This window comes from Nocardiopsis sp. NPDC006832 (genome assembly GCF_040635885.1).
Lineage (GTDB): Bacteria > Actinomycetota > Actinomycetes > Streptosporangiales > Streptosporangiaceae > Nocardiopsis.
In genome coordinates this window covers 1-57,671 of the sequence record NZ_JBEYLC010000019.1, presented here as the reverse complement: position 1 = coordinate 57,671, position 57,671 = coordinate 1, and the positions used below count along the sequence as shown (strand labels likewise).

Genomic DNA, 57,671 nt, shown 5'->3' with positions numbered 1-57,671 from the left:
AGCCGCACGTCCAACACCGCGACGTCGGGAAGTACCACGGGGATCCGTGCCAGCGCCTGTTCGGCGGTCCCGGCCTCACCGACCACGGTCATGTCGTCCTCGGTTTCGAGGAGGGCAGCCACGCCGCGCCGGACGACCTCGTGGTCATCGACGAGGAAGACCCTGATCTGTTTCCGAGCGTTCTCGGCTCCACCGATCGTCATCGGTCCTCCCTCTCCTCGCGTCCGCGTGCTCGCGACACCACTCCGAGGAAGACGTTAATACGTATACGGGGTTCATCGGGGGTCTTAAGCCATCGAAGTGGCCGGTCAAAGGTCCCAGAACCGACCAAACGTGGTTCGAGTGCCGCGGGGGTCGATCACGGGTGGTGCGGACGTGATCACGGTCGTGTCATGGTCACCGTATCGCCAATGCGTACCCCCGGGGGCGATGGGCCCCCGGGGAACATGGGAACACGAGTTCAGGGACGGTGCCCGGCCCACGGGCGGGTCAGTTCGAAGGCTCGGCAGGCCCGCAGGACCCGGGGATCCGAGTGTCGTGGACCCACGATCTGGAGGCCGATCGGCAACCCCGAATCACTGAACCCGCACGGCACGCTCGCCGCCGGCTGCTGGGTCATGTTGAACGGATAGCTGAACCCGGCCCAGGAGGTCCACCGTCGCCCGGACAGCTCGGGCGGCGACTCCAGCCCGGCCTCGAAGGCCACCATCGGCATGGTCGGCGTGAGCAGTAGGTCGTAGGTCTCGTGGAAGCGACCCATACGAGCACCCATGGCCATTCGCAGGGCCATCGCGGTCAGGTAGTCGTGCGCCGAGTAGGACAACCCTTCCTCGATGATCTCGCGCAGCCCCGGGTCCTGGAGGTCGCGCTCACGGTCGGTGAGCTTCTCGGTGGCCTTGGCCGCGCCCGAGTACCAGAGCACGTGGAACTCCGCCATGGAATCGGGCAGCCCCGGGTCGGCCTCCTCCACCTTGGCGCCGAGCTCCTCGAACACGCGCACGGCGTCGGCGACCGCGCGGGCCACCTCCGGGTCCACGTTCAGCCCGCCCAAGGTGGGGCTGTAGGCGATCCGCATCCCTCGGACCAGTTCGCGCGGGTCCTCTCCGCGTCCGGCGCCGGCCAGACCGGGGGCGGGGGTAGGCATCGCCATCCAGTCGCGGGAGTCGAAGCCGGAGATCACGTCCAGCATCAGCGCCATGTCGCCGACGGTGCGGGTCATCGGACCGGTGTGCGCCAGTGATCCGAACGGGCTCGCCGGGTAGTGCGGCACCAGCCCCCACGTGGGCTTGATCCCGCAGACCCCGGTGAAGCTCGCCGGGATGCGGATGGACCCGCCCCCGTCGGTCCCCGTCGACAGTGGGCCCATCCCCGCGGCGACCGCCGCCGCCGAGCCGCCGCTGGAGCCGCCCGGGGTGGTGGACAGGTCCCAGGGGTTACGGGTGATCCCGGTGAGCGGGTTGTCGGTGACCCCCTTCCACGCCAGTTCGGGGGTGGTGGTCTTGCCGACGAACACCGCCCCGTGCTCGCGCAGGCGGGCCGTGACCGGGGAGTCCTCCTCCCACGGGCCCTCCTGGGAAGAGGTCACCGACCCCTTCAGGGTGGGCCACCCCTTCGTCAGGTGGATGTCCTTGATGGAGGCGGGCACCCCGTCGAGCTTCCCGACCGGTTCACCGCGTCGCCACCGTTCGGCCGAGGCGCGTGCGGCCTCGCGGGCCTCCTCGGGGCGCACCAGGCAGAACGCGTTGAGCGCCGGGTTGTCCTGCTCGATGCGTTCGAGCACGGAGTCGACCGCCTCCACCGGGGAGAGTTCCCCGGTGGAGTAGGCGCGCAACAGTTGTTCGGCGGACAGGTCGGCCGGTGTGCTCGCACCGGAACGGGCGCGGGGGACCGCGGGGTCGGCGCCGGGCGCGTCCCCCGTGGTGCCGGTGGCCGTGTCGGCGGCCGTGCCCGTGTCTTCGGTCCCGGCTCGTTCGGAACGGATCGTCACTTCAGCCTCCCAAGTCACGCGAGGGGTCAGCCGGGTACGTAGCCCCGGTCCTTGTCCACGACGTTGCGCAGTTCCCGCCCGTCCAGGTAACGGGCGAGGTTGTCCAGGAACAGTTCGACCAGGTCATCGCGCCACCCGACCACGTCACCGGACATGTGCGGCGAGACGAAGGACCCGGACAGGCCCCACAGCGGGTTGATGGCCTTGAGCGGTTCCCGTTCGAAGACGTCCAGGGCCGAGCCGGCGATCGAACCCTCTTGGAGGGCGTGGACCAGGTCGGACTGGACGACGATGGGGCCGCGGGCGATGTTGATCAGGCGCGCGGTGGGCTTCATGAGGTCGAGGAAGTGTCGGTCGACGAGGCCTCGGGTGGCGTCGGTGAGCGGCGCGGCGACGACCACGTAGTCGGCTTCGGGGAGGGCCTGGAACAGCGTGGGGCCGCCGCCGTCGGTGTGTTCCGCCAGGCTGGAGGCGACCACGTGACCGAAGTCGGGATCGCCGTCGCGAGCGTGACTGCCGGAGGCACGGACCTCCATCCCCACCGCGGCGAGCTTGCGCCCGATCGCTCGACCGATGGGTCCGGTACCGATCACCAGCGCGCGTTTGCCGGTGACGCGTTCGGTCTCGCGGTGCAGCCACCGGTGCCGGCTCTGTAGCTCCGACGTGCGGTGGAAGTCCTTGGCGAAGGCGATGACGAGGCCCAGCACGTATTCGGCGATGTGCTCGTCGAAGACCCCGCGCGAGTTGGTGACCACGGCGTCGCTCTCGACCAGCCCGGGGAACATCAGGTTGTCCACCCCGGTGGTGGCGGCGTGCACCCACCGCAGTCGGTCGGCCTTGGACCAGGATTCGGCGAGCGCCTCGGTGAACAGGTCCCAGACCAGGAGCGCGTCGGCGCCGGGAAGGGCGGCGGACAGTCCTTCGGCGTCGGTGTAGACGACCTCGCCCAGCCCCGGGTGGTCGTCGAGGCGTTCGTGCCCCGGTGGAAGGTCCTCGCCATGGAGGACGAGCAGACGCGGTCGTTCGGGTGCGGAGACGGTGGTGGAGCCGGGAGGACGGTTCACTGGCACGAGCTTTCCGGTAGCGACTGGTGATGCGGTGCCGTCGGGGTGTTGGTTCGCCCTGCACCGGAAACGCTAAGGAGCCCACATGGGATTGTCAACAATCCACAAAAGGGCTGTTCTTGGGCAAAAGCGCACCTTGCGCCCGCAACGGCACTGGCGGGATACCCGTTCGGCTCAGGTCTATTGCCCGACTCCGGAGGTTGATCGTAAGATTGTCGACAATCAACAGCACCGTGACCTCGACGGCCCGAACGGCCCCTCGGGTCGGTCTCCCAGGAATCATGTAGGCCCCGCCGAAGGGAACCCACTTGCCCAGGTACATGACCGTCACGCTCACCCGACGCGGTGTCTCCTGCGTCGCCGAACTCCTCGACAAGGAAGCGCCCCGCACGTGTGAGGCGGTGTGGAACGCCCTCCCGCAGGGCGACGCCGTCCAACACGCCAAGTACGCGCGCAACGAGGTCTACACGATGGTGCCGCGGTTCGCCGATCCCGAACCCGGTCAGGAGAACCCCACCGTCACCCCGATCCCCGGTGACCTCGTCTACTTCTCCTTCGACTCCGGCATGCTCGACCAGTCCTTCAAGGAGGACAAGGGCATCGGTCACCTGCCGGGGGTCATCGACCTGGCCCTCTTCTACGGCCGGAACAACCTGCTGCTCAACGGAGACGTGGGCTGGGTCCCCGGCAACGTGTTCGCCACCGTGGTGGAGAACCTGCCCGCCATGGCCGAGGCCTGCAACGACGTCTGGCGCTCCGGCAGCGTCGGTGAACGTCTCCTGTACGAACGGCTCGACCGCTGAACCGCGGCCACGAGACCACAGCGGCCGCGGCGCCCACCGCGCACCCGCGGCCCGTGCCGGCACATCCGGAACACCGCACACGGCTGGACAGAGCACATCAACGGGAGGTGAGTGACCGATGAGAACCGAGGGAACCGGGTCGGAGCCCCACTACGGCACCGAGCACACGAACTCGACGGTCCCGGCGCGTCAGGCCGGACCCGAGACAGAGCCGGAAACGACCGGACGGGCGCCTGAAGGGGCGCCCGGGCAGGCGAACGACCCGAAGGTCGTCGAACTGTCGGCGGCCACCACGACCCCCTGGCAGGCCGGGGTGGGCGTGATCGCCCCCTACGACTTCGCGCTCGACCGCGAACTGTGGCGATGGACGCCCGACGACGTGTCCTTGCACGTCACCCGCCTCCCCTACGTCCACGTTCCGGTGACGGTCGACCAGGCGGCGGCTCTCAGCAAGGGCAAGGCGGTGACCCGCGCCGTCAAGGCGCTCATGGCACCCGAACCCCTGGCCGTCGGCTACGCCTGTGCCTCAGGCAGCTTCGTGCACGGGGCCGAGGGCGAACGCGAACTCCACCGCACCATGCTGGCGGCCGGCGCCCCATGGGCCGCCACCACGTCGGGTGCCCTGATCGAGGCGCTCAAGGCCCTCGACACCGACCGGATCGCGGTGGTCACCCCGTACGTGGACAGCGTGACCGACCGACTCCTGGACTTCCTCGCCGAACACGGTGTCGGCGTCACCTCCAGCGTCGGACTCGGCCTGCTCAGCCACATCTGGAAGGTCACCTACGCCGAGGTCGCCCACGCGGTGCACGAGGCGGACCACCCCGACGCCCAGGCCGTGTACATCAGCTGCACCAACGTCCTCACCTACGACATCATCGCGCCCCTGGAGCGCGAACTGGGTAAACCCGTCATAGCGGCCAACCAGGTCACCATGTGGGCGGTCATGAACGCGGCCGGCCGCCGCGCCGTCGCACGCGGACAGAGCCTGATCGACGTGGCCGCGCCCAGTGCCGCCTGACGGCACCACCGACCACCGACCACCGGCCACGGAGAGCGCCTCGAACCAGAGGAGAGACATGACCCGCGTCGGATTCCTGTATCCCGGCCACAGCGCAGAAGACGACTACCCGGCCTTCGCCGACCTGCTCGACGACGTCGAACTACCCCTCGTGCACACGCTCATGCGCGAGGACGCCCACCGTGTGGACGCCCTCCTTGACGTGGGCGGTGAGGGCGTGCTCGCCAAGGGGGCGCAGGAGCTCGCCGCCCTGGAGGTCGAGGCCGCGGTCTGGGCCTGTACCAGCGGCAGCTTCGTGTTCGGCTGGGAGGGGGCACAACGCCAGGTCCAAGGGGTGCGCGACGTGGTGGGCGTGCCCACGTCCAGCACCTCCTTCGCGTTCGTGCACGCCCTGCGCCAGCTGGGGGTCTCAAGGGTCGCCATCGCCGCGACCTACCCCGACGACGTCGGTCAACGGTTCGTGGACTTCCTCGACGACGCGGGTGTCTCGGTGGTGTCCCTGGCCAGCCACGGCATTCCCACCGCCGCCGAGGTGGGGCGCCTGGAACCCGACGACGCGGTCGACTTCGTCATCACCAACGACCACCCGAGGTCGGAGGTGGTCCTGGTGCCGGACACCGCCTTGCACAGCGCCGACCTCATCGACCCCATGGAGGCGCTCCTGGGCAAGACGGTGCTCACCGCCAACCAGGTGAGCATCTGGGAGGGGCTTCGGTTGGTGGGGCGGTGCGGTGCGCGCAACGGGCCCGGCAACCTGTTCCGATCGGGCGCCTCCACTGTCAGGGACCCGTTCGTCGCCCGTTAACCTCGGGGGCCGGCACATGTCCGGTTCGTCCGCTTGAGTCCGGCCCCCGTGTTCGCGGTCGAGGTGTCGACCGCCCGTCAGGAATCCGAATCGAGTCCCGAGAAGGGAAGACCCCATGTCATCCCCTGGTCAGCTCAGACCCGTTCCACGGCGCTCCACCGCCGAGCTGATCGCCGACCAACTGCGTTCGGCGATCATGTACGGCTCCCTCTCCCCGGGGGACCAGCTGGGCGAGGCCGAGCTCGCCGGGCGCTTGGGGGTGAGCCGGGGACCGCTCCGCGAGGCGATGCAGCGTCTGGTCCAGGAGGGTCTGCTCCGCAGCGAACGGCACAGGGGCCTGTTCGTGTGCGAGCTGACCCCCACGGACGTGCGGGACATCTACGTCGCCCGACTCGCGGTGGAACGTGCCGCCTGCGAGCTGATCATGAGGGGCAACCGGGGTGAGGCCCTGGCCCGCCTCACCCCCGCCGTCGACCGGTTGGCGCAGGCCGCGGCCAAGGGGGACCGTGAGGAGATGAGCGACGCCGATCAGGAGTTCCACCGGACCCTGGTCAGCTGCTCGGGCAACTCGCGGTTGGAGCGCATGGCGCAGACGCTGCTGGTGGAGACCCGTATGTGTCTGACGGTGATGCAGGACGTCTACCCGGAACCGGAGGAGCTCCTGGAGGAGCACCGGCGGATCCTGGACACGATCGTCGAGGGCGAGGAGGAACGTCTGCTCGCCCTGATCGAGTCGCACATGATCGACACCGTCGAACGGATCAACGCCGAGGGCGGGAACGGACCCGGGGACGGTGACGAGGGAGGCACCGGGGAGACCGGAGCGCTCCCCGAGACCGGCTCGGGGAACTGAGCCCGCGCGGTGAAAAGGGAACAAAGGGTCGGATTCCGAGTGACTCGGAACCGACCCCTTTTTCATGCTCGATCGGGGCGTAGTGACTCCGTGCGAATAAATCGGTTGAATGGGTTGCGAAACGGTGGGTGGCCCGTGCTAGCTTCTATTTCGGGCAGCGCATTAAGTCCATTTAGGGCATAGGCCTTGGGGTGAGTTCCGTCGGGACACGGCCCAAGGGCCCGTGTCGGACTTCGCACCGAGGTCGAGTACCTCCCGCCGGCCCCTCACACCCCTCGACGGTCCCGAGCCGTCACCGTCCCCACGGTGGAAGGAAACCCCAAGTGTTCGGACACCACGGTCCCGCGAGCGCCTCCGGCGCGCGCACCGCCGTGCTGTCCGACTCCTTGCGTCGGACCATGTTGTTGCTCGGACTCCTGGCCGGGGCCTTGGTCGCGGGCTGGGTCCTCGGCGTCACCGACGCCGAGGCGGAGGAGGTCTCCGTGGGGGCGGACACCGTGACGGTGGACGCCGCGGTCACGGACGCCGTCGGTCCGGTGGTGGACACCCTGGAGACGGAGACCGAGGAATCGGTCGATCAGACAGAGGTGGCCGAGTCATCGCAGGCCACCGAGGTTCCCCAACCGCTGGAAGCCGTCGAGGCCCCCACCGTCGTCGAGACCTTCGAGACGACGGAGACCGCGGAGGTCGCGGAGGTCGCGGAGACCGGGCAGACCAAGGAGCCACGACGGCTGACCGACACCGTCGCCCAGACCGGTCGGGAGGCCACCGTCTCTGTGCGCGAGGTCTCCGAGACCGAAGTTCCGGAGATCGTGGTCGACGGCGATGACCTGGCGGAACCCGTTCAGCGGGCCGTCGACGAGATCACCCGGACGGTCGACGATCGGCTCGACCGGGTGGAGACCCCGCCCCGGCGGGAAGCGGCACCGGGCCCTGCCTCGGGCGAGGAACCGGCGACGCAGCCGGAGTCCGCGGAGGACCGGGACGACGTACTCGTCATCCCTGAGAGCCAGCGTTCCGAGACCGTCGTCGACCTGCTCGAACACGCTGATCCGACCGTGACCGGGTCCGACACGGCCACGGGTGACACGCCCCTCCGCGACCAGCACGGATCCACCCCGACCGGCACCGCCTCGCAGGGAGCGGTCACCGGGCTCGCGGGCCACCTGTCCTCCGTGGGCACCCTCATCCCGGCCCTCGCCTTCGAGGACGCCGCCCGGCACGTCCTGCGCGCGGTTCCCACCGCCGTCGCCGACGAGCCCACCTTCGCCCCCGACTAGCGGGTCCCCTCCGGCATCCAGGGTCCTTCCGCCCAGGTGCCTCCCCGTCGCCTCGACACGCCCCGGCTCGAACCGGAAGCGGACCGACGCGACCCACGGACCCGCCCAGTCCCGGCCCGCCACCACGGCACGTTCCGGCCGATCACCTGGGGGCCGACGTGAGCCCCGCTCTCACCTTCGCGCACCATGCGTGCCCGACGAAAGCGGAGTTCAGGTCGGTCAACGGTCCACCGGACCCGAAGACCGAAACTCCCCCGATCGAGGGCCGCCCCACCCCGAACGTGTGGCGCCATCCGATCGGGGCCCGCAAACCAAGACATCCGGAAGGACTCCCATGCGCAACACCGCCCGCACCACCGCCAAGGCCCTGCTCATCGCCGCCGGCACCGCCGGCTTCGTCACCCTCGGCAGCGGCTTCGCGGCGGCGGACACCGTCGGGGACGTCACGGGCGCTCTCGGCACCGACTTCCCGGGGCAGCTGCCCGCCGTCGACACCGCCCTCCCGACCACGGCCCTGCCCGAGGTCGACCCCACTCTGCCCTCCGCCGCCCTGCCCGGGGTCGCCGTTCCCGAGGTCAACGGGGTCGTGGGAGCCGCCCAGGACCAGGTCGACTCCGTCGAGGGGACCGTTCCGCGCGTGAACGTGCCCGAGGTGGACACCGACGGCTACCTGGCCGCCGCCCAGGGCACCACCGTCATGGTCGACTTCCTCTCCCAGCAGGCCCGCGGTGACGTCGACGCCGTCGCCGCCGAGGCCGGTTCCGTGGTCGACCAGACCGTGTCGGGCGTGGGCACCGACCTGGACGGTGTGGACGACCACGCCGTGGACACCGCCACGGGCGTCACCGACGGCACCGTCGAGGACCTCGACGTCCCCGCGACCGACGTCGTGGACACCGAGGTGCTGCCCGAAGCCCCCGCGGCCGGCGGGGTGGAGGACACCGTCGAGGGTCTCACCGAGGCCGACGACCTGGCCGAGCTGGAGGTCGTCGACACCGAGACCCTGCCCACCGACGAGCTGCCGACCGACGCCCTGGACACGGACGTGACCGGTGCCGACCCGGTCGGCGGCACCACCGACGCCCTGGGCACCGACCTGACCGACGGCCTGCTGTAGCCGTCGGTTCGACCGCGCGCCCCGCGCTGTGACACGCGGGTGCGCGCGGCCCCGGGCGGTTCGAGGGTTGATCCGCTCCGGAACGGGCGTGGTGGGTTCCGTGGGGGGTCCGACCACGCCACCCGGAGCAAGCGGGATCAGGGGGCCCCTACCGCCCGGGGTCTCACCGGAAGGTCCCGGGAGGGGACGGCGTGTACCCGTGGCAGCGACGGGGAGCCGGCGTCACCCTTCCCGGGACCCTCGCGAACAAGGCCGCCGCGCCCCGAGGTACGGGGCGCGGCGACCCATGTCCGAAACCGCGCTTCTCCTTTCATTGGAGGGATATCAAGGAGGCGCGAATAGGTGATTATCGGCTATTGCTGAAATCGTGTTCCGGTCTTTCTCTTTCGGGGTCTACCGGCTAGGAAATTCCGCCGATCCCCACGTATTTGACGTCGAGGAACTCGTCGATGCCGACTCGCCCGCCCTCACGACCCAGCCCGGAGTGCTTCACCCCGCCGAACGGGGCCGCCGGGTTGGACACCACGCCCTGGTTCAGCCCGACCATGCCGGTCTCCAAGGCCTCACTGACTCGGAACGCGCGGTTCAGGTCCCGGGTGTACAGGTAGCTGACCAGGCCGAACTCGGTGTCGTTGGCGGCGTGGAGTACTTCCTCCTCGGTGTCGAAGGGCATCACGGGCGCCACGGGACCGAAGATCTCGGTGGTGGACAGCTCCGCCGCGAACGGCACGTTCGCCAGCACCGTCGGCTGGTAGAAGTGCCCCGGCCCGTCCCCAGGGCCACCGCCCACCAGTACGTTCGCCCCACGTTCGACGGCGTCGTCGACCAGGCTCTGCACCTTCCGCCGAGCCTTCTCGTCGATCAGCGGACCCACGTCCGCGTCCTCGTCCAGGCCCCGACCCAACCGGAGCGCGCCCATGCGTTCGCTGAGTCGGGCCGAGAACTCCTCCGCGATCCCCGACTGGGCGTAGATCCGGTTGGCCGCCGTGCACGCCTCCCCGATGTTGCGCATCTTGGCGAGCATCGCTCCGTCCACGGCCGCGTCCAGGTCGGCGTCGTCGAAGACGATGAAGGGCGCGTTGCCGCCCAGTTCCATGGAGGTGCGCAGTACCTGGCCGGCGCTCTGCTCCAGCAACTTGCGACCCACCGCCGTCGACCCCGTGAACGACACCTTGCGGATCCGGCCGTCGGTGAGCAGGGGTTCGGTGAGCCCGCCCGCGTCCGTGGTGGGCAGGACGCTCAGGACCCCCTCCGGCAGACCCGCCTCGGTGAGGATGTGGGCCAGCGCCAGCGCCGACAGAGGGGTCTGCTGGGCCGGCTTGAGGATCATCGTGCACCCCGCCGCGATGGCCGGCCCGATCTTGCGGGTTCCCATCGCCATGGGGAAGTTCCAAGGGGTGATGAGCATGCAGGGGCCGACCGGCTGTCGCATGACGAGGAAGCGCGACTTGCCATCCGGTGAGATGGAGAAACCACCCTCGATCCGCACGGCCTCCTCCGAGAACCATCGGAAGAACTCGGCGGCGTAGGCGATCTCGCCGCGCGCCTCCGCGAGTGGCTTGCCCATCTCCAGGGTCATCAGAACCGCCAGGTCCTCCTGGCGCTCCATCAGCAGTTGGTAGCTCCGGTACAGGATCTCGCCGCGCTCCCGGGGCGAGGTCTTGGCCCACTCCGGCTGGACACGCGTCGCGATGTCCAGGGCTTCGAGACCGTCCTCCTTGCTCGCGTCGGCGACATCGCACAGAACCTTGCGGGTGGAAGGGTCCTCCACGGGGAATGTGGACCCCGTGGACGCCTCACGCCACTTCCCCCCGAAGAAGAGCGTCTTGTTCACCTGTGCGACGACCCGTGCTTCCCGATCCGACATGCCTTGCTCCTCAGTCGACTTGTGGTCAGAGAACTGCCCGGCGTGCGTCCGCTGGACACCGCCGCGTCCCGGATGTTTCCATAGCAGTGTCGATTGTCAACAATCCTACGGAACTCGATACAAGGAATTGAGGCCATCGCATGGCGGAGCTCTCCCCGGTCCTCAAGCAGGCGACCCCGGTCGTCGCCGCACGAGGTGAGGGTGTCTACATCTACGACGAGGACGACCGCCGTTTCCTGGACTTCACGGCCGGGATCGGTGTGACCAGCACCGGACACTGCCACCCCAAGGTGGTCGCCGCCGCCCAGGAACAGGTCGCGACCCTGATCCACGGCCAGTACACCACCGTGATGCATCGTCCCCTGCTGCGACTCACCGAACGCCTCGGAGAGGTCCTGCCCGAGGGCGTCGATCGGCTGTTCTACGTCAACTCCGGCAGCGAGGCGGTCGAGGCGGCCCTGCGTCTGGCCCGCCAGGCGACCGGACGCCAGAACGCCGTCGTCTTCCAGGGCTCCTTCCACGGGCGCACCATGGGCGCCGCCTCCCTGACCACCTCCGGCACCAAGATCCGCGCGGGCATCGGGCCCCTCGTTCCCGGTGTCGTGGTCTCGCCCTTCCCGTACGCCTACCGGCTGGGCATGTCCGAGGTCGACGCCGTCGCCCACGCCCTGCGCGAGCTCGACTACCAGTTCGCCACGGTCACCTCGCCCAAGGACACCGCGGCGGTGTTCATCGAACCGGTCCTCGGAGAGGGCGGCTACGTCCCGGTCCCGGACGCGTTCCTCCAAGGGTTGCGCGAGCGCGCCGACCGGCACGGGTTCCTGCTGGTCATGGACGAGGTACAGACCGGTTTCGGTCGCACCGGAACGTTCTGGGGGCACGAGCCCTCCGGCGTTCGCCCGGACATCGTCATCACCGCCAAGGGGCTCGCCAGCGGGTTCCCGCTCTCCGCCATAGCCGCCTCCAGCGCGATCATGGACAAGGCCTGGCCGGGATCCCAGGGCGGGACCTACGGCGGCAACGCCGTCGCCTGCGCCGGTGCCCTGGCCACCCTGGACGTCATCCAGGAAGAGGGATTGGTGGAGAACGCCGCCCGCCAGGGTGAGCGCCTTCAGCAGGGCCTGGCCAAGATCGCCGAGGCCAACCCGGCCATCGGCGACGTGCGAGGTCGCGGCCTGATGCAGGCCTGCGAGTTCGTGAAGGCCGATGGTTCACCCGACGGGGAGACCGCCCAGCGTGCCCAGCAGGCCGCCGCCCAGAACGGTCTGCTCCTGCTGACCTGCGGCCCGGCCGGCAACGTCGTCCGGTTCATCCCGGCGCTGATCGTCGACGGCGGCCAGGTCGACACCGCCCTCGAACTGTGGGCGGCATCCGCGGAGGAAGCGGTCTGACCTGCACGGACGCCGCCGGTCCGCCGGCGGCGTCCGGATGGCCCGCGTCACACCGGAAATTGGCGCGAACCCACTCCCACAGCGTGATAGAGTCGGAGACGTCGCAAGGGAGAGCGCAGCTCGAACAAGCGACACACAACTGAAAACCTGCACTCGTAGCTCAATGGATAGAGCATCTGACTACGGATCAGAAGGTTGGGGGTTCGAATCCTCCCGAGTGCGCCACCTTGAGACAGTGGAGAAGAGACCCGGTACTCGCCTTGGCGAGCCGGGTCTCTTCTTGTGTTGCCTCGAACCCCACGTCGGGCATGCGCAAGCAGCCCGGGCGGCCTCCTTCGTGGCGGAAGGATGCATACTCCGATGCCGCCACACCCCATCATCGCTCTCCCCGTCGAGCAGGACGGGTGAGCACTGGTCATGGCAGTGTTGTCCACATCGGAGACATGGGTGGTCCGCACTTCGATCGACAGGGGCCGGCGCTGAGCGGCCCGCCTTATTCCATTGGTTCGTCCGTCGTTCGACGTTGGGTGTTCAACCGCAGGGTCACGAGTAGCGCAATGCCGGCCGCGACCAGGGCGATGGCCCACGAACCCACCGGGACCAAGGCCGTTTCGCACCCGCCCAAGCCGATGGTGGTCTGGTGGGGCAGGTCTTCGTAGGAGAACCACCCGAAGGACCGCTCGGGCATGGGGAAGGACCACCAGCCTGCTCCACAAGGTCCGGTGGGGACCAGTCCGAGCGCGCTTCCAGCGGCGATCAACGCTATGGCGAGCGCGCGGATGATCTGGACGGGGGACATGGTTCTCCTCGATGCCGGGGGTGCCGGGTAGGACGCTCCCATGCCCTCTCCGGTTGCCGTGGGCCCGGAAGGTCGGTCTGGTAGCGTGCCCGATCCGAACTCTGGGATCGCTCCCAGATGGTGACCCCCTCTGGAGGCCCCATGACCGCCTCGCCCACGCCGGCCCGTAACTGGGCCGGCAACCTCACCTACACCAGCCCGCGTATCCACCGGCCGACCAGTGTCGACGAACTCTCGGCCCTGGTTCGGGAGACCACACGGATCCGGGCATTGGGCAGCGGACACTCCTTCAACCAGGTCGCGGATTCGGAACACGACCTGGTCCGGTTGGACGCGTTCCCCAAGGAGATCGAGGTCGGCGAGGACACCGTCACCGTCTCCGGAGGCACCCGGTACGCGGATCTGGCCGCAGAGCTGCACCGGAGGGGGCTCGCGCTGGGCAACCTGGCGTCGTTGCCGCACATCTCGGTGGCCGGCTCCTGCGCCACCGGCACGCATGGGTCCGGTGACCGACAACGGTGCCTGGCGGCGGCGGTCCGCGGGATCGAGCTGATGGGCGCCGATGGGGAGACGGTCCGGTTGGGCCGGGGCGACGACGCCTTTCCCGGATCGGTGGTGGCGCTCGGCGCGTTGGGGATCGTCACCCGGATCACCCTGGAGATCGAACCCACCTTCGAGGTCTCCCAGCGGGTCCGACTCGACGTGCCCCTGGACGAGGTCGCGGAGAACTTCGACGCGGTCTTCGGGGCGGCCTACAGCGTCAGCCTGTTCACCGACTGGCGCGAGCGAAGTGGGAGGGTCTGGCTGAAGCGACGCGTGGACGAGCCCGGGGACGCGTGGTCCGGCGGTCGTACGGCGAACGTCCCCCAGCACCCGGTCCCGGGCGCACCCACCGAACCCGCCACCGAACAACTGGACGTGCCCGGCCCGTGGTGTGATCGGCTGCCGCACTTCCGTCCGGAACTGCCCCCGAGCGCCGGCGCCGAACTCCAGTCCGAGCTCTACCTGCCTCGGGAGGCCGCTCCCGAGGCCTTCGCGGTGCTCAGGGAGATCGGCCACCACATCGCCGAGGTGCTGTACGTCGGGGAGGTGCGCACGGTCCGCGCCGACGACCTGTGGTTGAGCCCTGCTCACGGCCGCGACTCGGTGACCTTCCACTTCACCTGGCATCCGAACCCGGAGGCGGTGACCCCGGTCCTGCGGGAGGTGGAGGAACGGCTCGCCCCGCTGGGCGCGCGCCCGCACTGGGGCAAGATCACGACACTGCGGCCCCTGGAGGTCGTCGGTAGGTACGAACGGGCGACCGACTTCGCCGACCTGTTGGAGCGCTTCGACCCGACCGGGAAGTTCCGCAACCCCTTCGTCGATTCCTACTTCCCCCGGGGTTGAGTCGGAGGGGCGTCCGGGGCGGATTCACTCCCAGGCCAGGCGGCGGGCGGTGGAGACCTCCAGGGGTGCGCTGCCCTGGTGCGCGGCCAGCAGGGCCCGACCCGCCTCGTTGCGTGTGTGCACCGCCTCGCCCAGGGACACCCACCGGTTCCACGCCCGCTCGAAGGCCAGCGCCCCCTTCTTGTTGCGGGCCAGGACCGACGGCACCGCGTGCAGGACCGCCACGGTGGTGTCTTCCCCCGCCCCCTCGGCCGGTGTGGTGAGCACATGTCGGGGGATCAGGTAGCGCAGGTCACCGACCAAGGGCGCGAGGACCTCGTCCAGGGACTCGGCGAACAGTTCCGCGGCGGCCGGGTCGGTGAGGGTGAATCGGTACACCCCGTCGGTGTCCACGTGCACACGCACCCCTTGTGCTCCGGTGCCGGACAGGTCCGCCGAGCACAAAGCCTCGGCGACCGCGCACGCGTAGCGGGAGGTGTCCACCGGTCGGCGAGCCAAGGATCTTAGGCGTGCGGCCTCTCGGCGGGTCCGGCCGAGCCGGCGCCACCAGTGGACGCCCGCGGCCGTAGCGAATACGAGGGCGAGCACGAGCGGCCACGGTGTGAAGGCCGCCGCCACCAGGCACACGGCCATGAGCGAACCGAGCACCCATGTGGGAAGCAGGTCCCGGCCCGCGGGGAGACCTCGGGGTGCGGGCACGATGCCGTGTTCGCCCACCAGCACCTCGGGGGGTCCGGGCACGGCCACGTCCACTCCGGCTTCCGCGATCTCGGACCGGATCTCTCGTCGCTCGTACACCCGCAACGTCGGCAGCAAGGTGTCCTCGTAGCCGGTGCCGAGCCGCCACCGGTCCCGGGTGCCGTCCCGGTCGGCCGCCCGCTTCAGCATTCGCGTGTTGAGCGGGGCCGTCTCCGTGGGCGGTTCGTAGGGGGAGAGCTCGGGGTCCACATGCGCGACCCCGCTCATCACCGCACCGTCGGCGCCCACACCCAGGTAGCCCTCGTGTTTGCGTACGAACCGGTCCCAGTCGGCCGCCCCGCGCGGGTGGTCGTGGCTCACGCACACCACGGTCCAGGTGTGCGCGACCTTCTCCGGCCACTCCGGGTCCAGCCGCAGCGCACGCCCTCGGCTCTGCACCACGGCGGTGGGGGTGGTGGCGGTGGTCAGGTCCACCACCGTGTTGACCCCGCGCGCGTCCCACCCCTCGCCGAGCAGGGCGCGTGTACCCACCAGGACCTGGGAACGGCCGCTCTCCAGGAAACGCGTCACCACCCCCACCCAGGTACGCGAGGACCAGGAACCCTCGACCACGTGCAGCCCGTCCACCTCACGGACGGACAGGTCGGCCCTGGGCACTTCCGCGCGGGCGAAGTCCAGCAGCGCCGTCGCGGTGCCGGCACCGGCCGCGACGGTGCGTCCGGTGACCAACACGGGATCCAGGTCGCGGGTACGCGGGTCCTCGGCCAGTCGGACCACCTGGAGCCAGGCCGAACCGGCGTCGTCTGGAAGCACCCCGCGCAACGCCGCGGGGGCTCGCGCGGTGGCGCGTTCGTGGTCGCACAGCACCAGGGCGCGCAGCCGCGTTCCGATGGCGTCCCGTTCCGTGGCGAGGATGTCCACGGTGGCCAGGGACTTGGCGGAGCTGCGAGCCAGCACCCGGTCCACCGGTGAGGCGCCCCTGCGGATTCCACGGCGGGTCAGGTGGTATCCCACGGAGGGCAGGGCGGTGCGGATCCGTTCGCGTGCCTCCTTGTCCTGTGGGGTGTCGGGGTTCAGGCAGTGGCGGGCGTAGTCCCCGATCAGGGCCGTCCAGTCCTGTGCCCGTGGCGGGTGCCGATGTTGTTCGTACACGCGGGCACCGTCCGGTCGGGCGATCAGTCCCTCGTGGTGCAGCCGCAGCACGGCGTCGGTGAGTTCGGGGTCGTCCGTGGCGAGGGTCCCCCAACCCAGGCGCCCACCCTCGGCGGTGGCGCGGGAGACGAAACGGGCGTCCAACCAGGGCAGGAAGTCGGTGCTCGCGAAGCCGGGTTCGAGCAGTTCGGTGCACATCGTGCTGAACCGGGTGCCCTGACCGGCGAGGTACTCGTGTTCGGTGAGGGTGGGTTCGATGACGTACACGAGCTCGGCGAAGGGCGCCAGGTAGCCGTCACGGACCAGGGCGGGGATGGACGCACCGGTGATGGGCGACCCGAAGAGTCGGTCGACGAGATCGCGTTCGGTGCCGGTGAGACTGCCCGCCGGCGTGCCGGTCAGCCCGATCACGTGGGCGTCTGGGAGTTCGTCGAGGATCTCGGCGAGAAGACGCCCCCACACTTGCAGCAGGTGGTGGCACTCGTCGAGCAGCAGGGTGAGCGGACCCGCGTCGTGCAGGGCGTCGATCAGGGCACGGCCGTTGGGGTGTAGTCGGTCGCTGACGGGGGTCGGCGAGCGTCCCTCATCGTCCGTTTCGGCGTCGGGGTCGAAGACCGCCAAGGACTGGTAGGTGAGCACGTTGACGGCGTCCCCGAGGGAACGGTCACCGCCGGCGTCGCAGCCCTCGGGGCGTTCAAAGGATTCCCAGTGCCGGATCCACTGGCCCTGGATGGCGGTGTTGGGCGCCAGCACCACGGTTCGGCGTCCCAGCCTTCGGGCGGCCTCCAACCCGACGAGGGTCTTGCCCGAGCCCGGCGGGAGCACGATCCAGGTCCGCCGGTCCCCACGGCCCCACCGGTGGTCCACCTCGTCGAGGGCGGAGAGTTGGTAGGGGCGTAGCTCCCCGGACCAAGCGGCCTCCGCCATCGTCATCGCCGTTTCGGACATCCCCTCAGGGTAGGTGGGAGGGCCCCGAACCCACCGGTCGGGGCCGTGACCGGTGGGTTCGGAGTCCGTTCAGACGGCCGGGGCGGGGGTGCGACGGGCGGCGTACAGGAACACCGCCAGTGCGCCCACCGCGGTCAGCAGCATCACCGTGGTCATGCTGACCAGGGTGGCGGCGCCGGTCAGGCCGGCGGTGGCCGCGAGACCGGATCCCACCGCGAACTGGAGCGTGCCCAGCAGCGCCGAGCTCGTTCCGGCGATCTCCGAGGGCTGCCCGGAGAGCGCCATCGCCGTGGCGTTGGGCGAGATCAGCCCGGTGAAGAGCATCATCACGAACAGCGCGGCGGTGATGTTCAGCAGGTCGGCGTGTCCGGAGACCGCCAGGAGACCCATGACCAGCACCGAGGCGATGGCGCCCAGGAGCCCCACGCCCAGCCGGCGGCGCAGCTCCATCCGTCGGATCAGCGCCACGTTCACCTGGTTGCCGAGGATCATCCCGAGCGTGGTCACCCCGAAGACCAGACTGAACTGCTGGGCGGTCGCGTCGAACTGGTTCTGCGAAACGAAGGAGAACGCCGAGATGTAGGTGAAGCTCATCCCGAAGCTCAACGCCAGGACGGCGGTGGGTGCGATGAATCCGGGGTCGCGCAGCAGCTGAATGAAGGTCCGGGCGAGCACACGCGGGTCCTGCCTGGTGCGACGCTCCTCGGGAAGGCTCTCCGGGAGGGAGAAGTACACCAGCGCGAACGTGAGAGCACCGGCCAGGCCCAGCGTCCCGAAGATCAACTGCCAAGGACCCAGGTACAGGAGCTGCCCCCCGAGCAGTGGTCCGAGCATGGGCGCCAGCCCGGTGACCAGCATCAACCGGGAGAAGAAGGTGGCGGCGGTGTCGCCGTGGAACACGTCTCGCACGACCGCGCGGGACACCACCAGGCCGGCCGCCGCGGCCAGCCCCTGGATGAACCGCAGCACCATGAACGTCTCGGTCGACGTCACGAACATGATCGCGAAGGTCACCGCGGTGAACACACCGGTCCCGACCAGGAGGGGCATACGGCGTCCCCAACGGTCGCTGAGAGGCCCCGCGACCAACTGACCCAGGGCCAGACCGGCCATGACGGCGGTCAGGGTGAGCTTCACCCGGGATTCGGTAGACCCCAGGTCGGCGGCGATCTGCGGGAGTGCCGGCAGGTACAGGTCGGTGGCGAGCGGCCCGATGGCGGACAGCGCGGCCAGGACGAGAACGAGCAGGGCGGCGGGACGCGTCGGAGTCGCGACGGCGGTGTCCGGCCGCTCGTTCGGACGCGCGTTCGGGCGCACAGTGGTCAGGCTCACGAGCTCTCCAGAACAGGGTGGAAGAAGGTACAGGGCGACCTGGGGGTCGTGTGTTGGGTCGGCGCCGTGAGCCACCTTCGGGTGGGGCACCTGGGACGTGCCCTACGTGGGGACACTTCCGCGTGCAACGGATGTCCAAGGGATGGTGATCCCGACTTGACCAAGGATTCCCGGTGATCCGAACCACAGGCCCGCAAACCCCGCCACCGCGGGTTTCCCGTACTCGTGAGCGCGCTCACTCACCTGTTCGTCGGGGCGCGGGGTGCCCTTCGTCGCGCTTCGGAGCCGATCGAAGAGGCCGTGCCGCTCAGGACTCCGGGGCGGAAGGGGTGGGGGCGCGCGGGGTCGACCGGTCGCCGGCTCGGGGATGTACCGCCCGAACGATTCGGCGCGGGACCCACCGCGCTCTCCAAGGGGAATGTCGCCTGGGGCCGGTGCCCGTCACGGTCCCAGGCGAGTGGTCAACTCTCGTCCTGCTCCGAGGTCGCGCGCAGCCGGGCGTCCTCGGCGGCACGGGCCGCGCGGCGCAGCCGGTGCCAGGAGGTGGCCCAACGCAGACGTTCGCCCTCGTCGGTGCCGACGCAGGCGGTCACGAAGGCCATCAGGAACACGTAGCCGGGGAGTTCGGTCCCCTCAAGGGCCCGGCGGAACTTCTCGGCGCTGACCACGCCGCCGCACTTGAACTCCAGTTCCAGGTAGGACCAGTCGCCGGCCCAGGCGAGGTAGCGGCGCATGGTCAGCAGGAACTCCGCGGGGTCGCGGGCCTCCATGGGGTTGGGGCGCTGCTCCGATTCGGAGTGGGTGTCGGTCGTGGGCGTGCTCATGAGGTCGACCCGGACACGGGCCACCCGACCGGACCTGTGCAGCGAACGGTTCGGGCCTGTCGGTTCGAGGAGGTCTGGGACACTCACTCGGTCTCCTTTTCGGCTGTCGTGATGACGGCCAAGGGCATGGAAAGGGCACTCCCGCGCTCGTACGACACGAGCGCGGACAAGGGTGTTTCGTGAACGTCGACCGTCGGATTGGGATGTTGTGGCGGGAACACCGACCGATCGGTTACAGGGAAATGTACCGGATGAAGAGGACGCGCGAAAGCGCTTGCCGCCTGGGTTCACGGGAGGCGTACGTCTCTTTCGTGCAGGGGAGCTTCGGTACGTGACGTCCCGTTGGGGACTTTTCTAGGAAACCGGCGCAAAGGTGATCTGGGGCACCGACAAAAACGTCTGCAATGTCGGTAACTTTCTTTTCCCTGTTCACTCTGGCGTGTCGAGAAAACGATCTTTCTCGTGGATGGAATTGAAAGTCCGAAACTGGATATCAGGCCTGGCCGAAACTAGGGCTTCCATGGCCGAAGGTCCCACCACGATCGGTTCCAGGATCAGGGGTTCCACCAGAGGGCGGTCGCGTCGTCCCGAACCTTGCCGCGTGGGAACCGCAGACCCGAGGGGTCGGCCCCTTCCAGGGATCGCACCCGCTTCAACAGGGCAGCGGGGCCCTGTTCCCGGGCCAGCTCGAAGATCCCGGACCAGGAGAGGTCACCGAAGACCTCCACCGACCGGCTCGCCCCGTCGGTCATCGCCAGGAAAGGCGCCCGGGGCAGCGTGCCGGTCAGCGCCTCTTCGGCGGCCCGCGGATCGGCGCCCGCCGTCCAGAACCCGTTCGGAACGTTGCGCCAGGCCCTGATCGCGGTACCCGGACCCACACGTGGACGCAGGTCGTCGAGACGGGTGTCGGCCACCACCCGGATCCGACCGTCGGCCTGGGACAGCAGCACGGAGTCGGACAACACCAGGTACTCCAGGGCGTCGTCGCGCACCCGGACCGCCACCACCGTCGCCGAAGGTGTCTCCTGAACGGTGAGGTCGCAGGTTCCCGAGTGCGCGGTGGACACGGCCGTGATCGCCTCCACCAGTGCCTCACGCATCGGCAGGCCGGACTCCATCCCCGCCAACAGCAGGGCCCCGAGCCTGTGTGTGTACCAGGCGACCCCGTGCGAACAACCGTTGTCCTCGTCCCGCGGGGCGCTGACGCCATCGAGCAGCACCGCGGACGTGGTGGTGACCGCGGCGAAGTCCTCGTTGGGACGGTCGGGGGTACCGGCTTCGGTTGCGAGGAGGAAGGGCACGAAGCGGTCCTACCCGGGACAAGGGCCCGCATCCGTGTCGGCGGGGTCGTCCGGATCACACCGGCCGACCCCGCGTGGACGATCGGCTCAGCGCACCAGGACCGTGGCGTGGATGTCCAGGTGACCCTGCTCCCACAGCCAGTCCATGGCGGCCAGGCTGACCCGGGCGCAACCCTTGGAGGCCGGCTGCGCGGGGACGCTCGGGTAGCCGTGCACGGCGATGCCGCCGTTGAAGTACTTGGGTCGGTAGAGCGCTCCGTAGGGCCCTGGGTCCCAGGAGTCGACCTCACGGAAGACCGGGTAGGAGCCCTCCGGGGTGACGGCGATCCGCTCGTCGCCGTCGGAGCCCTCGTAGGGCTGACCGGAACCGGTGGAGGTGTGGATGACGCGCTGGACCTCGCCGTCGGTGACGACCAGCAGCAACTGCCGTTCCAGGTCGATCTCCACCACCGCGCCGGAGTCGGAGGAGGCGGAGGGGACGGTGCCCTCGTCGAGGGCGCCGCGGGTGGCCGGGCCGACGATGCCGTCCCGGTCGATGCCGGCGGCCTTCTGCAGGGCCAGGACCGCGTGTTCGGTGTGCATGCCGAACTCGCCGTCCGAACCGTCGATCCAGTAGCCGAGTTCGTTCAGCCGTTCCTGGAGTGCGCGCACCTGCTCACCGGAGTCACCGGGCCGCAGGTCCGCGGTGATCGCGGTGGCGGACGGGGCCGCCGCCGAGGTGGAGGCCGGGGCCGGTACGGCGTGTGCCGGGGAGGCGATCAGGGAGGCGCCCAAGGCCAGGGCGCAGGCCGGGCCGAGGAGGAGGGTCGTTCGGACGGGGTTCCTTGCGAAGAGTGATCGAGGGGAGACCATACGTTCCATTTACCCATAGATTCGGGTTTCCCGGGCCTTCGCCCCGGAAGCTGTGAATAACTCGAATCGACCTCGAATCGACATCGCAGGTCATGGCGTTCCAGGGCCGGAGAATCGAGACACATGGCCCGCCCGGACGGTCGATCGACGGTGGCCCAAGGCGCTTCGATTCGATGCCACGACGACCTGCCGGCCCTATCCACCGACCCGACCTGCCGGGTCGGGAACTCAGGCGAACTTGGAGCTGCGCACCGGTCCGGAGGTCATCGAGGGCAGCCTCGGGCCGTCCGCCCACCTCCGCGCCACCGCCTCGGTGAAGGACACCACCTCGGGTTCGCTCTCCTGCGGTTCGGCCGCGACGATCTCCTCGGCGATCTCCTCCTCGGGACGCTCGTCGACCGGTTTCCGGTCGAGGTCGCCGTCCACGACGCGCAGGCTCTCGCCCCAGGGAGGGTTCACGGTCTGGTGCAGCACCGAGACCACGTCGGCGGCTACACCGGGTGGGTCGGTCCAGCAGGAAGCGTGCTCGAACAGGACCTGGCCGGGCGAACGAGGAACGAGGGCCCGACGAAGTTCCATGTCGGTGTCGGTGAGGTCGTAGGCCACCACCAGGGCGTCGGATCGTTCCGGTTCGATGGGGACCACGGGTAGGTCGAGTAGCCGTGCGGTGGCGAGCCCCAGGATGAGGCTGGAACGGTCCGGCAAGGGCATCACCGCGTCGGGAACGCGACCGCCGGCGGTGAGGACCGCGGCGAGATCGGCGATTCCGGTGCGGCAGCTCTCGTAGCCGTCGCCGAGATAGGCGAAGCGTCCGGTCATCCCCTCGTCGAAACCATACGGAGAGACCTGGCCCAAGACAGCGCCCGTCAGCGCGAAATGCCATCCACGCAGATCACGGTGGTCCATGGGGCCGGCCTCCCGGGCCGCCTCGGCCCTCTCCACCATGAGGGCGATCCGGTGATGGGCCAGATCCCAGGACTCGTCCTCGGGGGTGGAGAGACGGTCGAGGAGCTCGCGTGCGGCGTCGATGTCGCCGGAGCACAACGTGTTGTACGCCAGGAGGTATCCGCCGGGCCAGTCCGGAAGTGGGCCGTCCCAGGCCCGTAGCTCGCGTGCGGCGTCCTCGTGGCGCTCCAGGTCCTCCAGGGCCGAGGTGAGTTCCCACAGGATCGGGACGGCCTCCGGCGCGTTCACCCGGCCCGTTCGCAGCGCGGGGACCGCAAGGTGCGGCAGGCCCGCCTCCAGACACGCGTAACCGAAGTCGTAGCAGGCCTGCGGGGTGTCCGGCCGTTCAACGAGTGCCTCCGCCGCCGTACTGAGGTCGGGGAGGTTCGCCGCGCGCCCGACCGCGCCCACGAAGCGCCCGACGTCGGCCGGGCGGAGGTCGTCCGCCCGGCCGCGTAGTGAGTTCACCGCGGAGCCCACGTCACCGGACTCCAAGGCCCGCCATGCCTGGTCGAGATCTGCCGTCAAGATGTCCCTCTCGTCACTCGGGTGCGGGATACCGGGCCGCGTCCCACCACGTTCCGATGACCGCCCGAGGCGCGGGGTTCTGGGGAACACGTTCCCGCGGTTCGAGGGTACGAAGCGGGCCGAACGCCAGTTCCACGATGCGGAGATGTGGTGTTTTTGCCGAGAGTTGATGACTCAGAGTGAATGTGGGAGCGAGTTCCGTTGCATAAAGGAGGGTCCGTGCACATTTCGCCGAATGAGGGGAAGCGGACATGAGGATGACGGTGGGTCGGATGACCGTGACGATGGCCGCGGCCGCCGCGGGTCTACTGGCCGCGACGCAGTCGACGGTCGCGCACGCGGAGCAGACCGAGGGGATGGAGCCGACGGACCAGGCCGAGGCGACCGAGGGGACGGGCGGAACGGAGGAGACCGAGGGCTCCGAAGGGGGCGGCGAGCAGGAGGTACAAGAGCCCGAGACGTTCACCAGCGAGTTCACGGTCGACGCGACCCCGGACATGGTCGTGGACGCCGAGAACCAGCCGGTCGACGGTGAGGAGGGCGCGACCGGGACCTTCGGACTGCGGCTCAACAGCGATGAGGAGATCATCTGCTACGACATCGAGTTCTCCGGCGTCACCGAACCCTTCGAGAGCTCGGCCGAGACCGCGACCCACCTTCATGAGGCGGCCGAAGGCGAGTTCGGTCCGCCGCGTGTGGTCTTCCCCGACCCGCAGGACCAGGGTGACGGCACCTTGGTCGGCTCCGGCTGCGTGCAGGGACCCTTCACCACCGGTGAGGAGGACGCGGAAGCGGGCACGGACACCGGTGAGGGCTTCACCGTCGCCCAGATCGAGGAGAGTCCCGAGGACTTCTACGTCGACACGCACACCGCCGACTACCCGGACGGGGCGGTCCGCGGTCAGCTCCCGGCCGAGGAGAGCGGCTCCGAGGAAGGCTCCGGCGGTGGTGGTGAAGGCTCCGGCGGTGAGGGATCCGGTGGTGAAGGCTCCGGCGGTGAAGAGGGCAGTGGGTCCGAGGAGGGCGGTGGATCCGGTGACGGTAGCGGCTCCGAGGGCGATACCGGCACCGAAGGTGGAGAGACCGGCACCGAAGGCGGTGAAGAGGGCGGTGGATCCGGTGACGGTAGCGGCTCCGAGGGTGACACCGGCACCGAAGGTGGAGACACCGGCACCGAAGGCGGGGAAGGCTCCGGTGGCGGCAGCGGCACCGAAGACGGTGGTGGAAGCACCGAGTGACCGATCCGCGCCAAGACGGCCCGACCTTCGGCCGTGAGGCGACGTGGCGGGGCCCCGACCGATCGGGTCCCCGCCACGGCCCCGACCGGTCACGGATGAACGCCGTCATGCCCCGCGGCGCGGCTCGCAGCCTCGGCGGCCGCCTGATCCCCTAAGAGGACGCACCCTTCTCGACGGCGAGGCGACGTGCCCGACGCCCTCCGTACACGCAGTGCCGCATCAACTGGTCCAGGGGGCCCGGGCGGTCGCGTGATTCCAGGAAGGCGGCCACCAGCAGGCTCACCGACCACGCCAGCGCGGCCACCACGAGAGCCCCCGCGGCGCCCACCGCGTCGCCCAATCCCACCAACTGGGTGTGCAGGGCCACGGCGACCAGGACCGAGTTCAGGAGATAGAAGGTGAGCGAACGCTTGCCCATGGCGGCGACGGACATTGTCAGTGGGCCTTGGGTTCGGTCCAGCCTGATGCTCCACAAGGCGAACAGGGCCGCGTAACCGGCGCCGCCCAGTACCCCGGTGAGCACCTGGAGGGCCATGTACAACCCCTCGGTGATCACGTCCGGGGAGAGCACGCCCACGGCGGTCAGGGCGGAGGGCACCGCACTGAGCACCGACACGCCGATACCGATCACCGCGATCTTGGTGAGCAGCCCCTTGTGCGCGGCCGGGTCGTCCAACAGCCCGGCGCGGCTCGCCCGGTAGCCCAGGACCACCAAGAGCAGCAGCGGGTACGCGAAGGCGATGAACACCGGGCCGAAGGGCAGCCCCACCACGCGGCCGATCCAGTCCTCGACGGTCAGGTATCCGGGCAGCGCGAACGCCTCCGGTCCCTGCGTCGCGCTGCCCACGCTCATCCCGACCATCGCGACCGGCACGGTGATCGCGTAGAACACGGCGAACACCACCGCCGCCCGCACGATCGCCTTGTCGGAACGCAGCAGCAGCCAACCGGTGACCAGCGCCGCCAGACCGTAGGACGTGAGGATCTCGCCGGGGAAGACGAGGAAGGCGTGCACGGCGCCGAACAACAGCAGGAAGAAGCCCCGTCGTCGCAGCAGCCCGCGGACCTCCTGGTCGGAGGTGCCCTTGGCACGCTGCCGGGAGACCATCCAGGCCATCCCGTAGCCGAACAGGATGGCGAACATCGGGAAGGAACGGTTGTCCAGGAACAGCGTGGTGAACAGGGCGGCGATCCGGTCCTGGACGGGTTCGCCGGACACGTCCACACCGAATCCGACCCCGGAGTACACACCGGCGTAGGCCATGGCGATGAGCAGCAGCATGACGCCGCGCGCCAGGTCGGGGGCGAGTTTGCGCGCCGCCCTCGGCGCAATCACGGAACCGGTGGAACCGTCCGTCGGTGCCGACATGTCGACATGTCCTCTCTCGGTCGATCTCGATCGATGTGTTCCCGGGCCGGGTGCTGCCGGCGGACCTCAGTCTCCATCCGGGGAGGGGGCCGGCGCATCGGTCGGCAGGCCGGCCGACCGGCCGGATCGGGGCCGCCACGGTAGGTCGGTCGGCCACGATCGGATCCGACCGACGGGAGGGCCTCGGAGTGGGGAGCCGTCGAAAGCGGGTAGGTCGTGTGGGCGGGGCGCCCCGTCAGGCCCACGGCGCGGTGCCCCGCCAGAACCTCGACGATCCGGGAGGCGGCATGAGCCGGTTCTTCATGAACGAGCGCGAGACCCTCGTCGAACAGGCGTTGGAGGGGCTCGTCGAAGCCCACGGCGGCCTGGTCGACGTGCACACCGATCCACTGTTCGTCACCCGGCGCGTGCCCGCCACGGGCAAGGTCGCGCTGGTGTCGGGCGGTGGTTCCGGGCACGAACCCCTGCACACCGGCTTCGTCGGCCAGGGCATGCTCGACGCGGCCGTGCCGGGGGACGTCTTCGCCAGTCCCACGGCCCTTCAGGTGCGCGCGGCGATCCAGGCCGCCGACACCGGTGAGGGAACGGTCATGGTGATCAAGAACTACACCGGCGACGTCTTGAACTTCTCCATCGCCGCCGAACTCCTCTCCGAGACGCACCGGGTCGAACAGGTGCTGGTCGATGACGACCTGGCCACGCAGAAGGAGGACGAGGGAGGACCCGGCCGGCGCGGAACCGCCGCCGTGGTCGCGGTCGAGAAGATCTGCGGAGCGGCGGCCGAGGCGGGTGCCCCCGTCGTCGAGGTGCGGGAACTGGGCCGGCAGGTGGTGGCGCGGTCGGCGACGCTCGGTGTCTCGTTCGAGGCGTGCACCAACCCGATGACCGGACGGCGCTCCTTCGACCTGGAGCCCGAAGAGATGGAGTTCGGCGTGGGCATCCACGGTGAACGCGGCATCGAGACCAGACCGACCACCGGTGCCGCGGAACTCGTGGAGAGCCTGGTGACGCCCCTGGTGGAGTCGGTGGGGCTGCGCCGTGGCGACTCGGTCCTGGCGATCGTCAACGGACTGGGCGCCACCCACGGACTCGAACTCGGAGTGGCGGCCCGCGAGACCCGACGGGTCCTGGACGGGCGGGGGATCGGTGTCGCCCGCTCCCTGGTCGGCCCGTACGTGACGTCGTTGGACATGAAGGGGTTGTCGATCACGCTCACGGCTTTGAGCGACGACCTGGTGAAGTTCTGGGACGCGCCGGTGCGTACCCCGGCGCTGGTGTGGTGACGGGAGTGGTGGACATGACGGGTGACGGGAACGCGGCCGACCTGACCGGCGCGGAGACCAGGACGTGGCTGCTCGCGTTCGCCGAACGGGTGATCGCCGACGCCGACGAGCTCACCGAACTCGATCGGAAGGCCGGTGACGGCGACTTCGGATGGAACATCTCCTCCGCGCTCAAGCGGGGCCGGGAGGGGTTGGCGGGGATCGAGGGCGACCACCCGGCCCAGGTGTTCCAGACCGTGTCCGACGCCTTCCTCGCCTCCGGTGGAACCAGTGGTCCGCTGTTCGGGCTGTGGTTCGGTCGGCTCGGTTCGGGACCCTCCGCGCCCTGGGACGTGCCGGAGTTGGGCGCGGCCTTCGGCAGGGCCACCGGGGCGGTGCGCAGGCTCGGCAAGGCCGAAGTGGGGCACAAGACCATGGTGGACGCGATGGCGCCGGCGACCGACGCGCTCACCGAGACCTCCACGGTCGGCTGGCGGGAGGCGGTGTCGGACGCGGCGCGAGCCGCCCGCGCGGGCGCGGACTCCACCGGTGGGATGATCGCGCGCCGAGGACGAGCCAGCTACCTGGGCGAACGCGCGCAGGACGTGCTCGACCCGGGCGCGGTGGCCGTGGCGTGGTTCTTCGAGTGCGCCGAGGGGGCCTGAGGAGAGGGTGTGCCCCGGGGCCGATAACCTCCCGTTCCGCGGACCGAGAACACTGAGAACGCGGATCGAGCACGCGGAACGGGAGCGAGGGACGGGCATGAGCGAGACCAGGGCCGATGCCGGCGGCGACCACAGGGGCGACCACAAGGTCATCGTGATCACCGGGGCCGGAGCGGGGATCGGCCGCGTCACCGCGCGACGCCTCCTCGACGAAGGTCATTCGGTGGTCCTGGCGGGCCGTCGTGCCACCACCTTGGCGGAGACCGCCGAGGGCCGTCCCGGGGCGATCGTCGTGGAGACCGACGTGACCTCGCCCGACTCGGTGCGGTCGTTGTTCCGGGCGGTGCGCGAACGACACGGTCGCGTGGACGTGCTGTTCAACAACGCCGGTGTGTTCGGGCCCGCGGCGTCGGTGGACGAGGTCACCGACGAGGACTGGCGGGAGGTCCTGGACACCAACGTCACGGGGGCGCTGTACTGCGCCCGAGAGGCCGCGTTGCTCATGCGCGATCAAGTACCCCGGGGCGGCCGGATCATCAACAACGGGTCCATCTCGGCGCGGGTGCCCCGGCCGTCGAGCGTGGCGTACACCGTGAGCAAGCACGCCATCAGCGGACTCACCGCCTCCATGAACCTGGACCTGCGTGGTCACGGCATCGCGTGCACCCAGCTCGACATCGGCAACGCCGCCACCGCGATGACGGCGGGGTTCGGTGCCAACGCCCGCCAGGCCGACGGTTCGGTGCGCCCCGAACCCACCATCGACGCCGCGCACGTCGCCGACACCATCGCGCACATCGTGTCCCTGCCGTTGGACGTCAACGTGCCCACCCTGACGGTGATGGCCCGGGAGATGCCCTTCGCGGGCCGCGGCTGACCTCGGTACGTCGACGAGAATCCACGCGCCCCACCGTTTCCGGACCTCCCGAAATCATGGGTGGGGGCGTTACCCGTTGTGCTAACGTCGCTTCCTCTAGGCGACCCGGACCTGGCCCCCTGGCCCAGGGACGTGCCGATTGCACGTTCTTCAGCCGTCAAGGGGAGTCGCGCCCGTGCGTGTCCACTTCGCGGTGTACGCCCGAGGGCTACGCCGCCATTCGACCTACCGTGCCGCGCTCGTCGCCGGCTTCATCACCAACTCGGTCTTCGGCGCCATCAACGCGATGGTCCTGCTCGCGGTGTTCTCCGCGCGCCCACAGATCAATGGGTACGACGCCTCCGACGCCGTCACCCAGGTGTTCGTCGGGCAGATGCTCATCACGGTCACCATGATCGTCCACACCGGTCCCTCACTCGACCTCGCCGAGCGCATCCGCACGGGTGAGGTCGCCAACGACCTGCTCCGCCCGATCTCCCTCCAGGGGTGGTGCCTGTCAGAGGACCTGGGCCGATCCACCTGCGGTTTCCTCTTCCGCGGGGTGCCGACCTTCCTGGTCGGCGTGGTCCTGTTCGACACGGTGCTGCCCTACGAGATCACGGGCGCGCTCGCGTTCCTGACCTCGGTGGTCCTCGCCGCACTGGTCGGCTTCGCCCTGCGCTACCTGTACTCGCTCTGCGGGTTCTGGATGTTGGACAGCCGTGGAGTGTGGGCGGTCGCCGGGCTGGTCGGGCCGATCCTCGCGGGGATGATCCTGCCGCTGCCCCTGTTCCCACCGGCGATCGGAGACGTTCTACGGCTGCTGCCGTGGGCGTCGATGGTGCAGATCCCCGCCGAGATCCTGCTCGGCAAGGAGTCACTGCCCGGGGGTGGAATTCTGAGCGGTCTGGCCCTCCAGGCGCTGTGGGCGGCGGTGCTGCTCGGTCTGGGGGCCTGGATCACCGCCACGGCCACGCGCAGGGTGGTGATCCAGGGTGGCTGACACCAAGGGCCGCGCCGGAATCCCCGGGGACGGGTGGTCCGAGCCCGGAGGTGGGCGGACCGGTCGGGTCCGGTACACCGCCACGACACTCCTACGGCCGTTCGCCGACTACCGGCGGCTGGCCTGGCTGTGGGTTCGGGCCTTCGCGCAGTATCCGCTCTCCCTCGTGCTCATGTCCTTGGCCGTCACGGTCAGCGTCCTCACCCAGGTCGGCGCCGTGGTGATCCTGTTCGGCCACGCCGGCACCCTAGCCGGATTCAGCGTGATGGAGGGGTTGTTGGTGTTCGGGCTGGCTTCGAGCGCCTTCGGGACCGCGGACATGTTCGCGGGTTCGGTGGAACGCCTGGGAACCCACATCCGATCGGGGACCCTGGACACCATGCTCATCCGGCCGGTGTCCCCACTGGTCCAGGTGGCCGCGGACGAGTTCTCACCGCGACGGTTGGGCAAGGTCGTCCCGGCCCTGGCGATCCTGGGGGTCGCCCTGTCCGAGGTCGACGTCGAGTGGTCCGTGGCCAAGGTGGGACTGCTGGTCCTGATGGTGCTCTCCGGCACGCTGATCTGCGCCGCGATCTGGGTGATCACCGGATGCCTGCAGTTCTTCATCGCCGGTGCGCGTGAGGCCGCCAACTCACTCACCTACGGAGGGCAGGCCCTCACCGAATACCCGATCGCGATCTACGGGCAGGAGATCGTCCGCTCGGTCACCTACGTGGTGCCGCTGGCCTTCATCAGTTGGCAGCCGGCACTGCTCGTCCTCGACCGCCCCGACCCCCTCGGAATGCCCGAGCAGCTGCGTTACCTCGGGCCGGTCGTCGCGGTCCTCCTCTGTGTCTGCGCCGCCCTCACCTGGCGGTTCGGGCTGCGTCACTACCGATCCACCGGGAGCTGAGAGATGACCCCGAACGAGACCCTCCACCGTGAGGCACCCGGAGAACCGATCATCGAGGCGGTCGGTCTGGGACGTGACTTCGTCCTGTCCGAAGGCCCGTTCCTGCGCCGGACCCGCCGCCGGGTCAGCGCGGTCGGCGACGTCACCTTCACGGTCCGGGCCGGGGAGATCGTCGGATACCTCGGTCCCAACGGCGCCGGGAAGTCCAGCACCATGAAGATGCTCACCGGCATCCTCACCCCCACCTCGGGGACCGTTCGGGTGGCGGGCCTGGAACCGGCCCGCCGGCGCACCCGGTTGGCCGCGGAGATCGGGGTGGTGTTCGGACAGCGCACCACCCTGTGGTGGGACCTTCCCCTGCGCGACAGCCTGTCCCTGACCCGGCACCTGTACCGGGTACCGGAACGCGAGCACGCGGAACGACTGGCGGAGCTCACCGAACTCCTCGAACTCGGTCCCTTCCTGGACACGCCGGTCCGACAGCTCAGCCTGGGCCAGCGCATGCGGGGCGACCTCACCGCCGCCCTCCTGCACGCTCCACGGCTGCTGGTCCTGGACGAACCGACCATCGGGCTGGACGTGGTGAGCAAGTCGACCATCCGCGAGTTCCTGCTGCGGACCAACGCCGAGCGGGGCACCACCATCCTCATCACCACGCACGACCTGGGTGACGTGGAGCGTCTGTGCGACCGGGTGATGGTGATCGACCACGGTCGGTTGGCTTTCGACGGCGGCCTTCCCGAACTGCGCGCGACCGTGCCGGTACCGCGGGTCCTGGTGGTCGACCTGGCGGCTCCGGCGCCGAGGATCGAGGTTCCCGGGGCCCATACCGTACGGGTAGAGGGGCCCAGGCAGTGGTTGGAGCTGCGGGACAACCCCGCCAGGGTGATCGCCGAGGTGGCCGGGGAGCACGAGGTGGTCGACCTGACCCTGCGCGAACCCGACATCGAGACGGTGGTGTCGTCGCTCTATCGAGGGACGGTACCGGTGGAGCGGGCGGACGGAGCCTGAAGCGTGTGGACGCGATGTGACGTGGCGTTCGGACGCGGTGGGGGAGTGGGCACCACGCGTGGTGGTGGTATCACCACCATGGAATCCGAGTACGGCACCCGAAAGACTCGGTCGTATGGACAGAACCCTTCCGAGCCAGGTGCGTTGGTCCACGTTCCTGTGGGCGTCGGCGATCGCGGCGGGCATCATCGAGACCTCCCTCGCGGTGGCGCCCGGGCTGGCGGAGGGCGCCGCGGTGCCGTGGCTCGCCCTGTCGGTCCGCGGGCTGCTCTACACCTTCTCCGCCCTGTTGGTCGTCTGGTTCGCCAGGGGACACCACTGGTCCAGGGTGACGCTCGTGGTGTTGATGACCGGTGTGGGCCTGGTGAGCGTGCTGGCGTCCATGGGGCTGGGGGTGCTGTCCGGCCTGGGTGTGTTCGCCGGCCTCGGTTATGAGGGCCCGGGTGCCGCGTTGGCGCTCCGGGTCGTCCACACCGTCGTGTACGTGGCGGCGGTCGTGGTGGCCACCGTGATGGCGTTCCTCCCGGCTTCGGGCCGCTACTTCGCCGCCACCGGTGTCGAAGACGATCCCCTCCACTCGGAGAACGTCGGACGATCGGACGTTGAGGGCACCGTCATCGACCGCGCCCTGCTCGCCGGCGGCTGATCGGCCGAGCCACAGAGCCACAGAGTCACCGAGCCACCGACCGGTTCGGCCTTCGGGCCACGGACCGGTCGTCCACAGGGTGAGAGTCGGCCTGTCCTCGCCCGATGTGTTCGGCCTACCGCGGACGTATGGGGAGCTTCGCTCTTCGCGCGCCTCGGCGTGCCCTCCCACCACCTTCACCACCTCTCAGCCGTCCGGTTGCCGCGCTTCGCCCCATACCGGGAAAATGGTGCACATGACGCTGCTCTCCTACGGCATGTGGCTCGGGGTCACGTTCGGTGTGCTCTCCTGTGTCGCGTACACGGTCGCCGCCGTGGCCCAACGCAGGCTCGCGGTCCGGCTCTCCGCGCCGCTCACAGGAGGACGGCAGTTCGGTCTGTTGCTGCGGCACCCGCTCTGGTGGGTGTCACTGGTCTTCAACGGAGGTCGTGCCGGGTTCCAGGTGGCGGCGGTCGGTTTCGCCCCGCTCACCGTGGTGCAACCCCTCGGCGTGCTCGTCCTGGTCTTCGGTATCCCCTGGTCGGCCCGGCTGGAGCACCGGCGGGTGAGCTCGGCGGAATGGCGTGGGGCCGCCTTCACGATGGTGGCCCTGGGCGTCCTGCTCGCGGTCACCGTCACCGGGGACGTGGGCGGGGTGATGTCGGAATCGGACTCCGTACTCGTCGGGGCGGGCACGGTCCTGCTGATCTCCGCCGTCGCCTGGTTGGCGGGCAGGATTCCTTCGATGGCCTGGCGAAGCTATCTGCTGGCCGGGGCCGCCGGGGTCGCGTTCGGGGTCTCCTCGGCCGCGGTGAAGACCGCCGTGTGGGCCTTCGGAGACTTCGGGGTCACCGCGTTCGTCCACCCCGCGACCCTGGCCACCCCGGTGATCGCGGTCTTCGGGCTCTTCCTGGCCCAAGCCGCCTACCAGGGTATGGATCTGGGCGCGCCGCTCGGCATCACCACGCTCGCCAATCCGGTGGCGGCGGCGGTCGTGGGTGTGGCGTTCATGGGGGAGACCTACGCCGGCGGCGTTCCCGGCGCGGTGACCGCCGTGGTCTGCGCTCTGGTCGCCGCACACGGGATCCGGTTGCTCACCGTCCGCTCCGATGGTTCGTCCGGCCCCCTTTCCGAGACCTGCGAACCCGGATCTGCGAAGTCGGAGCCTTGGTCCGGTCTCGACCGCCGCCCCTGACCGGGCCTCACCCCGATAGGCCCTCGAAGTAGCCCCTCGCACCCCTGCGGAGAGCTGGGCCCACCTCCTCCCTCTCCGTTTCGACGGTGGCCTCGAACGCGTTTTCGTTGCGTTGTTTCGTCACTATCGTGATACGTCGAGCACATTGCGTAGGCGCTGTTTCGTCGCCCCTGGCATGCATGGAGCGTTTCAGGTGGCGGTGACGAAACGAACGGATCAGAGTTTCATTCGTGCCGCACGAGCCGCCTGAAGCCATGCTCCCGCGTTGGTGACGCCCCTCATGGGCCGGCCCGTCACCGCTCCGGCCGACCACGTGCCCGACAGCCGACGGCACCATCGACCCGCCGGAGCGGACCATCCTGTTGGTGGCGCCCGAGGCGCACCGACCGGCCCACGCGAGCCGAACCCGCCCGAGCCCGTGGGCACCCTCCTTCGGCCCGCGACCGCGCGAACAGGCAGTCGGAACGGGCACGGCGCCGCGCCCCCCACCGCGGCGCGCGAGGTGGATCCCGGACGATCCGAACCGGGCATCCTCGATGGACCGGCACCCGAGGGCGTCTCCACCGAGGTGGTCGTGGTCGACGTCCTCTCGACCGCCATCGAACCGACCGGCGACGGCTTCCAGGGGGACACCGCCCCCTGGCCGCCCTCTCCCCGCTCCGAGATGGGCCTTCCCGGCGACCGTCCATGTCGGATCATCGATCTCCGGTGGTCACATGTCCGGATCCCCTGGGTTCCGTACGCATCGCCGTTCCTCCTGGGGGCCGCTCGTCGCAGGGATCGACCGGCGCCCGAACAGAGCCGTCGCGCGATCGGGACGCTCGTCGGAACGCCGAGCCGGCCTCTCGCTCGGGTCACCCGGGGTGGTCTTCTCGTGGGTCGGGCACGGGGTCTCGCCGGTGACGTTCGCGCACCTGGAGACCCCTTGGCGGCTCTGACCCTCGGACGCGGCGAGCCGTCGTGCCTTCGCGCCCCCGACCTCGATGGGCGGGTGCGCGTCGACACGAACCGGCCGGGTGGGACTCTTTCCGGCCCGCCTTTGGCGGCCCCACCGGTGGACGTCCCCCGAGGCGACCTCATGATCCGGACCTCGGCGCGATTCCCTCGTGCGGGCACCCCCGCGGTGCCGTTCGTGGTGCGGACCCCGGCGGAACGGCGGCTCGAACCTTCGTGGGCCGTGACCAGTGCGGCCGTGGCGTCGCGGTACGCGTCCGGTCTCGCGCTGAACGCGGTGACGCCGGGTGGGCAGAGGGTCGTCGCGAGGTACCTGTCCACCTCCAAGGAGGTCGCCGGGTACGTGTTCGGGCTCGGCGGCATGGCCAATCTCCCTTGTGGTGATCGCATCGACGCACCCCGGCCGTATCGAGACCGGAACGGTCGCGTCGGTGGTCACCCGGCTCGATTACCTGAGGACCGTTTTCCACACCGTTCTTCGCTGTTCCCCGTCGTTCCTCGAATCGGTGTCGACGGCGGTTCCGAACATCGGTCCTGGTCGCTCTGCTGGAACCTCCTCCGGGGGTGTCGGGTGTTCACGCGTCGATCGGTCCAAGGCATGACCTGGAGCTTCAGGTCGGGGGACCGGGATCGGCGCCGGTCCGGGTGGTCGCACCCCGACCGCCGTCACCGTCTTCGAAGGCTCGGGACGACCCGGCTCCGATCGACCCGGTTCCGTCCTCGGCCCGGCAGCGCGCTACCGGTGTGCGGTCCACCGGCGGTAGCGGTATCGGGGTCGAGGCGGTGAGGGACCGATGGTCGGGTCGAGGTGGGCAACGGTGACCTCCCGCCGAGCGGGGACGGGGGAGGGACCGGATGGTCTTCCGGTGCCCCCACCTTCCACTGAACACGACCGGGGATCGACTGCCAAGCCCCGATCTCCGGCCTGTGGACAACCCTTCCGAACCCGGAAGGGTGTCCGGTTCAGTACAGGTCGAGATGCGGTTCCGGAGCCGGATCGGGAACCGGGACCTTCCAGGTCAGCACGGTTCCGGAGACCTCACCGCGCCTGGCCTCGAACTCCCCGCCCAGGGCCAGGGCCCGCTCCTTCATGTTGCGCAGCCCGCTGCGGCGACCCGTCTCCGGCAACCCGACCCCGTTGTCCGTCACGCTCAATGCCAGGGTGGTCGAACGGCCGGTGACCGCCCTCTCCTCCACGACCACGGACACGTGTACCTCCGAGGCCTGGGCGTGTCGGGCCACGTTGGTCAACCCTTCCCCGAGCACCGCCAGGAGTTGCTCGCCCACGTCCTCGGGGACCGACGCGTCGATCGGCCCGTCCAGACCCACCCCCGGATGACAACCGAGACTGTGCGCGGTGTTCTCCGCCAGTCGCAGGATCCGACCGCGCAACGACGTGTCCTGCCGACTCGGTGGGTTCTGCAGGTCGAAGATGGTGGAGCGGATCTCCCTGATGGTGCCGTCCAGCTCGTCGATGGTGAGCTGGACCCGTTCCTCGGCCTCGGCGGAATCGATCAGCCGGACCGTGCTCATCAGGGTCATCGCCGAGGCGAACAATCGCTGGATCACCACGTCGTGCAGGTCCTTGGCGATCCGGTCGCGCTCCTCCAACACCACGATCCGCTCGGTGTCGCGGCGGGCGTCCGCCAACTCCAGGGCGACCCCCGCCTGCGCGGAGAACGAATGCAACATCCGGCGGATGTTGGCGTCGAACGGAGCCCGTTCGAGGAGCTTGCCGAGCAACAACACGCCTCGGGTGTTCCCCGGGGTGCCCAACGGCACCAACAACCCGGGACCGTACCCGCGGTGCGTCAGCATCGGGCATTTGGCCTGCCGTAGATCGGGAATGGTGACGGCCTCCCCGGACTCGTACACCCACCCACAGACGGAGTCGTGGATCTCGACCGGCGTCCCCAGGATCTCCTGGGCGACCGGACCATCCGCGAACTCCGCGAAGAGGTGATCGCGCGCGTGCGGGTCGGGCAGCATCACCACCGCCGTGTCCGCCCCGCTGATCTCCCTGGCCTGGGCCGCCATGTAGGTCAGCACCTGGTTGGTGTCCGCGCCCGAGAGCAGTCGCGTGGTGATCTCGCTGGAGGCGCCCAGCCAGCGTTCGCGCAGCCGGGTCTCCTCGTACAGGCGGGCGTTCTCGATGGCGACGCCGGCGGCGGTGGCCAGCGCGGTGACCATCGCCTCGTCCTCCTCGTCGAACTCCTCGCCGTTCTCCTTCTCCGTCAGGTAGAGGTTGCCGAACACCTCGTCGCGGACCTGGATCGGTACCCCGAGGAAACTCGACATGCCGGGGTGCCCCTCGGGGAACCCGCCGAACTCCGGGTGGTCGCGCAGATCGGACAGGCGCAGCGCGGCGCGGTCGTACAGGGGCGCGCTCAGCACGCCCCTGCCATGAGGGAAGCGACTGATCCGTTCGACGTGCTCCCGGCTCAGCCCCACGGGAATGAACTCGGTGAAGTTGCCGTCCTCGCCGATCACTCCGAGTCCGGCGTACCTGGCCTTCGTCAGCTGCGCGGCGGCCTCTGTCAGCCTGCGCAGCACGGTGGCCAGGTCCAGATCACCACCGATGGTCAGCACCGCCTGGAGCAGGGAATGCACTCGTCCCTGGGCGGATGGTCCTGTTCGTGCCCCGGAACGCATCTCCGCGAGGAGTTCGCCCAGGGGCTTGGGGGACAACCGGTGGCTCTGGGGGATCTCGGTCATGTGTGGTTCAACCTCCGCAGAGCCGTTGAGGGGTTGAGGGCTAATACTCGAATTGTCGTTGGTTTTTTCCCGTTTTGCCACATCTGGCTGCTCTGAAGCCTGTCTGTGGGGCGGATAAATTACTTCGAAAACGCGGACGACGGTTGGGTAATTCATGCTAACGTCGCGGTCAGTCAGCGCGGCAAGCCCTCTCTGACCTGGAGTCGAGCATCTGGAACACGATGTTTCCGGTGCCATTCACATGAACCCCACAGGCTGTCGGGACCCGGGCATCGCCTCGGGGAGGACCCACGGTACGGCGGAAGGAAACCTCGGTGTCTGGATACCACGGTACGGTCGGCGCCACCGGCGTCGGTCCCGCCGTGTGGCCGGAACCACTCCGCAGGGTCCTGCTGCTCGCGGGGTTGGTCACCGCGATCCTGTTCACCGTATGGCTCTCCTCCGCTCCGGCACACGCCGAGGAACTCTCCCTCTCCGAACCCGCGCTGCCCTCGACGGGCGCCGTCGTGGAACGGGCGGAGGGACTCGGCCCGGTCGGTGACACCGTCGCCGAGGTAGGGGGCCACGCGACCCGAGCGGTCGGCGGTGCCTCGGAGGCCGCACAAGCGCTCCAGGCCAAGACCCCGGATCCGGTTCCGCACGTTCACGAGGCCGTGCGTTCGGCCTCGCTGCCCGAACCGGGTGGGCTTCCCGAGACGCTCGCCCCGGTCACCGGTCAGGTCGACCACCCCGAGTCCCAGGACACGGACGGCCCCGATGAGACCGGCGTGACCACCGAGACGGGGCAGAACCCCGAAGAGCCCGAGGTCGAAGAGACCATGGCGCGCCTCGATGCCCCGCCTCCTCACGAACGGGCCGTCCCCGACCCGGTCCAGGCGACCGATGTGGCGGACTCCGACGACGAGAGTGATGTCCTGGGTCCGGACGTCCTCGACGCCTCCTCCGCCGGCGGTGCCGCGCCCGCCACGGCGCCCACCGCCACCGGCGGCACCGCGACCGCGCACGCCGTCGCCGGCTACCTCGCCACCGCGGCCGCTCCGGCACCCGCCCCCGGCCTGTTCGAGGCCGCCCGACACGTCCTGCGTTCGGCGCCCGTCGAACCCACGGACGAGTCCACCTTCTCCCCGGACTAACGGACCCCCACAGGTCCACCGCGCCGCCACGCCCCGAGCGTTTCCACACGCTCCTCATTCCTTCGGCGTCCCACCGCGCGCGATCGGCCTTCTCCCGGCACACCCTTCCCAGCCACGCGTCTGGGGGCTGACGTGAGCCCCGCACCTCCTGCGAGGTTCACGTCAGCCGGTGGTCCGCCAGACCGACCGACTGAATCCGGCAAGAACCGACCCCGCCCCTTCCATGGGCGCGATGGTTCGACCGCCGGAACAAGCCTTCCGGCCCCGATCCCCCGGCCAGGGAGACGGGCCACCGTGACGGGGCGTGACATCGCCCCGTCGCACCCGAATGAACCGACACGAGAACCACTCTGGAAGGACACACATGTTCCACACCGCCCGCTCCTCCGCCCAGGCCATGCTGTTGGCGGCCGGCACCGCCGGATTCGTCGCCCTCGGCGCCGGGATCGCGGGGGCCGACACGCTCGGCGGTGTCACGGACGGCCTCCCCCTGGGAGACCTGGGAAACCAGGTCCCCACCGCCCTGACCGAAGGCGTCGGTACCCCCGTCGGTGACCTGGTCCAGGTCCAGCCCGGCGAGATCTCCGCCCAGCCCGATGTCCAGCACCAGTCCGGAACCCCCACCGACACCGTCGGACACGTCGTCGGTGACGGTGTCTCCGCCGAAACCCCGATCGAGACCGGCGAGGAGAACGCCGCCGAACTCGGCCCGCTCGGTCTGGACGGAGCCACCGAGACCCTGCCGCTGACCGACGCGGCCGGGGCCTCCCCGGTCGGCGGTGCCGTCGACCCCCTCTCCGGGCTGTTGGGGGGTACGGGGCTGCTCGACGCCCTCCCCCTGAGCGGTGGCGGACAGACCCTCCCGCTGAACCACTCCGAGTCGCCCCTCGACCTGGGGCACCACGCCTCCGTCGTCGAGGACACCGCGGGTGAGTTGGGGAGCCGGGTCAAGACCGGGGTGCAGGAGACCGACGCGCACCTGGTCGGCCTCGACGAGGTCGACCTCGACCGGGTCGGTGGGACCGTCCCCATGAGCGACCCCGTCGGGCTCGACGCGGGTGAGAACGCCGACCTGACCGGCGGAGTCACCACCCTGTTGCCCGCGGACGTCGCCGAGACCCTCCCGATGAGCGGATCCGAGGACCTGGCCGCCACCGATGTGGTCGACGGCGTGGACGCAGGGGCGCTGAACCAGGCCACCGAGCCCGTCACCGACACCGCCGCCGAACTCGAACTGCCGCTCCCCGTGGGCGACTCGGCCGGGACCCTGCCGCAGAGCGGTGCCACGGACCTGGTGGGCGATCTGCTGCCGCAGACCCCCGGCGGCGACCTCGTCGACGTCCAGGGTCTGCCTCAGTTGGGAGAGCCCCAGGTCGGCACCGACCAGTTGCCCGTCTCCACCGACGAACTGCCCGTGGCCGAGGGTTCCGCCGCGGACCTGGGGTTGGGCCTGAGCTGATTCCGAACGTGCGCCCACCCACAGCGGTGGGCGCACCACCTTGGGCGATACGCGTGACCGCCTCCGTCGATCGGCCATCGGGTTGAACTGTGAGGGTTCCCCGGAATCCGCCGGTGGGCACGGGTCGGCTCTCGCCGCCCGAGGTGCGCGGTGTGCCCCGGCCCAGGAGGCCGGGGGCGCGCCGAGTCCTCACCCGGACCGCCCGCTCCGGTCCGGGGAGGGAGGACGACACAGGGGTTCCGAGAGCGTTCGGGGCGTCGGGGCGGACCCCGGCGCCCCGTTCTCCCGCCGCGCATCGGGTGCCGCACATAGGGCGCGGTCGGCTCCGGCCATGGGGCGTTCCGATCCGGTGCCCTTCCCCTAACCCGTGGTCCTCCCTGAACCCGCGGTCCTTCCCGGACCCGACCGGCCCCCTCGACCCCACCGAACCCGTGAACGCCGAAGGGCCCCGCCGTTCACGGCGGAGCCCTCCACGTCGAGGTCGATTCGTGTGACCGCTACCAGTCGTCCTCGCCGGTACCGAACCCGAGCCCGTCCTCACACGGGTTGGACGTGGCGTCACGGCCCTCGCCCGGACGGGCGGACGGCGATCCCGTCGCGTCCTCCTCGCCCACACCCTCTTCCTCCAGCGCCTCGCCGTTCTCCACGACCGACCGGTCCACCGGGGTCGGAGAGGACGTCGGCGGCTCTTGCGGGACCGAAGCGTCATCGGCGGCGAGCAGTTCCGGCAGAGGACGGTCCTCGCGCACGGCCCGGAACAGTTCCTCGGCGTCCTCCTGGTTCCACATGACCCGGTTGGGGTCGTACGGAGCCTGGTACCAGGGCACGGTGTGGAACTCGATGTCGGACAAGTCCACGTCGGCCATGGTGACCGCGATGGACAACATGCGATCGAGCGAGAGCTCACGGTCGGTGGCGCTGTGTTGGGCCACCGCCTGCAGGACCCCGTTGAGCTTGCGCGGGCTGGCCAGCACGTCGCTGCTGGTCACCTGGTCGGCGAGCGCCGCCATGAACATCTGTTGTCGGTCGATGCGGCCGATGTCCCCACCGTCGCCGATGTCGTAGCGGGCCCGGACGAAGGACAGGGCCTCCTCCCCGCGGAGGGTCTGCTGACCGGCTTCGATGTCGAGCTTGGACCGCTCGTCCCGCATGGGCTCGGGGATGCACATGTCCACCCCACCGATGGCGTCCACCACGTCTCGGAAGCTCGCGAAGCTCAGGTGGACGAAGTGGTCGACCCGAATGTCGGTGAGCGACTCGATGGTCCGCACGACACAGGGCGGGCCACCGTGGTACATCGCGGCGTTGATCATGCCGAAGTAGCCGTAGGTGCCCTCGGTCTTGGCGTAGGCGTCGCATTCGGGAAGCTGCACCAGGGAGTCGCGCGGGAAACTGATCACCGACACGCGTTTGTCCGGCGAGATGTGCGCGAGCATCAGGGAATCGGAGCGTTCGCCCTCGAACTCCTCCGTGTAGGCGGGACTGTCCTCCTCGTATCCATCGGATCCGATGAAGAGGATGTTGACCGCGTCGCTGATCTTGTCCGGTCGGTCCTCCTCGCTGAGTACCGAACCGATGTCGTGCTGCGTCATCTCCGAACGCAGTGAGTGGTAGTAGCCGTAGGCGGTGGCGGCGCCCAGACACAGGAGGATCGCGACCGAGGCCGCGGTCCACAGGACGACGCGGCGCAGACGGCGGTGCCCCTTCTTGCCGGTCGCCACGGTGGCCGTGGCGGTGGCGGCGGACTCATCACCGGCTCCGGTGGCGCCTTGTTCCTCGCCGCCTGCCTCGCCGTCCGTCTCGGGTGCGCTCTCGGGGCTCGCCCCGGTGACGTTCGAGGTGGCCTGGGCGGTCACTTCCTCGGCGCCTTCGGACGGTTCCGTCTCGGAGCTCTCGGCACCCTCGTCATCCGGAGTGGTGTCGTCCTCGGTCCGGTCCCGCGAAGCGTCCTCACCGGACTTCTCCGTGGCCGCCACGGACTCGTCGACGTCGTCGACGACGGGCGCCGGAGCGCTCTCACCATCAGGCGTACTCACACCGTCCGGTGCCGACGCTCCGTCCGTTGCCTCTTCCGGTGCCTCGTTCGGATCCTCGGCGCGAGGCTCCTCGGCCACGGTCTCGGGTCCCCCGGGACCGTCTTGTTCCTCGGAGTCTCTCCGGTCCTCGGACACGGGATCGTTCTCCGGGATCTCGTCTGGTGTCTGGTCCGCGCCGGAATCGGCGGAGTTCTCGTCAGCGGGCATCGTGACAATCTCGGTGAGTTCGGACGGCTGGACGTGCCAACGGACGGACACCGACCCGAGCGGGTCTCGCGTCCGGATCCGAGGAATGGCGGAGGTCGCGCAGGGGATGCGCGCGGGATGTCCGGAATCCGGGCCGAAAAGTCATCGAGGGAAGATGTGGCACCCGTGGAAGAGGGTGCGGCACCGATGGGCAGGGGGCGGCTAAGACACCAGAACCCGCGCGTGGCAGTGATCCTAGGTGAAGTTCTCGCAGAGTGCGCGTTCGGGTTGTCCACGCGCGCGGTTCCTGACCACAATTGCGCCGCACAAGTTCCTTCGTCGGATGGAAGTCCACGGAGGTTTTCCTGCCCGACTTTCTCACGTGTGACCGCAAGAATCACTTCTGACCCGCCGTGGGAACATCGGTTCGGAGCGTCCCGGTGGGCGTGCGCGCAATGATGCGGTTCCGCCTGGAGAACGCTCCCGATCGGGGTGCGTGGAGTCGCGTGTCCCGTGACGAACCGGGGTCAGTCGTCCCAGAACGCGCTTTCCTTCTCAGGGCTCGCCGGTGTGGCGGTGCGTCCGCTGGTCTTGCCGGAGGGCTTGGTGCCACCCTTGGTCGTCTTGGTGGTCGTCTTACGGGCCGGGGTGCTCTTGGCGGGCGCGCTTCCGGTGTGCCGGGGACGCGCGGTGACGGAGCTCTTCTCGATCGGCGCGGCGGGCTTGGGCGTCTCCCCGGAGTGGATGCTCAGGGCCTCTTCCTCCACGCTCAGCATCTTGCGCATCGCGGAGGGGATCTCTGGGAGGCGGTCCGCTCGCAGGTGGGCGCCGAGGACGTCCAGAGCGTGGTCGCACAGGACCCGCTTGGCGGTACCGGAGCCGACGCCACTGAGTTGTTCGACCTCTGGCAGTTCGTGTTCGCGCAGTAGCCGGACGACGGCGGCGAGCCGTTCACGCGTCTTGCGGTCGGTCATCGACATGACGGTGAGCTCGGCGTCGCGCAGGAACTCGGTCTTGTCGCCGTCGCCGTCACGTTCGGCGATGAACGCGCTGGTGAGACTACGGGCGGAGTTGCGGGTGCCGGACCGGAGCTCGGCTCGGCGGATCTGTCTGGCGTGCAGGGCCGTGACGACGGCGCTCGTGACCAGGCTGATGCCGGCACCCAACAAGACGAGCACGGCGGGGTTCTCAAGAATGTCCACGGGAGGCCTTTCCGGACGGGGCCGCACGGGGCAGGGGTTGCGGAGGTGGGGGCGTGCGGGGAGGTGCTCGGGTGCGTGACTATTCGGTAGTTCGGTACATCTTGTCAAGTGTCATGACATGCCGGGCACACGAAAATAGACGCCCCCGCAGATCAGGGAGGCCGGTGGGGATCGGTGTCGAATCGCCCTCGCCCATCACTTACCCGGGAGTTCGTGGTCGAACACGACCGTCCACAGGCTGTGGATAATCGCCCCGCCCTCCAGGTCGTGAGCCCGCCCGTGCTCCCGGCCGGGGCCGTCCATGAGTCGACCCGAGCCGATCCGTGACATCCGGGGACCGGTTCAGGACGGGCCGAAGCGCCGGCGGAGGCCCTGAACCCTCCGCCTAACCCGCGAGCAGCTTGTTCACGGCGTCGGGGGAGAGGACCTCCTCGGTGACCATCGCCGCGCATCCGCGAACCCCGGCGTCGTCCCACAGGGTGCTCGGAACTATCCGCAAACGGCGAGTGGACAGCGCGGTGCACTGTTGGAAGACCACCTCGCGCACCCCCGCGACCAGGTGGTCGTAGGCCCCAGAGAGGTCGCCGCCGAGCACGATCACCTCCGGGTTCAGTAGGTTGACCGCCCCCGCGAGGGCCTCACCCAGCCGTCGCCCCGCGTCGCGTACCAGGGTCACGGCCACCGGATCCCCGTCCTGGGCCAGCGTCACCAGCTCCGGCAGTCCCGCGACCGCCCGCCCTTCCCGCGCCGCGAGGGTCAGCAGGCGTCGGCCACCGATCACCGCCTCCAGGCAGTCGGTGTTGCCGCAGCGGCACGGCAGGCCGCCACCGTCGCGCACGGGGATGTGCCCGAGCTCCCCGGCCGCGCCGAGGGCCCCGCGCAGTAGGTTGCCACCGGAGATCAGCCCCGCGCCGATCCCCGTGGAGACCTTCACGAACATCATGTCGTCGGTGTGGCCGTGGCCGCCCGAGATGTGCTCACCCAGGGCCATCACGTTCACGTCGTTGTCCACCATGACCGGGACCGGGAAGCGTTCGGCCACGAGCGGGGCCAGGGCCACGCCGGCCCACTTGCCCAGGACGGGCCGATCATCCGCCCGACCCGCGTGGAACTCCACGGTTCCGGGCAGGCCGATCCCCACGCCGTGGACGTCGTCGGGGGAGCGTTCGAGGGACGCGATCTGTTCGCTCCATGTGTCCAGTAGCCAGGGCACGGTTGCGTCGGGTCCCTGTTCCATGTCGGGCGAGCCCGGCGTGCGGACCAGCACCCGACCGTCCAGATCGCACACGGCGGCCTGGCTGCGGACCATGCCCAAGGCCCCGGTCAACACCAGGCCGTGGGAGGCGTTGAACTCCAGCAACGTGGGTGGCCGGCCACCACTGGAGGCGGCGCGGGTGCCCTCCGTGACCAGGCCGTTCTCGATCAGCTCGGTGATCCGCAGGGCGACGGACGGGCGCGAGAGGCCGGTCGCTCGGGCGATCTCCGACCTGCTGGTGGCGCTTCCCGTACGGATCATCTCCAGGATGTGGCCGCTGGTCGCGGTGGAGGACAGGCGTCCTGGGGTTCTGGCCATGCCTCATTGAACCATTCACCAGGTCGGTCGCCGTGAAGACCGTGTGCTTATGTAAATTATTGTTCTGAAGTGTGATTGGTTTTTTACCATAGTGGGATTAAGGTCGAAACAGGGTCGTTGGTCCCCCCGGCCACGACGTTCCGGACCCCGCACCGGAAGTCCTCGGACCCGCGCCCCGGCACCCCCCGATCACACCTCTCCTCCCTCCCTCTCGCAGGAGCCGACCGAATGCAGCAGCCCGTGCCCCGCCACCCCACCGACCTGGTGGTCTTCGGCGGAACCGGCGATCTGTCGATGCGCAAACTCCTTCCCTCCCTCTACCTCCTGGACCGTGACGGTCACCTGGACGAGGGGACACGCGTCATCGCCGTCTCCAAGGACGGACTGACCGACGCCGACCTGCGCGACAAGGCGGCCTCCGCGGTACGTGGCCACAACGCCGTCCAGGTGGTCGAACCCGAGGTCCTGCGCCGCTTCCTGGGGCGTCTCCGGCACGTCACGGTGGACGTCGGCGGAGACCCCTCGGGCTGGACGCGTCTGACCGAGGCGCTCACCTCCGGCCGGGACCGGGTCTTCTACCTCGCGGTGCCGCCGATGATCTCCGGCGCCATCTGCCATGGCCTGCGCGACGCCGACCTGGTCACCCCGGAATCCCGAGTGGTCATGGAGAAGCCGCTGGGCCGCGACCTGGTCTCCTCACAGGTCGTCAATGACGAGGTGGGGGCGGTGTTCGACGAGTCCCGCATCTACCGGATCGACCACTACCTGGGGAAGGAGACCGTGCAGAACCTGCTCGTGCTGCGGTTCGCCAACGTCTTCCTCGAACCCCTATGGAACTCTCGCTGGATCGACCACGTGCAGATCACCGTGGCCGAGACCGTCGGCGTCGGCGGCCGTAGGGGCTACTACGACTCCTCCGGTGCCATGCGCGACATGGTCCAGAACCACCTGCTGCAGCTGCTCTGCCTGACCGCGATGGAACCGCCGTCCAGCTACGACCGCGACGCCGTCCGCGACGAGAAGCTCAAGGTCCTGCAGTCCCTCAAACCCGTGGCGGGGGACCAGGTCGCCCGGCACATCGTGCGCGGGCAGTACACCCGCGGAGAGGTCCAGGGAGAAGAGGTCCTCGGCTACCTGGACGAGGCGGGCGGGCCGCCGACCAGTGACACCGAGACCTACGTGGCCCTGCGCGCCGAGGTGGCGAACTGGCGGTGGGCGGGCGTCCCCTTCTACCTGCGCACCGGCAAACGCATGGCGAACGCCGACTCGGAGATCGTGATCCGGTTCCGGGACGTGCCGCACACGATCTTCCCCGGCGCCGGTACGCCCAGCGACGCCGGCTCCCTCGTCATCCGACTCCAGCCGGACGAGGGCATCCACCTGACCATGCTGGCCAAGACACCCGGCGCCGGAGCGCTGAGGTTGCGGCCGGTCCCGCTCGAACTCAGTTTCGCCGACACCTTCGCCACCCGCTCACCCGAGGCATACGAGCGGCTGCTGATGGACGTGTTGGCCGGGGACTCCACCCTCTTCATGCGCCGCGACGAGGTCGAGGCCGCATGGCGATGGGTGGACCCGATCATCCAGGCCTGGGACGACCTCGGTGTCGCCCCTGAGCCCTACCCCGCCGGAAGCGCCGGCCCCGCGGGCGCCGACCGGCTCATCGGCCGCACCGGCCGTACGTGGCACGAAGAGGAGAGAGCCCGATGACCGCGCACCCCGACCTCCACCCTGTCGTCGCAGAGGTGACCCGCCGCCTCGCCGACCGCAGCGTCGACACCCGATCGGCCTACCTGGAACGGATCCGTGAGGCCGTGAGCAAGGGGCCGGCCCGTTCCTCGATGGGTTGCGCCAACCTCGCCCACGGGTTCGCCGCCTGCGGTGTGGGCGACAAGCTCGCCCTTTCCGGGGACGTCACCCCCAACCTGGCGATCGTCTCCGCCTACAACGACATGTTGTCCGCGCACCAGCCCCTGGAGTCCTACCCCGCGATCATCAAGGCCGCGGTGTCCGAGGCCGGCGGCGTCGCCCAGTTCGCGGGTGGTGTCCCCGCCATGTGCGACGGCATCACCCAGGGCCGTGAGGGCATGGAACTGTCCCTCTTCAGCCGCGACGTGATCGCGATGGCCACCGGCGTGGCGCTGTCGCACGACATGTTCGACGGGGCGCTCATGCTCGGTGTGTGCGACAAGATCGTGCCCGGCCTGCTCATCGGCGCACTGTCCTTCGGGCACCTTCCGGTGGCCTTCGTGCCGGCCGGCCCCATGGCCTCGGGGCTGCCGAACCAGGAGAAGGCGCGGGTCCGACAGAAGTTCGCCGAGGGACAGATCGGGCGCAAGGAGCTGCTCCAGGCCGAGTCCGCCGCCTACCACTCACCCGGCACCTGCACCTTCTACGGCACCGCCAACTCCAACCAGATGCTCATGGAGGTCATGGGCCTGCACCTGCCAGGCGCCAGCTTCGAGCAGCCGGGAACCCCGCTCCGCGAGGCCCTGACCAAGGAGGCCGGGCGCCGCGTACTCGGCCACACCGCGTTGGGGGAGGAGCACACCCCGCTCGGTGAGCAGGTCGACGAGAAGGCCATCGTCAACGCGGTGGTCGCGCTGCTGGCCACCGGCGGCTCCAGCAACCACACGCTGCACCTGGTGGCGATCGCCCGCGCCGCCGGTATCCGGCTCACCTGGGACGACTTCGCGGACCTGTCCGAGGTGGTGCCGCTGCTCACCCGCATGTACCCCAACGGTGCCGCGGACGTGAACCGGTTCCACGAGGTGGGCGGCATGGCCTTCCTCATCGGGAGCCTCCTCGACGCCGGTCTGCTCCACGAGGACGTGCACACCATCGTCGGCCCGGGACTGGACCGCTACCGTCAGGTGCCCCGCCTGGACGAGAACGGTCTGACCTGGGTGGACGGGCCGAAGGACAGCGCCGACAAGACGGTACTGCGCGGCGCGGGCGACCCCTTCGCCCCCGACGGCGGTCTGCGCATGCTCTCCGGCAACCTCGGCCGTGCCGTCATCAAGGTGTCGGCCGTCGACCCCGAACGGCGCGTGATCGAGGCCCCCGCCAAGGTCTTCGCCGACCAGGCCGAACTGCAGAAGGCCTTCACCGCGGGAGAGTTGACCGGTGACTTCGTCGCGGTGGTGCGCTTCCAGGGGCCGCGTGCCAACGGAATGCCCGAGTTGCACAAGCTCACCCCGCCGCTCGGGGTCCTACAGGACCGGGGCCAGAAGGTGGCCTTGGTGACCGACGGGCGTATGTCCGGGGCCTCCGGGAAGGTGCCGGCCGCCATCCACGTGTCCCCGGAGGCGGAGGCGGGCGGTCCGTTGGCCAGGATCCAGGACGGCGACCTCATCCGGCTGGACGCGGTGAACGGCACACTGGAGGTCCTGACCGACCTGGAGGGCAGGGAGGACGCTCGTCCCTCCGTCGACTCCTCGGTGGGCACCGGGCGTGAGCTCTTCGCGGCTCTGCGCGCAGCGGTCGGCCCGGCCGAGTCCGGCGCCGGCGTCTTCGGTCACTGAGGAATCCGCGCGCCGGGGACCCGCACGACCCCACCCGTACCGAACCTGTACTTGGAGAAGCACATGACGACCGTTCCCCGCTCCGGTGAGGACCTGTTCGCCCTCGCCCCGGTCATGCCGGTGGTGGTGCTGGAGAACGCCGAGGACGCGGTGCCCGTGGCCCGCGCACTGGTGGCGGGCGGCCTGCCCGGCATCGAGGTCACCCTTCGGACACCCGCCGCGCTGGACGCGATCGAGCGCATCGCCGAGGAGGTGCCCGAGGCGGTGGTGGGCGCCGGCACGGTGGTCTCCGCCGACCAGGCCGACGCCGCCGCGAAGGCGGGGGCGCGGTTCCTGGTCAGCCCGGGGTGCACCCCCGACCTGGCGCGCGCCATGTCGGACACCGGGCTGCCCTCGCTGCCGGGGGTGGCCACGGTGTCGGAGGCGATGACCCTTTTGGAGTCGGGCCTGACCGCGCTGAAGTTCTTCCCGGCGGAGGCGTCGGGCGGGGCACGGTTCCTGAAGTCCCTGGGTGGACCGCTGCCGCAGGTGCGCTTCTGCCCGACCGGTGGGATCACCCTCCAGAGCGCGCCGGACTACCTCGCCCTGCCGAACGTGGGCTGTGTGGGCGGGAGTTGGTTGACCCCGACCGACCTGGTCGCCGGGGCCCGTTGGGACGACATCACGGCCCTGGCCCGCGAGGCCGCCGCGCTGCGTTCCTGAACCTCGATACCACGGACCTCGATACCGCGGAGCGCACACCGCCGACCGTCGCTGGGAAGCCGACGGTCGGCGGTGTCATGTCTCGGTGCGAAGCGGATCTTGATGCCGGACAAGGGGCATGAAAGCGGATAAGTTTCGTGGAGGGGGTGCCTGAACGCTCCGTAACGGGCATACTGCACTGCATTCACTTGCGTCACTATCACGTGACTCCGTGACCACCCCCCGATCCCCCCATCGAGGTGCAGACATGGGCGCGACCATGAACCGCGTTAACCTGACGACCGCCGCGTTGACCCTGGCGCTATCGGCCTGCGGATCCGAACCCGAGGACACCGTGGACACGATCGACTCCGGTGCCGAGACCACCCCCGAGGTCCACCGGGCCCTGAGTTTCACCACCACGACGACAGACGGCGCCGAGTTCGAGGGTGAGTCCCTGACCGAGTCCGACGCCGTCCTGTGGTTCTGGACCGCGGACTGCGAGGAATGCCCGGGCCAGGCCTCCGTGGTCTCGGCCGCCGACCGGGTGCACGAGGACATCGACTTCCATGGCGTCGTCGGTCGTTCGGAAGAGGAAGCCGCCCTCCTCTTCGAGACCGCACACGGGATCGACGACATGACCAACCTGGTCGACGAGTTCGGCACCATCTGGGGTGGCTTCGAGGTGATCAGCCCGCCCTCGTTCGTCTTCCTGCGATCCGACGGCACCCACACCACCGTTCCCGGCGCGATGAACGTGGACGAGCTGAACGCCGCCATCGAGGACGAACTCACCTGAGGGCCCGACCCGCCCTCGGTCGTCGGTCGGAGCGCGGGAGTCCACGAGCGCACAACCCCGTCCAAGACCCGCTCCAGACCCAAGGAGAACTCGTGGTCGGGGCCGTAGACCGCCCGGTGTGCCCGGCCGTTCGGCGGCGGGAACGGGAGGGAGGGGACCGGGCGGGGCCGGGTCCGGTAGGGCGGGCCTCACGGGGTCAGGAGGTGGTGGTGCGGTGTCGGTGGAGGATTTCGAGGACGAAGCCGGGGACGAGGAGGGCACCCCACCGTTCGGGAGCGACCCAGTCGAGTCTTTGGCCTTCGGTGAGGGTCAGGGAACGGGGATCGCCCTCCCAAGTGGCGGAGAAGAAGGTGAGGTGTTGCCCGGAGCCGTTGACGTCGGGGGCCTCGCAGAACTCGGTGAGTCCTTCGACGGTGAGGCCGGCCTCCTCCTGGAGTTCGCGGACGATCGCCTCGCGCGGGGCCTCCCCTTCCTCGCAACCACCGCCCAGAGTGCTCCAGTGGCCGGGCCAGGCGATACCGGGAATGTCGTCGCGCAGGTGCAGCAGATATCGTCCGGCGCCGTTGGTGATGATGGCCATCGCGCCGTGGGTGGCAGGAGCGGTCGTCATGTCGCTCACGCTAGGCCACGGGACGTCGCGAGGCCCATCCGGTGGGCGGGAGCGTTCGTCCCGAGGACGGTGGTCAGGGTTTGGCCGGACAGCCCACCAGGTGATCCTCGACCACGCCGGTGGCCTGGAGGTAGGAGTACGTGATGGTGCCGCCGACGAAGGTGAACCCGCGCCGCTTGAGGTCGCGGCTCAGCCGGTCGGCGAGCGGGGTGGTCACCGGAACCTCCTCGGGTGTGGTCCAGTGGCCCACCACCGGGGTGCCGTCCACTCGGTCCCACAGGTAGGCGTCGAAGCTTCCGAACTCCTCGCGCACCCGTAGGAAGGCCTGGGCGTTGCGTACCGCCGAACCGACCTTGAGCCTGTTGCGGATGATCCCCGGGTCCGACAGCAACCGGTCCGTTTCGGTCTGTCCATAGCCGGCGATCCGATCGAAGTCGAAACCGTCCATCGCCCGCCGATAGTTCTCGCGCTTGTTCAGCACCGTGGCCCAGGACAGGCCGGCCTGAGCACCCTCCAACACGAGCATCTCGAACAGGTAGCGGTCCTCATGGGAGGGTCGCCCCCATTCGCCGTCGTGGTAGGAGGTCATGAGCTCGGAGGTGGTCCGGGCCCAGGAACAGCGCGGATCGTCGACGTCGGGCACTGGGGCTCCTCATTGGCTGGTCGATGCGGGGCACGTCCATCGTCCCCGAGATCGACGACCATCCGACACGTGGCGCGTTCGGTAAAACACGTTGAGCCGTTCGTCGGAGGCAGCGAGGATGCTTGGGTGACGAACACGAACGCCGGGACCGTACCGACCGGCGCCCCTCGGGTGCGCCTGGTGGAGATGACCGAACCCATCCTGGTCGCCCTGAAGAAGGGGGACGTCTCGACCGCCGGGAGACTGGTGGGCGCGGAGTTGGGGCCGCACTTCGCCGAGAAGGAGATGCTCTGGCTCAGCGGCTACCGGCTCGACCAGCTACGGGCGGTACCGGAGCGTGCCGGTTGGTTGACCAACGTCGTGGTGGACGCCGACGACGGCGGGGCGGTCGGCCACGCGGGATTCCATGGACCACCGGACGAGCGCAGAAGTGTGGAGATCGGATACTCCGTCGTGCCGGAACTGCGGCGTCGGGGTTACGCCCGGGCGATGGTGGTGGAGCTGCTGCGGCGGGCCGACGCGTCGCCGGACGTGATGACGGTACGTGCCGCGATCAGTCCGGACAACGTCGGATCGCTCGCCACCATCACCGGCTTCGGCTTCGAAAGGGTCGGTGAGCAGTGGGACGAACGTGACGGACTGGAGTACATCTTCGAGCGTTCCTCACCCTTGCCGGAGGAATCGACTCGGGGGTAGCGTTCCCCTAATTACCTCGACATCAAGACAATCACGGTTTCGCCTCGACACCCTCGGAGGACGCACGTGAGTGCCCTGGAGATCACCGAATTCAGACGTGTCCACCGGCGAAAAGGGAACGCGGACTCGGTAGCCCTGCGCGGCGTCACCCTCGACATTCCCGAAGGCGAGACGCACGGGCTGCCGGGACCCAACGGCGCGGGCAACGGAACCCTGGACCGAACCGAGAGGAACGTATGACGACCCCCGACACCTCCACCGCACTCGGCTTCGGTCTCCACCATGTCCAGATCGCCCTCCCGCCAGGTGGTGAGCAGGACTGCCGTGCCTTCTACGTGGGCGTCCTCGGCTTCGTCGAGATCCCCAAGCCCCCGGTTCTGGCGGCCCGCGGAGGCCTGTGGGTGCGCGCCGACGCCCTGGAGATCCACCTGGGAGTCGAGAAGGGGTTCGCCCCGCAGCGCAAGGCGCACCCCGGCATCCTCGTGCGTGAGATCGACACCCTCGCCGAGCGGATCACCGCAGCCGGACACGAGGTGACCTGGGATGACGCCTTCCCCGGTTATCGACGTTTCTACGTTTTCGACAACAACGGCAACCGGCTGGAGTTCCTCAGCCCGCGGGAGTGAGCGCGAGTACCCGCCGCTCGGGCCGGGAAGCGACGTCCGGCCCGAGCACGCGTCCTCGAATCCTCAGTCCGTGCCGTGCCAGGATGACCACAGGGACGCGTACGCACCACCGGCGGCGATGAGTTCGTCGTGCGGCCCGATCTCGGTGATCCGACCGTCCTCCACCACCGCCACCCGGTCCGCGTCGTGCGCCGTGTGCAGCCGGTGCGCGATCGCGATCACCGTCCGGCCCTCCAACACCGCCGCCAGGGACCGTTCGGCCGCTCGCGCCGTCCGCGGATCCAACAGTGAGGTGGCCTCGTCGAGCACCACCGTGTGCGGGTCGAGCAGCACCACCCGGGCCAGCGCCACCTGTTGGGCCCTGGCCGGGTCCAGGTCCGCGCCACCCGAGCCCACCGGGGTGTCCAACCCCTCGGGCAGCTCCCGGACCCAGTCGGCGTCCACCGCGTCCAACGCCGCGAGCAGCCGGGTGTCATCGGCGTCCGGGGCGGCGATCGCGACGTTCTCCCGCAACGAACCCGTGAACACGTGGTGCTCCTGGTCGACCAGGACGACGCGTTCGCGCAGCACTCCGGGGGAGAGGTCGCCGACGGGCACCCCGCCGACCAGTACCCGGCCCGAACCGGGCACGTCCGCGCCGGACAACAGCCGTCCGATGGTGGTCTTGCCCGCCCCGGAAGGACCCACCACCGCGATCCGCTCACCGGGGCGGATCTCCAGGTCGATGCCGCGCAGTACGTCGTGGCCCGGCACGTAGGCGTAGTGCACGTCCACCAGTTCGATCCCGTCGCCCTCGGGCTCGGGGCCGGGCCCGGTGGACTCCTCCGGTAGCCGCTGGACACCGCGCAGCCGGGCGAAGGACGCCGTGGCCCGCTGAATCTCCTCGACCCACTGGGTCAACCGGATCATCGGGTTCACCGCCTGCTCGATGTAGAGCAGGCACGTCACCAGGGCGCCCAGTTCGATCCCGCCGTCGAGGTAGACCAGACCGCCCACCAACAGGGCGATGGCGCTCGGCATCATGAAGCCGCTCTCGGTGACGGGGAACAGGACCGTGCGCAGACGCAGGGTGCCGCGTCGCGCCCGGTACAGCAGCCCCACGTCCCGTTCGGTCACCTCGATCCGATCCCGCTGAACGCCCAGGCCCTCCACCGTGCGCCCGCCCTCGGCGGTGGCGGACACGTTCTCCAAGGTCCCGGACAGCGCCGCGCCCTCCGCCAGGTACGCCCGCCGGGATCGTCGCAGGTACCAGCGGATCACCGGGATCACCAGCGGGATCGAGATCACGAGGCACGCCCCCAGCAGCGGGCTGATCCAGAGGATCGCGCCGAACAGCACCACGAGCTGGAACACGTACAGCGCGATGTCGGGGAGGGCACCGCGCAGTGTCTGCCCCACCGTCGCCACGTCCGCCGAGGCCCGGGTGGTGAGGTCGCCGGTGCCGGAGCGTTCCACCACCCGTGTGGGCAGCGCCAACGTCCGCCCGACGAAGTCCTCGCGCAGTCGCCGTAGGACGTGTTCGCCGAACCGATAGGTGGAGCGACGCGCGTACCGGGTGAGAACGAGTTGTGCGCAGGCCGCCACCACCACACCGGCGGCCATGAGGTCCACGACGTCCAGGGTGGCGGTGCCGTCCTCCACCATGTCGATGATCAGCCCCAGCAGGTAGGGGCCGACCAACCCCGCGGCGCCCGCGAGCAGGGTCAGGACCACCAACCGGGTGACCCGTCCACGTTCGACGCGCAGCAGTTCGGCGGTGTCGCGGCGTACCTGGGTCCGGTCGGCGACCGGGAGCCGTTCGCTCATGCCCCGGCCTCCTCGTTCCCCTCGTGGGCCCGGTGCTTCTCGATCTCCCCGGCCTCCTCGTCCGTGTCGTGTCCCGAGGGGTCCTCCTCGTCGGCACCGCGCAGAACCAGGGCCCGGTAGTCGCTCCTGCTCTGGGCCAGCTCCCCGTGCGTGCCGACGGCGACCACCTCCCCGTCCAGGAGAAGGACGACGCGGTCCGCCCGATCGAGCAGCAGCGGTGAGGTTCCCACGACCACGGTGGTGCGCCCGGAGCGTGCCTCGTGGAGACGTCCGGCGATCGTCGCCTCGGTGTGCGAGTCCACCGCCGAGGTGGGCTCCACCAGCACCAGGACCTCGGTGTCGGCGAGCAGGGCACGGGCGAGCCGGATCCGCTGGCGCTGCCCTCCTGAGAGGTTGCGTCCCTGGGGTTCCACCCATGAGTCCAGGTCGTTCGGCATCGCGTCGACGACGTCGTCGGCGGCGGCCACGTGCAGTGCCTCGCGCAGTTCCGAGTCGGCGTGGCCGCCGTGCGGATCCAGGACCTCGCGCAGTGGACCCGCGAACAGGTAGGCACCGTTGTCGCTGAGCAGTAGGCGTTCGCGGACCTCGGTGAGCTCCACGTCGCGCAACGGGACCTCGCCCCAGAGGACCTCCGAGTCGATGTAGCGGCACAACCGGTCCGCGACGGCGGCCGCCTCCTTCGGGGACGCGGAGACCAGGGCCGTGGTCGTGCCGGGCACGACCCTCACCCCGGAGTCCGGATCCTCCAGACCGGACCCGGGCACGGGCCCCGGTCGATCCACCCCGCTTCCGGCCAGCGGCGGCTCCAGTTCGAGGACCCGTAGCACCCGTCGGACCGAGACCAACCCCTGGGTGACCCCACTGGCGCCCTCGATCAGGAAGAACACCGGCACGATGAGGATGGCCACGTACGCGTAGACCGCCACGGTCTCGCCCACGGTGATCTGCCCGGCGACCGTCAACCGGGCAGCCACCCAGGTCACCACGCCCAGGAACACCACGGGCAGACAGGCGCTCACCGCGTGGAACCAGCTGGTGGTCTCGCTGACCCGATACCCCTGATGGAGCAGGGCCCCGGACCGCTCTTCGTAGCGGCGGGCGAAGTGCTCCTTGCCGCCGATGCCGCACAGCACTCGAAGCCCGGACACGATGTCGGCGGCCAGCGCGGTGGTGGCGCCCTGGTGTTCGCGATAGGTCCGCTGACGTCCCTGCAACCGACCGAGGAGGGGCCCGACCACCAACGCCAGCACCGGGACACCCAACACCACGATCGCGGCCAACGGCGGCGACATGGTGAAGAGCAGGATCGTGACCCCCGCGTACCCGAGGACCGCTCCGACCCCGGGTCCGGTCATGGTGAGGATGTGCGCGATGAGGAGCACGTCCGAGGCCTGGACGGTGGACAGCTCCCCTGAGGTGACCCTCCGGGCCAGGGAGGAGCCCAGTACGGTCGAGTGCCGGGTCACCACGCGCATTGTTCGGTGCGCGGCGTCCATCCGCACCATCGACATGGTGCGGTGCCGCAGGATCGACAGGGTCGCGTTGAGGACGGTCACCACCACCAGGACCGCCACCCACAGGACGAGGGCACCGGGGTCCCGAGCCCTCAAACCGTCGTCGATGGCGCGGGCCAGCAGGTACGGCGGGACCAACAGGGCGCCCATCCACAGGGTTCCGTAGAGGGCTCCGCGCAGCACCCGCCAGGGCTGACAGGAGATGAGCCACCACACGAAGCGTGCCGAACCGCGAAGGTCGGGTGCACCGGTGGGAGGAAGGGCGGAACGGGGGAGGGGCAGGCTTCCCCAAGGGCCGGGGACGTTCGTCGTCTGGGCCAATCGGTCCTCCTGGAGGGGCCTGGGGGCCTTCATCGAATCAGAGGCCGGGCCCGGGCCGTACCCCAGGGTGGGAGACGTCCGAGAGAGACGTGAGGGGGACGCGCACTTCGAGTACGAGGTCTCCGTTCCCCCTCTCGTCCCCGATTCGAATGGTGATTCCGGTGATTTCGGCGCCGAGCTGAGACGAATTCGTATAACGCCTGCGTCACGAATGGCCGAGATACTCATATATCGACTGAGAACGCGCATTATAAGTCGTTGGCGAGCCGCCGAACAGGATGAGGTGACCACAGATGGCCGACCCGGCCGACGAAGGCGGCGGGAACAGGAGGAGGATCCTGCTGCTGGGCGGTGCGGCGGCGTTGGTCCTCGTCGTCGTGGCGACCGCCCTCATGGTGGGAGACCGTTTCACCTGCGGAGGCCCGGGCAGCGGCGTTCGGCAGATCCAGGGCGAGTGCGTCGGTATCACGGACGGCTCCTTCGAATTCGCCGACGAGTTCGAGCATGTCTCCGGGCTCATTCGGGCCGAGAACGAACGCGTCGACGCCCTCGCCGACGGGCAGCCCATCGTCCGCGTCGCCTTCCTGGGCACCCTCAGCTTCGAGGAGGTCGGCCCGATGGACCCGACCCGGATGCGCGGAGCCCTGGAGGGCGCCTACACCGCGCAGATCCGCGCCAACGACACCCGCGCCTACGGTGACCCCACCCCCCAGATCCAGCTGGTCCTGGCGAACATGGGCGGGCGGCAGGGGTCTTGGGAGCCGGTCGTGGAGGACCTGGTCGCCATGGCGCAGGACGAGGAGCGCCCCCTCGTCGCCGTCACCGGTCTGGGGGTCAGCATCGAGTCGACCAAGAGCGTCGCGGAGGAACTCCACCGGTACGACATCCCCATGGTCTCCTCCGCGGTCACCGCCGACGGGCTCGCGCACGGACCGGAGGGCATCGACGACGCCGGCGACGAAGAGAACCCCGCCTTGCCCGGGGTGATCCGGGTGGCGCCCAGCAACAACGAGTACGTCAAGGCGCTGGGGACCTACCTGGAAGGTCTCGACGAACCCGCCCGCGCCGTCATCGTGCACGACCAGACCGAACCCGACCTGTTCGTCTCCACCCTCAAGAGCGCCTATGACGAACACCTGAGCGCGTACACCGAGGGGCGCTCCGTCCAGACCTACAGGGGCACCACCGTCGGTGACACCCCGCCCGCGGGTCTGTTCTCCGACGTGTCCGGCAACGTGTGCGCGACCGACGCCGACACCATCCTCTTCGCCGGACGCGCACCCGACCTGGACGCGTTCCTGGACAGCCTCAGGTACAGCGTCTGCGATCGCGAGATGCGGGTCCTCTTCGTCTCCACCGGGATGAGCATGCTCAACCAGGAGGAGGAGATGCGGATCGTCGAGGAACAGGACATCACGCTCGTTTACGCCACCGGCCTCGACCCGCGCTGGAACGACGCGCCCGCCGGTTCCCCGGGCGTTCCGGAGGGTTACCCGGCCTTCCGCGACGCCTACCGGGAACACTTCGGCGAGCACGACACCGACCTCGAACGGCTCGCCAACGGCTACGCGCTCGTCAACCACGACGCCGTGGCGGTGGCCGCCGCGGCCATCCGGATGACCAACGAGCAGGGCAACGAGCCGGTGGCACCGAGGGCCGAGGCCGTCCGGGACCGGCTCATGCTGCTCAACACCCGCAACAGCCAGGTCACGGCGGGTGGTGGCACGCTCAGCTACAGCCCCGAGAGCGCGGGCGATGCCATCGGACGGTACGTTCCGATCGTCGAGCTGCCGTTCGACGCCGACGCCGAACCGAAGCCGGAACCGCACGTCATCGCCGGAGGGGAGAGCGCGCCCTGAGCCACCGTTCGTGGCGGCGTCATCCCTCCTGAGCGGAGAGTAAGCGTGTGACACGTGGCGGGACGCGCGATAGAACAGCACGGACGTCCCCGATGCCGTGATCCGGCGCCGACGAACGAGGAGCACGTTCCCTTGACCGACAACCCGTTCCTGTCACCCAGCACACTGCCCTACGGGCTCCCGGACTTCGCGAGGATCCGCGAAGAGCACTACCGGCCCGCCTTCGACCAGGGCGTGGCCGAGCACCTCGCCGAGGTCGCG

The 57,671-nt window shown here is 69.6% G+C and carries 46 protein-coding genes and 1 tRNA gene (1 of these 47 running past the window's edge); 27 read left to right on the top strand and 20 right to left on the bottom strand.

Annotated elements, in window-relative coordinates:
* The 3 genes from ABZ717_RS11860 to ABZ717_RS11850 form a co-directional block, all read right to left on the bottom strand.
* A protein-coding gene (locus tag ABZ717_RS11860) for a response regulator transcription factor (RefSeq protein ID WP_067598083.1) crosses the window boundary here: on the bottom strand, positions 1 to 203 show its 5' portion. 469 nt of this gene lie to the left of the window's left edge; 203 of the gene's 672 nt are visible here — the first part of the coding sequence; its start codon is at positions 201 to 203; its stop codon lies off the left edge, out of view.
* A gap of 257 nt (positions 204 to 460) precedes the next feature.
* Positions 461 to 1,987: an amidase gene (locus tag ABZ717_RS11855; protein ID WP_358508522.1), complete on the bottom strand. Its 1,527-nt coding sequence runs from the start codon at positions 1,985 to 1,987 to the stop codon at positions 461 to 463.
* A 26-nt stretch (positions 1,988 to 2,013) separates the two neighbouring features.
* Entirely contained in the window at positions 2,014 to 3,051 is a 1,038-nt protein-coding gene (locus tag ABZ717_RS11850) for a D-2-hydroxyacid dehydrogenase (protein WP_358508520.1), read from the bottom strand.
* Between the two features lie 320 nt (positions 3,052 to 3,371).
* Here ABZ717_RS11850 and ABZ717_RS11845 point away from each other — a divergent pair, with 320 nt between their 5' ends.
* The 6 genes from ABZ717_RS11845 (at position 3,372) to ABZ717_RS11820 (ending at position 8,930) form a co-directional block, all read left to right on the top strand.
* Positions 3,372 to 3,854 carry a DUF3830 family protein gene (locus ABZ717_RS11845; protein WP_358508585.1) on the top strand — a complete coding sequence of 161 codons (483 nt, stop codon included), beginning with the start codon at positions 3,372 to 3,374 and terminating at the stop codon, positions 3,852 to 3,854.
* A gap of 118 nt (positions 3,855 to 3,972) precedes the next feature.
* Complete coding sequence (locus ABZ717_RS11840; RefSeq protein WP_358508518.1) at positions 3,973 to 4,875, top strand: Asp/Glu racemase; 903 nt, start codon at positions 3,973 to 3,975, stop codon at positions 4,873 to 4,875.
* Between the two features lie 58 nt (positions 4,876 to 4,933).
* On the top strand, positions 4,934 to 5,680 hold the full coding sequence (locus ABZ717_RS11835; protein ID WP_358508516.1) for a maleate cis-trans isomerase: 747 nt from the start codon (positions 4,934 to 4,936) through the stop codon (positions 5,678 to 5,680).
* Between the two features lie 115 nt (positions 5,681 to 5,795).
* Positions 5,796 to 6,533, top strand: coding sequence for a GntR family transcriptional regulator (locus ABZ717_RS11830; RefSeq protein WP_358508515.1), 738 nt, complete (start codon positions 5,796 to 5,798; stop codon positions 6,531 to 6,533).
* A 323-nt stretch (positions 6,534 to 6,856) separates the two neighbouring features.
* A complete protein-coding gene (locus ABZ717_RS11825; protein ID WP_358508513.1) occupies positions 6,857 to 7,813 on the top strand; it encodes a hypothetical protein in 957 nt (318 codons plus the stop codon).
* A 334-nt stretch (positions 7,814 to 8,147) separates the two neighbouring features.
* Complete coding sequence (locus tag ABZ717_RS11820) at positions 8,148 to 8,930, top strand: hypothetical protein (protein WP_358508511.1); 783 nt, start codon at positions 8,148 to 8,150, stop codon at positions 8,928 to 8,930.
* Between the two features lie 400 nt (positions 8,931 to 9,330).
* Here ABZ717_RS11820 and ABZ717_RS11815 read toward each other — a convergent pair whose 3' ends face one another.
* Positions 9,331 to 10,797: an NAD-dependent succinate-semialdehyde dehydrogenase gene (locus ABZ717_RS11815; protein ID WP_358508509.1), complete on the bottom strand. Its 1,467-nt coding sequence runs from the start codon at positions 10,795 to 10,797 to the stop codon at positions 9,331 to 9,333.
* A gap of 140 nt (positions 10,798 to 10,937) precedes the next feature.
* Here ABZ717_RS11815 and ABZ717_RS11810 point away from each other — a divergent pair, with 140 nt between their 5' ends.
* Entirely contained in the window at positions 10,938 to 12,188 is a 1,251-nt protein-coding gene (locus ABZ717_RS11810; protein WP_358508508.1) for an aminotransferase class III-fold pyridoxal phosphate-dependent enzyme, read from the top strand.
* A gap of 149 nt (positions 12,189 to 12,337) precedes the next feature.
* Positions 12,338 to 12,413 (top strand) — tRNA-Arg (locus ABZ717_RS11805).
* Between the two features lie 268 nt (positions 12,414 to 12,681).
* On the opposite strand, the gene ABZ717_RS11800 is transcribed toward ABZ717_RS11805, so the two are convergent.
* Positions 12,682 to 12,987: a hypothetical protein gene (locus tag ABZ717_RS11800; protein WP_358508506.1), complete on the bottom strand. Its 306-nt coding sequence runs from the start codon at positions 12,985 to 12,987 to the stop codon at positions 12,682 to 12,684.
* Positions 12,988 to 13,128: 141 nt separating this feature from the next.
* On the opposite strand from ABZ717_RS11800, the gene ABZ717_RS11795 reads away from it, so the two are divergent.
* Positions 13,129 to 14,376 carry a D-arabinono-1,4-lactone oxidase gene (locus tag ABZ717_RS11795; protein WP_358508504.1) on the top strand — a complete coding sequence of 416 codons (1,248 nt, stop codon included), beginning with the start codon at positions 13,129 to 13,131 and terminating at the stop codon, positions 14,374 to 14,376.
* Positions 14,377 to 14,400: 24 nt separating this feature from the next.
* Here ABZ717_RS11795 and ABZ717_RS11790 read toward each other — a convergent pair whose 3' ends face one another.
* From ABZ717_RS11790 to ABZ717_RS11765, 6 genes are all read right to left on the bottom strand, one after another.
* On the bottom strand, positions 14,401 to 17,175 hold the full coding sequence (locus ABZ717_RS11790; RefSeq protein ID WP_358508502.1) for a DEAD/DEAH box helicase family protein: 2,775 nt from the start codon (positions 17,173 to 17,175) through the stop codon (positions 14,401 to 14,403).
* A 69-nt stretch (positions 17,176 to 17,244) separates the two neighbouring features.
* Positions 17,245 to 18,507, bottom strand: a complete 1,263-nt coding sequence (locus ABZ717_RS11785; protein WP_358508501.1) for a multidrug effflux MFS transporter — start codon at positions 18,505 to 18,507, stop codon at positions 17,245 to 17,247.
* A 461-nt stretch (positions 18,508 to 18,968) separates the two neighbouring features.
* Positions 18,969 to 19,418 carry a hypothetical protein gene (locus tag ABZ717_RS11780; RefSeq protein ID WP_358508499.1) on the bottom strand — a complete coding sequence of 150 codons (450 nt, stop codon included), beginning with the start codon at positions 19,416 to 19,418 and terminating at the stop codon, positions 18,969 to 18,971.
* A gap of 467 nt (positions 19,419 to 19,885) precedes the next feature.
* Positions 19,886 to 20,632 (bottom strand): protein phosphatase 2C domain-containing protein, encoded by a 747-nt coding sequence (locus ABZ717_RS11775; RefSeq protein WP_358508497.1) that lies wholly within the window; start codon positions 20,630 to 20,632, stop codon positions 19,886 to 19,888.
* 87 nt (positions 20,633 to 20,719) lie between these two features.
* Positions 20,720 to 21,484, bottom strand: a complete 765-nt coding sequence (locus ABZ717_RS11770) for a L,D-transpeptidase family protein (RefSeq protein WP_358508583.1) — start codon at positions 21,482 to 21,484, stop codon at positions 20,720 to 20,722.
* Positions 21,485 to 21,712: 228 nt separating this feature from the next.
* A complete protein-coding gene (locus ABZ717_RS11765; RefSeq protein ID WP_358508495.1) occupies positions 21,713 to 22,957 on the bottom strand; it encodes a hypothetical protein in 1,245 nt (414 codons plus the stop codon).
* 251 nt (positions 22,958 to 23,208) lie between these two features.
* On the opposite strand from ABZ717_RS11765, the gene ABZ717_RS11760 reads away from it, so the two are divergent.
* On the top strand, positions 23,209 to 24,195 hold the full coding sequence (locus tag ABZ717_RS11760) for a CHRD domain-containing protein (protein ID WP_358508493.1): 987 nt from the start codon (positions 23,209 to 23,211) through the stop codon (positions 24,193 to 24,195).
* A gap of 151 nt (positions 24,196 to 24,346) precedes the next feature.
* On the opposite strand, the gene ABZ717_RS11755 is transcribed toward ABZ717_RS11760, so the two are convergent.
* The gene (locus ABZ717_RS11755) at positions 24,347 to 25,564 is read right to left on the bottom strand and encodes a DUF418 domain-containing protein (protein WP_358508491.1); all 1,218 of its coding nucleotides are present in this window, start codon (positions 25,562 to 25,564) and stop codon (positions 24,347 to 24,349) included.
* A 287-nt stretch (positions 25,565 to 25,851) separates the two neighbouring features.
* On the opposite strand from ABZ717_RS11755, the gene ABZ717_RS11750 reads away from it, so the two are divergent.
* From ABZ717_RS11750 to ABZ717_RS11715, 8 genes are all read left to right on the top strand, one after another.
* The gene (locus tag ABZ717_RS11750; RefSeq protein WP_358508489.1) at positions 25,852 to 26,847 is read left to right on the top strand and encodes a dihydroxyacetone kinase subunit DhaK; all 996 of its coding nucleotides are present in this window, start codon (positions 25,852 to 25,854) and stop codon (positions 26,845 to 26,847) included.
* 14 nt (positions 26,848 to 26,861) lie between these two features.
* Positions 26,862 to 27,491: a DAK2 domain-containing protein gene (locus tag ABZ717_RS11745; protein ID WP_358508487.1), complete on the top strand. Its 630-nt coding sequence runs from the start codon at positions 26,862 to 26,864 to the stop codon at positions 27,489 to 27,491.
* A 97-nt stretch (positions 27,492 to 27,588) separates the two neighbouring features.
* Positions 27,589 to 28,368 carry an SDR family oxidoreductase gene (locus ABZ717_RS11740; RefSeq protein ID WP_358508485.1) on the top strand — a complete coding sequence of 260 codons (780 nt, stop codon included), beginning with the start codon at positions 27,589 to 27,591 and terminating at the stop codon, positions 28,366 to 28,368.
* Positions 28,369 to 28,543: 175 nt separating this feature from the next.
* Entirely contained in the window at positions 28,544 to 29,350 is an 807-nt protein-coding gene (locus ABZ717_RS11735) for an ABC-2 family transporter protein (protein ID WP_358508483.1), read from the top strand.
* Positions 29,351 to 29,468: 118 nt separating this feature from the next.
* Entirely contained in the window at positions 29,469 to 30,242 is a 774-nt protein-coding gene (locus ABZ717_RS11730) for an ABC-2 family transporter protein (RefSeq protein ID WP_358508582.1), read from the top strand.
* Positions 30,243 to 30,245: 3 nt separating this feature from the next.
* A complete protein-coding gene (locus ABZ717_RS11725) occupies positions 30,246 to 31,253 on the top strand; it encodes an ATP-binding cassette domain-containing protein (RefSeq protein WP_358508481.1) in 1,008 nt (335 codons plus the stop codon).
* Positions 31,254 to 31,368: 115 nt separating this feature from the next.
* Positions 31,369 to 31,899, top strand: a complete 531-nt coding sequence (locus ABZ717_RS11720) for a hypothetical protein (protein ID WP_358508479.1) — start codon at positions 31,369 to 31,371, stop codon at positions 31,897 to 31,899.
* Positions 31,900 to 32,134: 235 nt separating this feature from the next.
* Positions 32,135 to 33,073, top strand: coding sequence for a DMT family transporter (locus ABZ717_RS11715; protein ID WP_358508477.1), 939 nt, complete (start codon positions 32,135 to 32,137; stop codon positions 33,071 to 33,073).
* A gap of 1,917 nt (positions 33,074 to 34,990) precedes the next feature.
* Here the strand turns inward: ABZ717_RS11715 and ABZ717_RS11710 are convergent.
* Positions 34,991 to 36,742 carry a GAF domain-containing protein gene (locus tag ABZ717_RS11710; protein ID WP_358508475.1) on the bottom strand — a complete coding sequence of 584 codons (1,752 nt, stop codon included), beginning with the start codon at positions 36,740 to 36,742 and terminating at the stop codon, positions 34,991 to 34,993.
* A gap of 314 nt (positions 36,743 to 37,056) precedes the next feature.
* On the opposite strand from ABZ717_RS11710, the gene ABZ717_RS11705 reads away from it, so the two are divergent.
* Both ABZ717_RS11705 and ABZ717_RS11700 read left to right on the top strand, forming a co-directional pair.
* Complete coding sequence (locus ABZ717_RS11705; protein ID WP_358508473.1) at positions 37,057 to 37,875, top strand: hypothetical protein; 819 nt, start codon at positions 37,057 to 37,059, stop codon at positions 37,873 to 37,875.
* Positions 37,876 to 38,239: 364 nt separating this feature from the next.
* A complete protein-coding gene (locus ABZ717_RS11700) occupies positions 38,240 to 39,334 on the top strand; it encodes a hypothetical protein (RefSeq protein ID WP_358508471.1) in 1,095 nt (364 codons plus the stop codon).
* 497 nt (positions 39,335 to 39,831) lie between these two features.
* Here the strand turns inward: ABZ717_RS11700 and ABZ717_RS11695 are convergent, their stop codons facing one another.
* The 3 genes from ABZ717_RS11695 to ABZ717_RS11685 form a co-directional block, all read right to left on the bottom strand.
* Complete coding sequence (locus ABZ717_RS11695) at positions 39,832 to 41,577, bottom strand: LCP family protein (RefSeq protein WP_358508469.1); 1,746 nt, start codon at positions 41,575 to 41,577, stop codon at positions 39,832 to 39,834.
* 506 nt (positions 41,578 to 42,083) lie between these two features.
* Complete coding sequence (locus ABZ717_RS11690; protein WP_358508467.1) at positions 42,084 to 42,758, bottom strand: hypothetical protein; 675 nt, start codon at positions 42,756 to 42,758, stop codon at positions 42,084 to 42,086.
* Positions 42,759 to 43,143: 385 nt separating this feature from the next.
* On the bottom strand, positions 43,144 to 44,331 hold the full coding sequence (locus ABZ717_RS11685) for an ROK family transcriptional regulator (RefSeq protein WP_358508465.1): 1,188 nt from the start codon (positions 44,329 to 44,331) through the stop codon (positions 43,144 to 43,146).
* A gap of 228 nt (positions 44,332 to 44,559) precedes the next feature.
* Between ABZ717_RS11685 and zwf the strand changes: the two genes are divergently transcribed.
* From zwf to ABZ717_RS11665, 4 genes are all read left to right on the top strand, one after another.
* Complete coding sequence (gene zwf / locus ABZ717_RS11680; RefSeq protein WP_358508463.1) at positions 44,560 to 46,041, top strand: glucose-6-phosphate dehydrogenase; 1,482 nt, start codon at positions 44,560 to 44,562, stop codon at positions 46,039 to 46,041.
* Positions 46,038 to 47,855, top strand: a complete 1,818-nt coding sequence (gene edd, locus ABZ717_RS11675) for a phosphogluconate dehydratase (protein WP_358508461.1) — start codon at positions 46,038 to 46,040, stop codon at positions 47,853 to 47,855. The genes zwf and edd overlap by 4 nt, the downstream gene beginning before the upstream one ends.
* A gap of 63 nt (positions 47,856 to 47,918) precedes the next feature.
* A complete protein-coding gene (gene eda / locus ABZ717_RS11670) occupies positions 47,919 to 48,557 on the top strand; it encodes a bifunctional 4-hydroxy-2-oxoglutarate aldolase/2-dehydro-3-deoxy-phosphogluconate aldolase (RefSeq protein WP_358508460.1) in 639 nt (212 codons plus the stop codon).
* Between the two features lie 259 nt (positions 48,558 to 48,816).
* On the top strand, positions 48,817 to 49,335 hold the full coding sequence (locus ABZ717_RS11665; protein WP_358508459.1) for a thioredoxin family protein: 519 nt from the start codon (positions 48,817 to 48,819) through the stop codon (positions 49,333 to 49,335).
* Between the two features lie 196 nt (positions 49,336 to 49,531).
* Here the strand turns inward: ABZ717_RS11665 and ABZ717_RS11660 are convergent, their stop codons facing one another.
* Both ABZ717_RS11660 and ABZ717_RS11655 read right to left on the bottom strand, forming a co-directional pair.
* On the bottom strand, positions 49,532 to 49,945 hold the full coding sequence (locus tag ABZ717_RS11660) for an NUDIX domain-containing protein (protein ID WP_358508457.1): 414 nt from the start codon (positions 49,943 to 49,945) through the stop codon (positions 49,532 to 49,534).
* Positions 49,946 to 50,018: 73 nt separating this feature from the next.
* Positions 50,019 to 50,588: a DNA-3-methyladenine glycosylase I gene (locus tag ABZ717_RS11655; RefSeq protein WP_358508455.1), complete on the bottom strand. Its 570-nt coding sequence runs from the start codon at positions 50,586 to 50,588 to the stop codon at positions 50,019 to 50,021.
* Between the two features lie 126 nt (positions 50,589 to 50,714).
* On the opposite strand from ABZ717_RS11655, the gene ABZ717_RS11650 reads away from it, so the two are divergent.
* On the top strand, positions 50,715 to 51,284 hold the full coding sequence (locus tag ABZ717_RS11650; RefSeq protein ID WP_358508453.1) for a GNAT family N-acetyltransferase: 570 nt from the start codon (positions 50,715 to 50,717) through the stop codon (positions 51,282 to 51,284).
* A 236-nt stretch (positions 51,285 to 51,520) separates the two neighbouring features.
* Positions 51,521 to 51,910 (top strand): glyoxalase, encoded by a 390-nt coding sequence (locus ABZ717_RS11645; protein WP_358508451.1) that lies wholly within the window; start codon positions 51,521 to 51,523, stop codon positions 51,908 to 51,910.
* 63 nt (positions 51,911 to 51,973) lie between these two features.
* On the opposite strand, the gene ABZ717_RS11640 is transcribed toward ABZ717_RS11645, so the two are convergent.
* Together ABZ717_RS11640 and ABZ717_RS11635 are read right to left on the bottom strand one after the other, a co-directional pair.
* Positions 51,974 to 53,716, bottom strand: coding sequence for an ABC transporter ATP-binding protein (locus tag ABZ717_RS11640; protein WP_358508449.1), 1,743 nt, complete (start codon positions 53,714 to 53,716; stop codon positions 51,974 to 51,976).
* On the bottom strand, positions 53,713 to 55,551 hold the full coding sequence (locus tag ABZ717_RS11635) for an ABC transporter ATP-binding protein (RefSeq protein WP_358508447.1): 1,839 nt from the start codon (positions 55,549 to 55,551) through the stop codon (positions 53,713 to 53,715). The genes ABZ717_RS11640 and ABZ717_RS11635 overlap by 4 nt, the downstream gene beginning before the upstream one ends.
* Before the next feature lie 293 nt (positions 55,552 to 55,844).
* On the opposite strand from ABZ717_RS11635, the gene ABZ717_RS11630 reads away from it, so the two are divergent.
* Positions 55,845 to 57,410 carry a hypothetical protein gene (locus tag ABZ717_RS11630; RefSeq protein ID WP_358508445.1) on the top strand — a complete coding sequence of 522 codons (1,566 nt, stop codon included), beginning with the start codon at positions 55,845 to 55,847 and terminating at the stop codon, positions 57,408 to 57,410.
* Positions 57,411 to 57,671: the final 261 nt, after the last annotated feature.

Excerpts from the sequence above, each read along its gene's own strand:
- ABZ717_RS11845 (WP_358508585.1), top strand. The coding sequence starts at position 3,372 with ATGACCGTCACGCTCACCCGACGCGGTGTCTCCTGCGTCGCCGAACTC.
- ABZ717_RS11790 (WP_358508502.1), bottom strand. The coding sequence starts at position 17,175 with ATGTCCGAAACGGCGATGACGATGGCGGAGGCCGCTTGGTCCGGGGAG.
- zwf (WP_358508463.1), top strand. The coding sequence starts at position 44,560 with ATGCAGCAGCCCGTGCCCCGCCACCCCACCGACCTGGTGGTCTTCGGC.
- ABZ717_RS11745 (WP_358508487.1), top strand. The coding sequence starts at position 26,862 with ATGACGGGTGACGGGAACGCGGCCGACCTGACCGGCGCGGAGACCAGG.
- ABZ717_RS11830 (WP_358508515.1), top strand. The coding sequence starts at position 5,796 with ATGTCATCCCCTGGTCAGCTCAGACCCGTTCCACGGCGCTCCACCGCC.
- ABZ717_RS11695 (WP_358508469.1), bottom strand. The coding sequence starts at position 41,577 with ATGCCCGCTGACGAGAACTCCGCCGATTCCGGCGCGGACCAGACACCA.
- ABZ717_RS11770 (WP_358508583.1), bottom strand. The coding sequence starts at position 21,484 with ATGGTCTCCCCTCGATCACTCTTCGCAAGGAACCCCGTCCGAACGACC.
- edd (WP_358508461.1), top strand. The coding sequence starts at position 46,038 with ATGACCGCGCACCCCGACCTCCACCCTGTCGTCGCAGAGGTGACCCGC.
- ABZ717_RS11630 (WP_358508445.1), top strand. The coding sequence starts at position 55,845 with ATGGCCGACCCGGCCGACGAAGGCGGCGGGAACAGGAGGAGGATCCTG.
- ABZ717_RS11645 (WP_358508451.1), top strand. The coding sequence starts at position 51,521 with ATGACGACCCCCGACACCTCCACCGCACTCGGCTTCGGTCTCCACCAT.
- ABZ717_RS11720 (WP_358508479.1), top strand. The coding sequence starts at position 31,369 with ATGGACAGAACCCTTCCGAGCCAGGTGCGTTGGTCCACGTTCCTGTGG.
- ABZ717_RS11740 (WP_358508485.1), top strand. The coding sequence starts at position 27,589 with ATGAGCGAGACCAGGGCCGATGCCGGCGGCGACCACAGGGGCGACCAC.
- ABZ717_RS11810 (WP_358508508.1), top strand. The coding sequence starts at position 10,938 with ATGGCGGAGCTCTCCCCGGTCCTCAAGCAGGCGACCCCGGTCGTCGCC.
- ABZ717_RS11750 (WP_358508489.1), top strand. The coding sequence starts at position 25,852 with ATGAGCCGGTTCTTCATGAACGAGCGCGAGACCCTCGTCGAACAGGCG.
- ABZ717_RS11660 (WP_358508457.1), bottom strand. The coding sequence starts at position 49,945 with ATGACGACCGCTCCTGCCACCCACGGCGCGATGGCCATCATCACCAAC.
- ABZ717_RS11755 (WP_358508491.1), bottom strand. The coding sequence starts at position 25,564 with ATGTCGGCACCGACGGACGGTTCCACCGGTTCCGTGATTGCGCCGAGG.
- eda (WP_358508460.1), top strand. The coding sequence starts at position 47,919 with ATGACGACCGTTCCCCGCTCCGGTGAGGACCTGTTCGCCCTCGCCCCG.
- ABZ717_RS11840 (WP_358508518.1), top strand. The coding sequence starts at position 3,973 with ATGAGAACCGAGGGAACCGGGTCGGAGCCCCACTACGGCACCGAGCAC.
- ABZ717_RS11710 (WP_358508475.1), bottom strand. The coding sequence starts at position 36,742 with ATGACCGAGATCCCCCAGAGCCACCGGTTGTCCCCCAAGCCCCTGGGC.
- ABZ717_RS11665 (WP_358508459.1), top strand. The coding sequence starts at position 48,817 with ATGAACCGCGTTAACCTGACGACCGCCGCGTTGACCCTGGCGCTATCG.
- ABZ717_RS11835 (WP_358508516.1), top strand. The coding sequence starts at position 4,934 with ATGACCCGCGTCGGATTCCTGTATCCCGGCCACAGCGCAGAAGACGAC.
- ABZ717_RS11760 (WP_358508493.1), top strand. The coding sequence starts at position 23,209 with ATGAGGATGACGGTGGGTCGGATGACCGTGACGATGGCCGCGGCCGCC.
- ABZ717_RS11700 (WP_358508471.1), top strand. The coding sequence starts at position 38,240 with ATGTTCCACACCGCCCGCTCCTCCGCCCAGGCCATGCTGTTGGCGGCC.
- ABZ717_RS11795 (WP_358508504.1), top strand. The coding sequence starts at position 13,129 with ATGACCGCCTCGCCCACGCCGGCCCGTAACTGGGCCGGCAACCTCACC.
- ABZ717_RS11715 (WP_358508477.1), top strand. The coding sequence starts at position 32,135 with ATGACGCTGCTCTCCTACGGCATGTGGCTCGGGGTCACGTTCGGTGTG.
- ABZ717_RS11725 (WP_358508481.1), top strand. The coding sequence starts at position 30,246 with ATGACCCCGAACGAGACCCTCCACCGTGAGGCACCCGGAGAACCGATC.
- ABZ717_RS11820 (WP_358508511.1), top strand. The coding sequence starts at position 8,148 with ATGCGCAACACCGCCCGCACCACCGCCAAGGCCCTGCTCATCGCCGCC.
- ABZ717_RS11815 (WP_358508509.1), bottom strand. The coding sequence starts at position 10,797 with ATGTCGGATCGGGAAGCACGGGTCGTCGCACAGGTGAACAAGACGCTC.
- ABZ717_RS11640 (WP_358508449.1), bottom strand. The coding sequence starts at position 53,716 with ATGAGCGAACGGCTCCCGGTCGCCGACCGGACCCAGGTACGCCGCGAC.
- ABZ717_RS11800 (WP_358508506.1), bottom strand. The coding sequence starts at position 12,987 with ATGTCCCCCGTCCAGATCATCCGCGCGCTCGCCATAGCGTTGATCGCC.
- ABZ717_RS11685 (WP_358508465.1), bottom strand. The coding sequence starts at position 44,331 with ATGGCCAGAACCCCAGGACGCCTGTCCTCCACCGCGACCAGCGGCCAC.